Origin of the sequence: Bradyrhizobium betae (genome assembly GCF_004123905.1) — a bacterium.
GTDB lineage: Bacteria > Pseudomonadota > Alphaproteobacteria > Rhizobiales > Xanthobacteraceae > Bradyrhizobium > Bradyrhizobium betae_A.
This window is the reverse complement of the sequence record NZ_MZXW01000041.1, coordinates 171,864-228,418: the sequence shown is the minus strand read 5'-3', so window position 1 is coordinate 228,418 and position 56,555 is coordinate 171,864. Positions and strand designations below refer to the sequence as shown.

Below are 56,555 nucleotides of genomic sequence, written 5' to 3'. Positions count from 1 at the left end.
GATCGAGGAGGTGTTGTCGACGCTCGACACGCTCGTGCGTGCCGGCAAGCTGCGTTACGTCGGCGTCTCCAGTTTCGCAGGCTGGCAGTTGATGAAGTCGCTCGCCGTCGCGGATCGTCACGGCTGGCCGCGCTACGTCGCGCATCAGGTCTATTATTCGCTGCTCGGCCGTGACTATGAGTGGGAGCTGATGCCGCTGGCGTACGACCAGGGCGTCGGCGCGCTGGTCTGGAGCCCGCTTGGCTGGGGCCGGCTGACCGGAAAGATCCGGCGCGATCAGCCGTTGCCGCAAGGGAGCCGGCTGCATGCGACCGCACAGTTCGGCCCGCCCGTGGATGAGACGCGCCTTTACGCCGTCGTCGACGTGCTCGATGCGATCGCTGCGGAGACCGGCCGCACCGTGCCGCAGGTCGCAATCGCCTGGCTGATATCGCGCCCCACCGTCTCCTCCGTGATCATCGGTGCGCGCGACGAGGCACAGCTCCGCGATAATCTCGGTGCGGTTGGCTGGTCGCTGAGCGCGGACCAGATCAAGCGCCTCGACGCGGTCAGCGCCGTGATGCCGCCCTATCCCTATTACCCCTATCGCATCCAGGAGGGCTTTGCGCGGCTGAACCCGCCGCTGGTCTAGGCAGGTGGCTGGTAGAAAGCGGCGATTGCGGTCGCGATTCCCGGCGGCAAATTTGCCTCGCTCTTCAGCGTGTCCAGGAAGGCGGGGTCGCCCGCCACAGTCAGGCCGTCCAGCTTGATCGGATGCAGCGGCTCGGCGGCCGCTGCGACCGCCGCCAGATCCGGGCCGGTCCTGACGCCGTTATATTCAAGCCGCGGGCGCAATTGGACATTGTTGCCGAACTGCTCGTCCAGCGCGAGACGCCAGCCGGTGCGTGACACCGTTCCGCGGGCGATCGCGTCGCTCATGGCGAGGCTATGCGGCTGCAACGCGCCGAGATTGCCGAGAGCCGCGCTCAAACGGCTCGTCGCCTCCGCCAGCGTGATCTTCTCGATTCCCACATCCTGATCAGGCGAAGAGAAGTCGATCAGCCGTGCGTTGCTGCCGACCTTGAGCGCCTCGCCGCTTCCGCCGGCTTTTTGCATGGCGCTCTTCGTTCCATAGCGCGGTCGTCCGGCGATCGTGACCAGCACGATATCCTGCTCACGCGATTTGATCAGATGGCCGTAGGGATCGCCGGTCACGCCTTTTACGACCAGAAGATCGGCGAACTTGCCTTTGGCGATCGTCCCGAGCTTCGCGTCCCACTTCAGGATCGCAGCGGGATTGCGCGTCGCCATCGAGACGATGTCGTAGTCGCTGAAGCCGAGATTGAAATGCGCCGAGACGACCTTCGCCGCCTTGAGCTCGCCCAAGAGGTTCTTGCTGCCGGACGGTGACCAGTCCGAGCCAAGCGCGATGGTGAGGCCCGCGGTACGCGCGGCGATGACGTCGGTGGTCTTGCCATAGAGCAGTAGATTGCTCAGCGGCGACCAGACGACCTTGGCCTGATTTTGGGCCATGGTGCCGAAGTCGGTCGCGTCGAGCGCCGTGCAATGAATGCCGGCCAGCGACGGCTCGATCGCCCAATCGCCCTCGGAATTCCGCAGCGCCAGGAAATGGCTATGCGCCTTGGCATCGATGCCTTCGCTGAGATGCAGCAGAAAACACGCCGACGATTTCAGCTCGTGGTCGAACTTGGCCCAATCCTGGGCATCGATATCAGGAATCTTCGAGTGCGCCCGCGGCAGATCGGGTGGGCTGCCGATCTCGGCCGCGCGCAACGCGCCCTTGTAATATTTGTGGATCGTGCCGCTCCAGTTCGACAGCGTGATCCCCTGGCTCGTCGTGGTGCCCGCGACCATGCACTTGGCTTCGACATAGCGGACCAGGGCGGGCAGCAGCGAGCCGTCGTCGGCCAGCGCAATCGCACTCATCGGGCCGGTCACGGATGTCTTGTACGATTTCGCATTCTGCCACTGGTCGCGATTGCCGTAGAGCTGCGGCACCTGCCAGAGCGGCAGGATGTTGTAGCTGAGGTGATTATGCAGCTCGATCAGACCGGGATAGATGGTGCCGCCTGTTACCACCGGAACGACGGCCTCGAAGCCCGCCGGGGCCGGTTGGCCCTTGGGGACGATTGCGGCGATGCGATTGTTCTCGATGAAGATCGTTCCGCTCTTTATGATGTCGCCCTCGGCAGCCATCGTCACGATCCGCCCGGTCAGCGCCCATCGCGTCGGGCTTGCGGCCGGGCTCATGGGATCACTCCGTCGGGAATGGTGATCGTGATCGTGCGCCGCTTGGTGGCCGCATCCGTGCCCTGGCGCACGGCCCACGGCGTGTCGCCGCGCATCCAGGCCGGCAAGCCCGCGGGAAAGTCTTTTGCGATGATGTCGGAGAGCTCTGTCGGCTTGAAGGCGTCGCCATACGGCACGAGTGTCGTCGGCACGTCTGGATGCTGGATTTGTGGCGCGAGAGCCGCGAGCGCGGCATTCCACTTGGTCAGCATGATCTTGGTATTCGCGGCGCGCGTCGCGTTGTCGGGCGCGGAGCTCTCCGGCCAGGTCGGATGCGTGATGTGCTGATAGGCGAGGGTCTTGTAGGCCGCGCCGTCGACGGTCTTCAGCCAGGCCTTCCAGGCCTCGTCCGCGAGGCCGCCAAGCGAGACGACCGCCTCGATGTTGCCGGATCCGAGCAGGGCCTTGAGCCATTTGTTCCTGTAATCGACGATGCCGGGCTCGTTCTTGTGCTTGTTGCCGCCGCTCTGCCCGTAGACACTGTACAGGAAGGTGTTCACCATCACGTAGCTCTGCATGATGCCGAGCTTGGCGAGGAAACCCTGCGTCCGCCGGCCTGCGGTGCCGACCAGGATCCGGCGCACGATCGTCTCGTGCTGGGCGGGATCCTGACCGACGATGAGGACGCGCGCCGATCCGTCGAGCCGGCCGCGATGAAAGATCGGTCCCCATTCAATCCGGAAATCATGGGGATCGTAGGCTTCGGCGCCCGGATAGTTGGCGCACAAATCGCGAAAAGGTTGTTGGGCGTATCCGGCGTCGAATTCCGTGAGCATGGAATGCTCCAATCTGCCGATGTCAAAATAGCTGCGTCAAAAACCTGATCGCCATGGTGCAATCTTCATGGCGCAATCTTGGCGGTGGTTTGTTCCACTATTCAACCAGTATATGGGTCGAGACGGGGAGGCCAAAAGTTCACGACCAATGAACGTGACAGAGCGTCGCGGCGGCAGGCCATGCAGAAACGTACCTGTACACGCTTGCGTGACCTCCATAACCTCCGCGGCGCAATTGCAGGAGATGGGACGTGGCGAAGAAGACGGCGAGCAAGAAGAAAAGTGTTTCGAAGAAAGTAGCGAAGGCCAAGACGAGCACCGCCCGCAAGGGCGCCGTTGCGAAAACTGGGGAGAAGACGGTCAAGAAGGCTGCGCCGCGTAAGTCAGCCACGGCCCGCCGCCCGAAGGGCCCGGTCTGGCAATGGTCTGCGGTCGATACCGCGGCCGCGATCCGTAATGGCACAATCTCCGCGGTCGAGGCCGTCGAGGCGCATCTGGACCGGATGCGCGCCGTCAATCCCAGACTGAATGCAGTCGTTGTCGATCTCAGCGAGGAAGCGCTGAAGGCCGCGCATGCGGCCGACAAGCAACGCGCCAGGGGCGGTGCGCTCGGCCTCCTGCACGGCGTGCCCATCACCATCAAGGAGAACGTCGACTACGAGGGGCGGCCCAATTTCAACGGCGTCCCCGCCAACAAGGATTTTGTCGCGCCGTCGGATTCACCGGTGGTGCGGAATCTCAAGAAGGCCGGCGCGATCGTCATCGGCCTCACCAACACGCCGGAGTTCTCCTTCCGCGGCTTCACCGACAATCCCCTGCACGGGCTGACGCTCAATCCCTGGGATCCCAATATCACCTGCGGCGGCTCCTCGGGCGGCGCGGGATCGGCGGTTGCCGCCGGCATCGGCACTATCGCTCATGGCAACGACATCGGCGGCTCGCTGCGCTGGCCGGCGCATTGCAACGGCGTCGCCACCATCAAGCCGACGCAGGGCCGCATTCCCGCCTTCAACGGAAGCGCCGTGGCCGAGCGGCCGATGCTGGCGCATCTGATGTCGGCGCAGGGCCCGCTCGCGCGTCACGTCGCCGACATCAGGCTTGCGCTGGAGGTGATGAGCCAGCGCGATCCGCGCGATCCCTGGTGGGTGCCGGCACCGCTGGCCGGACCGAAGCCTAAGGGGCCAATCAAGGTCGCGCTCGCAAAGATCCCTGACGATATGGACGTCGATCCGTCCGTAGCGGCGGCGCTGCGTCAGGCCGCCGATCACCTCGAGCGTTCCGGCTATCGCGTGACCGAGGTCGAGGTCCCCGACATCAACGGCGTCTGGCAGACCTGGTGCGACATCATCACCAACGAGACCATGGTGATGCAGGAAGCGAGCATGCTGAAGGTGACGTCCGAGGATTTTCACAAGGCCTGGGGCGGCATGAAGACCAAGGCGAATGTGCTCGATCTCAAGGCCTGGATGCAGGCGACCGCCGCACGCAACGGCCATATCCGCGCCTGGCAGCTGTTCTTCGAGGAATATCCGGTCGTGCTGGCGCCGACCACGGTGAAGCCGACGCCGGGACCGCGCGAGGATACCGTCAGTGCCGAGCGCGTGAAGGAGATCTTCTGGGGCGAGATCCGCTTCATCTCCGCGATCAACGTGCTGGGTCTGCCGGGCGCGGTGGTGCCGGTCGCCGTGCATGACGGCAAGCCGATCGGCGTGCAGCTCATTGCCGGTCGCTATCGCGAGGACCTCGCGCTCGACGCGGCAGCAGCGATCGAGAAGCGCGCAGGCGTGTTCGCCCATCGCTTGTGGGAGACGATGGCCTGATCCAGTATTGAGGGGCTTCGCGTGCCTGCGCGAGGCCCCTCCAGGCGCGGTTAATTCGTCAAATGCGCGGCGGCGATCGCCTTCTGAAACAAAGAGTTCAGCGCGTCACTGATGTTGGCATCGCTTGAGACCTCGTAATAATAGCCCGACGTCGCGCAGGATTGCATCTTGGTCCCGATCGAGCTGCGCCACGGCGCAATATAGGTGGTGTACCAGCTGTTGTTGGTGATCGCGAGATAGCTGGTGTAGAGCACCGCGATCTTGACGCCGCGTGCTTTGATGGTGTCGCAGATCGCCGTCGTCAACGGCTCCTGGCATCGGCCACCGGAAACGGTGGTCTTGCTACAGGTCGAGGGATAGTAATAGTCGGCGACGCCGTCCGAGACGAAGAACAGCCATTTCTGCGGCGAGGACGAAGAGCCGTCGCCGGGCGTTGGAATCGTGGTGTTCATCGACGACAGGATGCCGTCGAAATCCGTGCACATGTCGTTGTTGTAGTTGTTATAGGGGATCGTCATCAGGTCGACGGCAGAAATCGCCGTCTTCACCGACGAGAGGCTCGAGGTCAGCGGTGAGATCGTGGTCAGGCCGACCGAGGCGCAATCGCTCCCCATGGTGTAGACCGCCATCCGGTATTGGTTGCTGACAAGCTGGCTCGCGGTCGCGGTGTCGGTCAGCGACTGCGTCGCATCGCGTACGAGATCGATCCGCATCTTGATGCCGAGCTTCTTTGCGAGCGCGTAATAGCTGTTCGTCTGCAACGTCTTTTTCGTGCTTGATGTGTAGGTGTCGTGGCAGGCGAAGGCGCAGCTGTCTGACGTGGCATTCTGCAGCGCAGTCATGTCGGCGGTTGTTGCGCCGATCCCCTGCGATGGTGAATTGTCGAGCAGCACGTAGAAGTCGATGTAGGACGGCAGCGAGGCCGCAGCGCTCGAGTTGGCCGAAAAGCCGAGGGTCTTGTAGCCCACAATTCCCATGAAGTAGGTCGTCACTGTCGCCGACGCCGTTCCAGTAGCGGTGCGGGTGGTGACGCTATCCGTTACGTTGATAGTCACTGAACTCGCCGTCATGCCGAGCGCCGACATCTGCCCCGTGAAGATGTTGACCGCGTCGCTCTGCGCAGCCGACGCGGTCTTGGTGATTTCGCTCTTCGCGGTGGCGACCAGCATCGCGGTGTCGAGCGCAGCGATCAGCTTCGCTCTCGCCCGTGCGGCGAGGGAGTAGTCGACGGCAGCGCCGACGAAGGACAGCAGCGGGACCAGCGCGAGCGCAAAGATGACTGCGATGTTGCCATTTCGGTCGGAGACAAAGCGCGAGAGCAGGCGATGAGCATTCCCGGTGGCAAAGGTCAAGCAAACGCATCCCTAAATGAAAACAATGCGCGGACGCTAACACTGTGGAACTTACGCAAGAGTTGACCGCGATGTGAAAACGCGTGTCCGTATTATTGCGGAGCATGTCATTGAAGCGCGAAAATTCCCGAGAAAAATAGGCGATTTTGCGCACGCAAGTTCGGCGAAACTCCGTAGTAATCCGGGGGCGCGCCTGACTCGCTCGGACGCGTGGCCTCAACATGCACGGATGCCGCGTCGTGCGAGAGCGCGTCAACTTAAAGTCAGGAGAGGACGATATCGCGAGCGATCGTTCGATCACTCTGCATCTCTTCGATGAGCCGCCGTTCTCGAAGAAGATCCGACTCATCTCCGGCCTGAAGCGAGTCGCCTGGCATCGCCATTCGCAGTCGCGACGACATCGCTCAGAGAGTCGTCGCTCTTTTTCACGCGCAGAATTCGTGGTGACGCCGGCGGTGTAAGAGCACAGCGTTGGGATCGTGTCGTCATTGTCGCCGCGAAGACGCTGCAGCTTCTTCCGTAGGGGGAGGGGGATGGTGCCACGGCCGTCGCGGCAAACCCCAACAATTCACTAATCCAATTTGACTCGAATTTTAGCCAATTCACCAATAAGCGTTAGGGTTACTTCCTCGATCTCTAGACGAATTATTGCCCGCTTTACCACCCGCCTCTAACACGAGGACGGCGGACAACGCACATGCCTCATACAGGCCAATAAGTGCGGCCCGCGTCCCACGCGGAGGTGGCACGATGCGCAACGAGACGATCGCTATTCACGCCGGCTATGAGCCCGAAGCTACCACGCACGCGGTCGCAGTGCCGATCTACCAGACCGCGGCCTACGCCTTCGACAGCGCCGATCACGGCGCGGCGCTCTTCAATCTCGAAGCCGAAGGTTACCGTTACAGCCGCATCGCCAATCCGACCAGTGCCGTGCTGGAGAAACGCATCGCCGAGCTCGAAGGCGGCGTCGGCGCGCTCGCGGTCGCGACCGGTCAGGCGGCGCTGCATTTCGCCTTCGTCAACGTCGCCGATCACGGCGGCAACATCGTGTCCGTGCCGCAGCTCTATGGCACCACTCACACGCTGCTCTCGCACATCCTGCCGCGTCAGGGCATCACCGGCCGCTTCGCCGAGAGCGACCAGCCTGATGCGATCGCAAAGCTGATCGACGAGAACACCCGGGCCGTGTTTGCCGAGACCATCGGCAATCCCGCCGGCAATGTCTGCGATATCGAGGCGCTGGCGAAAATCGCGCATGCGCATGGCGTGCCGCTGATCGTCGACAACACCGTTGCGACGCCCATCCTGCTCAAGCCGTTCGACTACGGCGCCGACATCGCCGTGCATTCGCTCACGAAATTTCTGGGTGGCCACGGCACCACGCTCGGCGGCGCCATCGTCGATTCCGGAAACTTTCCCTGGGGCAAATACGCCGACCGATTCCCCGGCTACAACAAGCCGGACGCCTCCTATCACGGCCTCGTCTATGCCGAGCGCTTCGGCAAGACCGCCTATATCGAGCGCGCTCGCAGCATCTATCAGCGCACCATGGGCTCGGTGCTGTCGCCGTTCAATGCCTTCCTGCTGATCCAGGGTATAGAGACCGTGGCGCTGCGCATGGAGCGCCACTGCGAAAACGCACGCAAAGTCGCCGAATTCCTGCGCAAGGATTCGCGCGTCGCCTGGGTGAATTACACAGGCTTCCCCGACAGCCCCTACTACCCGCTGGTCCAAAAATATCTCGACGGCAACGCCTCTTCGCTATTCACCTTCGGCATCAAGGGCGGCATGGAAGCCGGCAAGAATTTCTACGACGCGCTGAAGCTGATCACGCGCCTCGTCAATATCGGCGATGCCAAGTCGCTGGCCTGCCATCCAGCGTCGACCACGCATCGCCAGATGTCGGCGGAGCAGCAGCGCGCTGCCGGCGTGCTGCCGGAGACGATCCGCCTGTCGATCGGCATCGAGCATTCCGCAGACATCATCGAGGACATCGACCAGGCGCTGGAGAAGGCCTGTCCGTCGTCGCGCCTCCAGGCGGCGGAGTAGGCGGCCGCCCCGATGACGGTCTTGATCGACAGGGATCAAGGTATAACGAGCCCGGCACTCGTGCCGGCCGAGGGCGATCTGGCGCGCGATCAGGCTGGCGCCGATCTGAACATCGGGCTGATCAACAACATGCCTGATACGGCGCTGAAGGCGACCGAGCGGCAGTTCATGAAGCTGCTCCAGGTCGCCGCAGGCCCGCGCCGCATCCGCTTCCACTGCTTCTCGCTACCTTCGGTGAGGCGTTCGCCGGAAGCGAAATGGCATGTCGAGAGTGAATATTCAGATCTCGCAGATCTCAAGCGCCGGAGATTCGACGGGCTGATCGTAACCGGCGCGGAGCCGGTCGCACCCGAGCTCGACCAGGAACCGTACTGGCGCGACCTCACCGATCTGATCGACTGGGCCAAGGTCAACACGCGTTCGACGATCTGGTCCTGCCTTGCTGCGCATGCGGCGGTACTGCACCTCGACGGCATCGAACGGCGGCGGTTGCCGGCCAAATGTCACGGCATCTTTGACTGCGAGGCCGTGACGAACGATTCCCTGACTCACGCCGGGCCCACACCGCTCAAGGTCTCGCATTCGCGCCTGAACGAGGTCGTCGAGGGCGACCTCGCGCAGGCCGGTTATCAGGTTCTGACACGCTCGGCCCTCGCCGGCGTCGACGTCTTCGTCCGCCAATATACCAGCCGCTTCGTGTTCTTCCAGGGCCACCCGGAATATGACGCGCTGTCGCTCCAGCGCGAATATCTACGCGACGTCGGCCGCTATCTCGCGCGTGAGCGCGATCATTATCCGCACCTGCCGGTGAGCTATTTTGACGCAGCAACGGAAGAGAGACTGGCGCGCTTCGAGAAGCGGGCGAGGCACGAGCGCCATCCGGCGCTCAGCAACGACCTGCCCGCGCTGACTTTGCGCGCCGATATCGCCGCCGGCAGCGCCGCGGCGGCGCTTTTCCGCAACTGGCTGCAATTTCTCGGCGCGGAGGCCGATGCCTCGGTTCTTGCCCGCTAGCCGAAGGGCGTTGGTTCTGCGTTAGGATTACCCAAGCGTTAAGCTTGCCTCAACCGGCGCACGAATGTTTCAGTAGAGAAATACGCAATCACAGGAAATGCGGTCGTGTGGTCGGCACTCCAGGGACGCGTGAGCAATCGGTTGGCCCGGCATTTCCGTGCCGCGCCGCACCGCTTGCCTGCGCATGCGCCGATGGTGAGCTTCACCTTCGACGATGCCCCCGATAGCGCCGCCGGCGAGGGCGCTTCGCTGCTCGAAGCACATGGCGGCCGTGGCACGTACTATATTGCCGGTAGCCTGATCGGCCAGCCGTCGGATCATTGGCGTGGGCTGTCGAATGACGAGATCGTGCGGCTGCACCGGGCCGGCCACGAGATTGCCTGCCACACCTTCTCGCACCAGAGCGCGGTCAATTTCGACGAGGCGGCCATGGCCCGCGAGATTGAACGGAACCGCAGCCATTTTCGCGGCATCGATTCCTCGATCACTCTGGAGAATTTTGCTTATCCGTATGGTCTCGCCTCGGTCTGGCGCAAGCCGCAGCTCGCGAAGGCCTTCCGCTCCGCGCGCGGCATCTTGCCGGGCGTCAATCAGGACGTCATCGACCTCCAGTTCCTGCGCGCCTCGCCTTTGGTCAATTACGAGATCGACGCGGCAGGCGTCGATGGCTATTTCGACGAGGCGGTCGCAAGCGGCGGCTGGCTGATCTTCTACAGCCATGACGTCGTCGATGCGCCAAGCCCCTATGGTTGCACGCCGCACCTGATGCGCCATGCGCTGGAGGCGGCCGGGAAGCGCGACATGCCGATCGTGACGGTCGCGGAAGCGCTGCGAAGGATCGGGGCGTAGCTTCTTTCGCCTCTCCCTGCTTGCGGCTGGGCCGCGCTTGAACTTTCACAAGAGGTCGTCATGCCCGGGCTTGTCCCGGGCATCCACGTTCTTTGTGCTGAGTGGCAAGGCGTGGATGGCCGGGACAAGCCCGGCCATGACGCTTTGGAGACTGTCGGTACCCCTGGCACGCACCTCATATCGATTGCCCTGCCGCAAGCGGGGAGAGGGAGAAGATGGGCTTGCCACGCCCGCGCCGCCATGCGACTGGCCTTGTGTCGAATCTCACGGCCGTGGTTCCCGCTCGCTCATGTCCGCTCCCTCCACCGCCCCGCTGCCTGCGCCGGCCAACGGCCGCGATGCGCTGTCGGTGTTGCATTCGGTGTTCGGCCTGCCGGGGTTCCGCGGCGCGCAGGGCGAGATCATCCGGCATGTCACGGATGGCGGCAATTGCCTGGTGCTGATGCCGACCGGCGGCGGCAAGTCGATGTGCTACCAGCTGCCGTCGCTTTTGCGCGAAGGCTGCGGCATCGTGGTGTCGCCGCTGATCGCGCTGATGCGCGACCAGGTCGCTGGCTTGCTCGAGGCTGGTGTCAATGCCGCTGCGCTGAACTCGTCGCTGACGTTCCAGGAAGCCTCCGACATCGAGCGCCGCCTGATCGCGGGCGATCTCGACTTGCTCTATGTCGCGCCGGAACGGCTGGTGACGCCGCGCTGCCTGTCGATGCTGGCGCAGGCCAAGGTCGCGCTGTTCGCGATCGACGAGGCGCACTGCGTCTCGCAATGGGGCCACGACTTCCGACCGGAATATGTCGGTCTCTCCATTATCGCCGAACGCTTTCCGGACATCCCGCGCATCGCGCTGACCGCGACCGCCGACGAATTGACGCGCAAGGAGATCGTCGAGCGGCTCCAGCTGACCGGCTCCCCGCAATTCGTCTCCAGCTTCGACCGGCCCAACATCCGCTACGAGATCGTCGACAAGCGCAACGCGGTGTCGCAGCTCAAGGAATTCATCCGGGAGCGCCACGCGTCAGACGCGGGCGTGGTCTATTGCCTGTCTCGCAAACGGGTCGAGGAAGTCGCTGCCGCGCTCGACGATGCCGGCATTGCGGCGCTGCCTTATCACGCCGGCCTCGACAGCAGCGTACGCTCGCGCAATCAAGACCGCTTCCTCAACGAGGACGGCATCGTCATCGTCGCGACCATCGCCTTCGGCATGGGCATCGACAAGCCGGATGTGCGTTTCGTCGCGCATCTCGACCTGCCCAAGAGCATCGAGTCCTACTACCAGGAGACGGGACGCGCCGGTCGCGACGGCAAGCCGTCGGCGGCCTGGATGGCCTATGGCCTTTCCGACATCGTGCAGCAGCGCCGCATGATCGACGAATCCAACGGGTCCGATGACTTCAAGCGCGTCTCGATCGGCAAGCTCGATGCGCTGGTCGGGCTCGCCGAGACCGCGCAGTGCCGACGCAAGCGGCTGCTCGGCTATTTCGGCGAAAGCGTGCACGGCGAGAGCTGCGGCAATTGCGATAACTGCCTGACGCCGCCCAAGATGCGCGACGGCAAGGTGCTGGCGCAAAAACTGCTGTCCTGTGCCTATCGCACCGGGCAGCGTTTCGGCGCGATGCATCTGATCGACGTGCTGATCGGCCGCCTGACCGAGAAGGTGACGCAGTTCGGCCACGACAAGCTGTCGGTGTTCGGCATCGGGCGCGAGCTCAACGAGAAGCAGTGGCGTACGGTGCTGCGACAACTCGTGGCGATGGGGCATTTGCAGAGCGACAGCGAAGCTTATGGTGCGCTGAAACTGACGGAGACCGCACGCGGCGTGCTGCGCGGTGAGACCGAGGTGTGGCTGCGCGAGGAGGCGGAGGGTACGCGTGTTCGCGTCAGCCGGACCAAATCGCGCCGTGGCGACCTCGCGCCCGCGGCTCATGCGCCGCAAGGCGATGTCGATCCCGAGCTGCGTGCGCGACTGCGCTCATGGCGTTCAGATATCGCGCGCGAGCGCGGTGTGCCGGCCTATGTGGTGTTGCACGACGCCACCATCGACGGCATCGTCCGGGCCTGGCCGACGACGCTGGATGAGCTCCGCAACGTGCCCGGCATCGGCGACAAGAAGCTCGAGCATTACGGCGAGGAGCTATTGCAGATCGTCAGGACGCGGTAGGCGAGCGATCCTCCCTCCCCACGTCATCCCGGACAAGCGCAGCGAAGCGGAGCGCCGATCCGGGATCCATAACCACAGGCCGATGTGGTTATGGCGAGCTGGTCCGCGCGAGTCTTCGCCAAACGCGATGCTGTGGCTATGGGTCCCGGGCTCGCGACTTCGTCGCGCCCCGGGACGACAATCTTGATGGCCTAGCCGTTCCGGAACGCATACCCATAGCCGTTGAGCGCCGGCGCGCCGCCGAGATGGGCGTAGAGGATCTTTGCGCCCTTCTCGAAATAGCCCTTCTGGGTCAGGTCGATCAGGCCTTGCATCGATTTGCCTTCATAGACAGGGTCGGTGATCATCGCCTCTAACCGTGCGGTGAGGCGGATCGCCTCCTTGGTCTCCTCCGACGGTACGCCATAGGCGGGATAGGCGTAGTCCTCGATCAGCACGACGTCGTCTGCAACGATGTCCTTGCCGAGCTCGACGAGCTTGGCCGTGTTCTGCGCGATCGAGAGCACCTGGGCTTTGGTCTGCGCCGGCGTGAACGAGCCATCGATACCGATCACCTTGCGGGCGCGGCCGTCGGCAGCGAAGCCGACCAGCATGCCGGCATGGGTCGAGCCGGTGACGGTGCAGACCACAATGTAGTCGAACTTGAAGCCGAGCTCGGCTTCCTGCTCGCGCACTTCCTCGGCAAAGCCGACATAGCCGAGGCCGCCGAACTTGTGCACGGAGGCGCCGGCGGGAATCGCGTAGGGCTTGCCGCCTGCCGCCTTCACTTCCTCGATCGCCTGCTCCCAGCTCTTGCGGATGCCGATGTCGAAGCCGTCGTCGACGAGGCGGACGTCGGCGCCCATGATGCGCGAGAGCATGATGTTGCCGACGCGGTCATACACGGCGTCCTCGTGCGGCACCCAGGCTTCCTGCACCAGGCGGCACTTCATGCCGATCTTGGCGGCGACGGCGGCGATCATGCGGGTGTGGTTGGACTGCACGCCGCCGATCGAGACCAGCGTGTCGGCATTGGAGGCGATCGCATCGGGGATGATATATTCGAGCTTGCGCAGCTTGTTGCCGCCATAGGCGAGGCCTGAGTTGCAGTCCTCGCGCTTGGCATAGATCTCGACATTGCCACCGAGATGTTTTGACAGCCGCTCCAGCTTCTCGATGGGCGTCGGGCCGAAGGTCAGCGGATATCGTGCGAATTGGTCGAGCTTCATGGGTGATCCCTGATAGCGTTGATGTCTGGGGTCTCGCTAGCATCTGGCTGCAGAAATGTGCTCTCGAATATTGCGCCTATATTGCGCCTTATCTTGCAGAAATATGGCCAGAAGATATAATATCTTCCGCTTTATATTCCATATACGGAAGCTTCTTCCATGTCGGCCCGTCTCGATCGAATTGATCTCAAGATGTTGAGATTGCTGCAGAATAACGGTCGGCTCAGCAATGCGGAGCTGGCCGAAACCGTCGCCATCAGCCCCGCCACCTGCCATCGCCGCACCCAGCGCCTGTTCGAGGACGGGTTTATCGCCGCTGTGCGCGCCATGGTCGCGCCGAAGAAGGTGGCCAAGGGCACGCTGGTGATGGTCGGCGTCGTGCTCGACCGCTCGACGCCCGAGAGTTTTGCCATCTTCGAACAGGCCATCACCAAGCTGAAATTCGTGCTCGATTGCCACCTCGTCGCCGGCGATTTCGACTATTTCCTGAAAATCCGCGTCGGCGACATGGAGGACTTCAACCGCATTCATGGCGAGCAACTCATCGCGCTGCCCGGCGTGCGCCAGACCCGCACCTTCTTCGTGATGAAAGAGGTCGTCGACAACGCGCCGCTGGAGTTTTGAGCCGCGGCTATTGATGCGCGATCCGCATCATGAGAGATTCACTTCGATGCAGACATTCCCTTTCCGCCATCTCAATCCGGCCGGACCGGCCTATCGGCGCGGCTGGGTCGACGAGGCGGTGGCCGCGATCGAGGCCGACCAGTGCCGCACGGCCGACACCCATCTGATCCGGCTGATCGTGCCGGCGCTGTCAGGCATCGACATCTATCTCAAGGATGAGTCCACGCATCCGACCGGCAGCCTGAAGCACCGCCTAGCGCGCTCGCTGTTCCTCTATGCGCTCTGCAACGGCCATATCCGCCAAGGCACGCCCGTCGTCGAGGCCTCGTCAGGATCGACCGCGGTGTCGGAGGCCTATTTCGCGCAGATGATCGGCGTGCCCTTCTACGCCGTGATGCCGCGCACGACCTCGGCGGAGAAGATCGCCGCGATCACGCATTATGGCGGCAACTGCCATCTGATCGACGACGGCCGCGCGCTGTATGCGGAAGCTGCAGCGCTCGCCGCCCGGCTGAACGGCCATTACATGGACCAGTTTACCTTTGCCGAGCGCGCCACGGATTGGCGCGGCAACAACAACATCGCCGAGTCGATCTTCACCCAATTGCAAGGTGAGCCCCGCCCGCTGCCGGACTGGATCGTGATGGGCGCAGGCACCGGCGGCACGTCGGCCACCATCGGACGCTATCTGCGCTATCGCCAATATCCGACCCGCCTTTGCGTCGCCGACGTCGAGCATTCCGCTTTCTTCGACTGCTTCCGCACGCAGGACCGCTCCCATGTTTGCGACCGCCCGTCGCTGATCGAGGGCGTCGGCCGACCGCGCTGCGAGCCGTCTTTCGTGACGGGCGTGGTCGACCGCATGATGAAGATCCCGGATGCGGCGACGATCGCGGCGATGAACGTGCTGTCGCGCCGGCTGCGCCGTGCGGTCGGCGGCTCGACGGGCACCAACTTCCTGGCTCTATGCCGGCTCGCCACGGAGATGCGCAAGGCGGGTCAGACCGGATCTTTGGTGACGCTGATCTGCGATTCCGGCGAGCGTTACCGGCAGACCTATTACGAGCCCGAATGGCTGAAAGCGCGCGGTCTCGATCCGGCGCCGGTCGAGGCGGCGCTGTCGTCGTTCCTCGATACCGGGCAGCCATTGGCGCTCACGGTCGAAGACGTCGCCAATCCGCAGGGAAACGTTGAGACCCGATAGCTGACGTCGCCGTGCGATTTACAAAATGGCACGGTCGTCACGGCAACTTCACTTGCCATGTGCACGCATGCGGGCGACCGTCTTCGCTTCTCAACGAGGAGATCCCGCCGTGCGACTTCCCATTCTCGATCCGAAAGACCTGAGTGCCGAACAGAAGCCGCTCTATGACGACATGCAAGCCGGCATCAAGGACCACTTCAAGGGCTTCGTGAACATGCGCGACGACGGCGCGCTGCTCGGCCCGTGGAATCCCTGGATCCGCGAGCCGCGTTTCGGCGGGCCGGTGTGGGAGCTGGTCAAGGCGATCGCGTCGAACCCACTGCTGCCGGGGCCGGTGCGCGAGGTCGCGATCCTCGTCACGGGCTCGCATTTCCGTTCGGGCTATGAGCTCTACGCCCACGTGCTGGTCGCGGAGCAGCGCGGTCTGTCCGACGAAAAGCTCGCGACCATCGTCGCCGGCCAGCGGCCGGTGGATCTCACCAAGCAGGAAGCGGTCGCTTACGACATGGCCTCGGCGCTGGTGAGCGGCGGCGTGCTGCCTGAGCTGACCTATCGGGCGGCGGTCAAGGAGTTCGGCGAGCATGGCGCGGCCGAGCTGTCCTATCTCGTCGGCGTCTACTGCATGGTCTCAGTCACGCTCAACACCTTCGATGTGCCGGTGCCGGAGTAGGCGCTGCGTCGTCGCTCATTCCGCCGCCTTGCTTGCGGGCGGCGCGGGTACCCAGGCGGTGCAGCGATTGCGGCCTTCGGCCTTGGCCTGGTAGAGCGCATGATCGGCCGCGCCCATCAGCGCGTCGATGCCGGACATGCTGACGGTGGCCTCTGCGATGCCGATGCTCACGGTGAGGCCGAACTGCACCTTGTCGGCAAAGACCTGCGTGCTTATCACGCGCTTGCGGATGCGCTCGGCGACAGTCCTCGCCCGCGACAGGCTGGTCTCGGGCAGGAGAACGGCGAACTCCTCGCCGCCGAGACGGCCGACGATGTCCGACTTGCGCTTGCCATCGAGGCACGCGGCCGCAACGGCCTTGATCGCGGCGTCGCCCACCGCATGGCCGTAGCGATCGTTGACCGACTTGAAATGGTCGATGTCGAGCATCAGCACCGAGACGGAGCGATAGTAGCGCTGAAAGCGACTCCATTCCGCTTCAAGGCACTCGAGAAAGTGGCGGCGGTTGTAGAGGCCGGTGAGCGGATCGGTGGTGGCGAGCGTCTCCAGCATCGCGGCTTTTTGCGTGAGGTCGGTAATGTCGACATAGGTCAGCATGCGGCCGCCGTTCGACATGGTGGTGCAATGGGCCCTGATGCGCCGTCCATCCGGCGTCTGGAGGTCGCGTACATGATCGCCGGCCTTGACCTCGTCGACGCGTCTCGCCGGAAATCTCGTGAGCTCGCTCGTCGGAAGATTGGGCGCGCTGGCGCGATGCATGCGTCGCACCAGCGACGAATAGGCTGGCCGGCTTGCGGCCTCGTCTTCGCTGACCTCCCAAAAGCGCCGCATGCGCCGGTTCATGAAGCTGGCGCGCAGATCGGAGTCGAGCAGGAGGACGCCATCCTGAACATTCTCCAGCGCGTCGCGCAGCAGCTTCAGCTCGTCGGAGGCGCGCACGATGTCCGTGACGGGCGTATAGGTCAGCATGCGCCCACCGTCGGGCAACGGTGTGACCTGCACGCGTACGACATCGCCATTGGTCCGGCGCAGATCGATCGGGGTCGGATCACCCGCCTCGATCACGCGAACACGTTCTGCCACCAGCGCGTCGAGGGCCGGGTCCGGCACCTCATAGGCTCCCGTATCGCGTCCATGATGAAGTAGCGTGAGAATGGATGGATTGCTGTCGGCCACCTGGTCGGGCAGGCGCCACATCTGACGGAACGACCGGTTGATCAGGCGGGCCCTGAGATGGGAGTCGAGCAGCACGATGCCGGTCGGCACATGATCGAGCGCGGCGCGCAGCGCCAGCATCTGGGCGCGCATCAGCGCGTCGGACGAGCGGTCGCGCTCCTCGCTGACTGGACGCTCGACTCTGCCCGGTTGCGCGAAGGAGACCCCGACCTGACGGTCCGATCGCCAGGTCACGCGACAGGTCACAACCTCGCGTCCCGCGAGCCTGAGCTGGAATCGCTCGGGCACGCCGAGGCCGCTCTCCATCTCGAGCGTCGCAGCCTCCTCGGACAGCCGACGCACGACGCAATCGATCGACGACTGGCCGAAATTGAAGAAGATCTTCCCAGCAAGGAACGTCCGTTCCGGGATCGAGCGGGACATTCGCAGCCTCCAACGCGAAACACGATGCGAAAAGCCGGCCCAGTTTCGCGCAAGGTTCCTTGCGACGATGTAACGCGATCGAAGTTTTCGGGTGAGGATTAACAATCGGTTGACGCGCAATCGCCCCGAGGCGGGAACCGTTGTTGGATGGAACGTGATCGCGCGACGGGTCAAGCGCTATCCGCAAGCGATGGACGGCGCGGATGTGCGCGGTTACCCTGCCGTGATCGCACGGACACAGTCGCCGGCCAGAGTGCAGGCCGAACAATGGAAGGACGACCGCCATGAACACGTCACGCCGCATCCTGCTCACCGGTCTGGCGGGCCTCGCTATTGCTCCGGCCGCTGTGGCGGCTAGCGTGCCGTCGCCCGAACCTGGTGACGTGACGGTCGCCGAAGAGCGCTTCGCGCGCACGATTGCCGCGGCGCATGCGCCCGACATCATCTGCGTACGGCAGGCCGAGCGTTATGCGGACGCGCATTGGCCTGAATATGTGGTGGCCGCAAGGGCCGTGCTCGGCGCCCGTGTGTGATTTGCGCCTTTACCTCTCCACCGCCCGCCGCACCTGCTCGCCGATCTGGGACAGCACGAGCTGCGCCTGCGGCAGGATCGCCCCCATGGCGTGGAAATTGTGGACCATGCCGTCATGGCAGACATGCTCGACCGCGACGCCCGCGGCGAGCAGCTTGCGCGCGTAGGCATTGCCTTCGTCGCGCATCGGGTCGAACTCGGCGGTGTGGATGATGGCGGTCGGCAGGCCCGCGAGCCGCGTCGCGCGCAGTGGCGAGATGCGGGGGGCGGCGGCATCCAGCCCCTCGGGCAGATAGTCGGCGAGATCGGCTTCGATCGTGACGCGGTCGATCAGATGGCCTTCGGCGAATTCTTCGCGCGACGGCGAGGTCTCCTCGAAATCCAGCACCGGGCAGATCAGGCATTGCGCGACGATCGAGAGGCCGGCGGTCTGCGCCGCCTCCTGGCACACGATCGCAGCGAGCGTCGCGCCGGCGGAATCGCCGCCGACCACGAGACGTTCGGCATCGATACCGAGGGAGGAAGCTTCGCGCGCCACCCATTCGGTGGCGGCGATCGCGTCGTCCACGGCGGCGGGATATTTGTGCTCGGGCGCGAGCCGGTACTCGACCGAGACGAGCCGGCAGCCGGTCACATGCGCCAGCGCCGCCGCGATGCGGTCGTGCGTGGTAACGCTGCCGGCAACGAGTCCGCCGCCGTGAAAGAACACGAAGCCCGGCGCGCGTTCTCCGGCAGAAGCGGGCGCGTAGAGACGATAGGGCAACTCGCCGCCAGGGCCGGGCATTGTGCCGTCGGACGTCCTCACGTCGGGCGCATCAGTGCGCGCGAACTGCATCAGTTTCGCCAGCGACTGCCGCCGTGCCTCCACGCTCGGCCGGCTCCGCGCCTGCGGCCCGGCCGCAGCCATCATGGTCAACAAACGCTTTGCGAGCGGATCGAGCGGCATGGCGCTTCCCTGTCTCCTTGCGGGAGAGGATAACTCACCATCCCCCCGCAGGGAATCATTTAGAAATTGCGACCAATAGTGCCGCTATAATGCGGCGTCACGCCAACGGGAGGCCGGTCATGGCCGAGATCAGGAAGCCGATCGAATATTCGCCGAGCTGGACCTTCTTCGAAGGCAAATGGCACGACGGCAATGTGCCGATCATGGGCCCGCGCACGCATGCGGCTTGGCTCGGCTCGGTCGTGTTCGACGGCGCCCGCGCGTTCGAAGGCGTCGCACCCGATCTCGACCGTCATGTCGCCCGCGCCAATCAATCCGCAATCAATTTCGGCCTGAAGCCGGTGGTCGATGCCGGCACTTGGCTCACGCTTGCGAATGAAGGCATCGCGCGCTTTGCGGCGAATGCCGATCTCTATATCCGTCCGATGTACTGGGCTCAGAACGGTTCGGGCGGCGGCGTGCTGTTCGACCCCGAGACCACCAATTGGTGCCTGTGCATCTACGAGGCGCCGATGCCAAAGCCCGTCGGCAACGCGATCACGCTGTCGCCGTTCCGCAGGCCGACCGCCGAATGCGCGCCGGTCGAGGCCAAGGCCGCCTGCCTCTATCCAAACAATTCGCGCGCGCTGGCGGAGGCCGCCTCGCGCGGCTTCCAGAACGCTCTGATGCTCGACATGCTCGGCAATGTCGCGGAGTTCGGTAATTCCAACGTGTTCATGGCGAAAGACGGCGTGGTCTTCACGCCGGCGCCGAACGGCACGTTCCTGAACGGCATCACGCGGCAGCGCGTGATCAACCTGCTACGCGGCGACGGCGTCACCGTGGTCGAGAAGACGCTGCGCTATGCCGATTTTCTCGCTGCCGACGAGATTTTTTCTACGGGCAATTTCGCCAAGGTCGCGCCGGTGATCCGCATCGACGAGCGCGAGCTGAAGCCGGGCCCGCTCTACACCAAAGCGCGAAAGCTCTATTGGGACTTTGCGCATGCGGTGAAGCTGGCGGCGTAGGCGCCACTCTCTCCGCGAACTCCGTCATTGCGAGCGCAGCGAAGCAATCCAGGGTCGTCCCGCGGAAAATTCTGGATTGCTTCGCTGCTCGCAATGACGACGAGGAGGCAGTCGGGCAAAGCGGCCGAGGACGCGCCCGCGGCAGGCGGGCGCCGGTGCAGATGAAAAGTGCTACTCGTCCTTCTTCGACATCTTCTCGAGGCGCTCCTGCATCTCCTTCATCTGCTGGCGCAGGTCGTCGATGTTGCTGTCCGCCGGCGCAGTGGTGGTCGCATCGGGCTCAGGCTCCGGGCTGGTCGCCGGGCGGACTGCGCCAGGGGCAAACGGCTTGAACATCGAGAAGGTCTGCTGGAACAGCTCCATGTTGCGGCGGACCTGTTCCTCCAGCGGCGCAAAGGGCGTGCCCGAAAGCGAGTTGGCGATCTGCTTGCGGAACTTCTCCTGCTCCTGGGTCAGCGTCGCGATCGACTGCTCCAGATATTTCGGCACCACCATCTGCATGCTGTCGCCGTAGAAGCGGATCAGCTGGCGCAGGAAGGTGGTCGGCAACAGGTTCTGGCCGGCCTTGTTCTCTTGCTCGAAGATGATCTGGGCGAGCACGGAGCGGGTGATGTCGTCACCGGATTTGGCATCGTAGACCAGGAAATCTTCGCCGTCCTTGACCATGGCGGCGAGGTCTTCCAGCGTCACGTAGGTGCTCGTTCCGGTGTTATAGAGCCGGCGGTTCGCGTATTTCTTGATCGTGGTGGGTTGGTCTGATTTCGCCATGGGCTCTCACTTGCAAACGCTGAGAACGGGAACCTGCCGGGCAATGCCGCAGGGCGGGAAGAGTACGCAACGCAACAAAATAAGCATTTTCAAAGGGCTCACGCTACCGTTTTGTGCGGCACGGTTAATTGCACAGCAAAAACCTGCTTGCGAAATCGCCAAGAACGCTATTTTGAATGCGCTGCGGGATGGATTTGGTCACGGGCCGATTGACATGCCGCAATGACGTTAACAGGATGCCGGACGAGACTGACGGGCTGTTTCCCAGTGCCCGCCCGCCCCTTTTCAGAACCTCAAGCCCTCAGGAGATGCCCATGTCAGACGATGTCGTCATCGTCAGCGCCGCCCGCACCCCGGTCGGAAGCTTCAACGGAGCCTTCGCAACCCTTCCCGCCCACGACCTCGGCGCCATCGCCATCAAGGCTGCGCTGAAGCGCGGTGGCATCGAGCCCGGCCGGGTCTCCGAAGTCATCATGGGCCAGATCCTGACCGCGGCCCAAGGCCAGAACCCCGCCCGTCAGGCCTCGATCATGGCCGGTATTCCGGTGGAGAGCCCGGCCTGGGGCGTGAACCAGCTTTGCGGCTCGGGCCTGCGCACGGTGGCGCTCGGGTACCAGGCGCTGCTCAACGGCGATTCCGAGATCGTGGTCGCCGGCGGCCAGGAATCCATGAGCATGGCTCCGCATGCGCAATATCTGCGTGGCGGCGTCAAGATGGGAGCGGTTGAGTTCGTCGACACCATGATCAAGGACGGCCTGTGGGATGCCTTCAACGGCTACCACATGGGCAACACCGCCGAGAACGTTGCGCGGCAGTGGCAGATCACCCGCGCCCAGCAGGATGAGTTCGCGGTCGCCTCGCAGCAGAAGGCCGAGGCCGCGCAGAAGGCCGGCAAGTTCAACGACGAGATCGTCCCCGTCACCATCAAGACCCGCAAGGGCGACATCGTCGTCAGCGCCGACGAATATCCGCGTCATGGCGCGACCGTTGAGGCGATGGCCAAGCTCAAGCCCGCTTTCGAGAAAGAAGGCACGGTCACCGCTGGCTCGGCCTCGGGCATCAATGACGGCGCTGCCGCCGTGGTGCTGATGACCGCCAAGCAGGCGGCCAAGGAGGGCAAGAAGCCGCTCGCGCGCATCGTGTCCTGGGCGCAGGCGGGCGTCGATCCGAAGATCATGGGCTCGGGCCCGATCCCGGCCTCGCGTGCCGCGCTGAAGAAGGCCGGCTGGAGTGTCGGCGATCTCGACCTGATCGAGGCCAACGAGGCCTTCGCGGCGCAGGCTTGCGCCGTCAACAAGGATCTCGGCTGGGACACCGCCAAGGTCAACGTCAATGGCGGCGCGATCGCGATCGGCCATCCGGTCGGTGCCTCCGGCGCGCGCGTGCTGGTGACGCTGCTGCACGAGATGCAGAAGCGTGATTCAAAGAAGGGCCTTGCCACGCTGTGCATCGGCGGCGGCATGGGCATCGCGATGTGTCTGGCGCGCGACTGAAGACAGCTGACGTGTAGCTGACGGGTGCGCTGCACACGTCGGTGAGTGCGTTGCACGCGATTAAAAAGGCGGCGGTTGCAAATCATATATTCTTCGCAACCGCGCAAGCCTCGACTAAATACAAACGCCCGGCTCAACGCCGGGCGTTTTGTTCTTGATGTCCGTCAAACCAACCGCATAATCCCCCATTAAAAACGATCACTCAGAAACGTCCGACGAGTCCAAGGGAAGGAATACGATATGGCACGAGTTGCATTAGTGACGGGTGGTACGCGTGGCATCGGAGCTGCGATCAGCAAGGCGCTGAAGGCGGCCGGCTACAAGGTCGCGGCGAGCTATGCCGGCAACGATGCGGCGGCGGAGAAGTTCAAGGCCGAGACCGGCATCGCCGTCTATAAATGGGACGTCAGCAATTTCGATGCCTGCGCGGAAGGCGTGAAGAAGGTCGAGGCCGATCTCGGTCCCGTCGACGTGCTGGTCAACAATGCCGGCATCACCCGCGACACCGCCTTCCACAAGATGACGCTCGAGCAGTGGAACGCCGTCATCAACACCAATCTCGGGTCGCTGTTCAACATGACGCGCCAGGTGATCGAGGGCATGCGCGCGCGCAAGTTCGGCCGCGTCATCTCGATCTCGTCGATCAACGGCCAGAAGGGGCAGTTTGGCCAGGTCAACTATTCCGCGGCCAAGGCCGGCGACATCGGTTTCACCAAGGCGCTGGCGATCGAGAATGCCAAGGGCGGGATCACCGTCAATGCGATCGCGCCGGGCTACATCAACACCGAGATGGTGCAGGCCGTGCCGAAGGACGTTCTGGAGAAGAACGTGATCCCGCAGATCCCGGTCAACCGGCTCGGCGAGCCCGAGGAAATCGCGCGCGCGGTCGTGTTCCTGGCCGCCGACGAGGCCGGCTTCATCACGGGATCGACGCTGACCATCAATGGCGGCCAGTATCACGCCTGATGTGACGTCAAGCCTGTAGCTTCAGGCGGGACAAGGCGATAGTGAAGACGCAAATGCCCGGCCTCGTGCCGGGCATAAGCGTCCTCAGAGCCCTTGTGATTCATGACCCCGCGCACCGCCACATTGATCGGATTGACCGCGATCCTGATGTGGTCGCTGCTGTCAGTGATGACGGTGGCGACCGGGAAGATCCCGGCATTCCAGCTCGCCGCGATGACCTTTGCGATTGGCGGTCTCGTCGGCCTTCTCACCTGGATCGGCCGCGGTGAGGCGGCAAAGAGCCTGCGCCAGCCGCTGGTCGTCTGGGCGGTCGGCGTCGGCGGCCTGTTCGGCTATCATGCGCTGTATTTTCTGGCGCTGCGCTTCGCGCCGCCGGCCGAAGCCGGCCTGTTGAATTACCTCTGGCCGCTCCTGATCGTGCTGTTCTCGTCCTTCCTGCCGGGCGAGCGGCTCGCCATGCATCACATCATCGGCGCTGTGCTCGGCCTCGTTGGCACTGTGCTGCTGTTTGCCGGCAATACTTCCGGCTTCGCAGCTGGAGCGGTGCCGGGATTGATCGCGGCCTTCATCGCCGCCTTCGTCTGGGCGACCTATTCGGTGCTGTCGCGCCGATTGAAAGCGGTGCCGACCGACGCGGTCGCGGGCTTCTGCCTCGCCACCTCAATGCTCGCCGCGCTGATGCACGGCGTGCTTGAAACCACGGTATGGCCGGAGACGACGCTGCAATGGTTTTCGGTCATCGCGCTCGGAATTGGGCCTGTGGGGGCCGCCTTCTACGCCTGGGACGTCGGCATGAAGCGCGGCGACATCCGCGTGCTCGGCGCCGCCTCCTATGCGACGCCGCTGCTCTCGACCGGCTTCCTCATCGCCGCCGGTTTTGCCAAAGCCAGCGCCAACATCGCCATCGCCGCGATCCTGATCGCCGGCGGCGGTCTGATCGCGGCGAAAGACATGCTGTTGAGGAAGCGGTGAGGCGCTAAGGTTCCCAGCCCTTCGGCGCGAGCTCGAATTTTGCGAACTCGAAGGCGGGTGCGACCGTGCAGCCGACCAGGGTCCACTCGCCCGTGGTCTCCGCCATCTGCCAGGCATTTGCCGGCACGATTCCCTGCGGTCGTTCGCCACCCAGCAGGTCCGTGCCGAGCCGTACCTCGTGCTGCGAGCAGCCGTCATGGGCGATGCGAAGCGTCAGCGGGCTGCCGGCGTAATAGTGCCAGCTCTCGACTGCATCGATGCGGTGCCAGTGCGAGCGCTCGCCACGGGCGAGCAGGAAATAGATCAGCGTCGAACGCGATCGGCCATTGGCGTCCGTGGTCTGGTCGCGAAACGTCTCGCGATAGTGCCCGCCTTCGGGATGCGGGCGGAGTTCAAGGCGCGCGATGATCTCGGCTGCGGTCGGCATCGATCCCCGTCAGGATTTGTTCTTCAGGATTTGTTTTTGCGCTCGCGCAGCTCGCCGAACACTGCGGCGGCATCCGCGCCCTTCATGTGTAGCCTGGCTGCGACCGACGGTTCATCAGCGCGCAGGAACACGTTTGCTCGCTTCTCATCACCAAGCAGTGAAGGAATCGTCGGCCTGTTCTCGGCCCGCAGCTTGGCCACTTCCGCCGCGCGCGCCTGCAGCGCCGCATTGCCCGGATCGACGCTGAGTGCGAACTTGACGTTGGACGCGGTGTATTCGTGGCCGCAATAGAGCTTGAAATCGTCGGGCAGCGCCCGCAGCTTCAGGAGCGAGTCCCACATCATCGGGTAGTCGCCTTCGAACACGCGGCCGCAGCCGATCGAGAACAGCGTGTCGGCGGCGAACAGCGTCTTCTCGGTGTCGAACACGTAGGAGATATGGTCGAGCGTGTGGCCGGGCGTCTCCACCACGCGCGCCAGCAGATTGCCAACCTTGACCACGTCGGCATTGGCGACGCGCAGATCGACGTTGGCGATCTTCGTCGTCTTGTCATGCGGCGCGACGACGCGGCAATTGTATTTCTGCTTGAGTTCGGCGACGCCGCCGACATGATCGCCATGATGATGGGTGATCAGGATGTCGGTGAGCTGCCAGCCCTCGCGCTCCAGCGCTTTGAGGATGGGGCCCGCCTCCGGCGCGTCGATCGACGCGGTTGCCTTGGTTTCCACATCGTGGATCAGGTAACCGAAATTGTCGCTTAAACAGCTGAAAGTACGAATTTCGGCAGCCATGACATCTCCATCGCGCTCAGCCCAGTCAGACAAATATGGCGTTAACGTTGCGCAGGCAATGCAATATTCCGCGCGCGGCCGCAGCCTTGTGCATGTTACATTGCCGTCATGACCATCGATGTCGTCGACCTCCGCGAGTTCTATTCCCGACGCCTTGGGATTGTGGCGCGGCAAATGATCAATCGCGGCATCAGGGAGCGCTGGCCGACCGCCGAGGGCCAGCGCGTACTCGGCATCGGCTATCCCACGCCCTATCTCGGGCTGTTCCGCGAGGACGCGGAACGCTGCATCGCCTTCATGCCGGCCGCCCAGGGCGTCCTGAAATGGCCGACGGGGCGGCCGGCGCTGGCCTCGCTGGTGGACGAATTCTCGCTGCCGCTTCCCGACGCGGCGATCGACCGCATCCTGCTGGTCCATGCGCTGGAGATGTCGGACGACCCGGCTGCGCTGTTGCGCGAGGTGTGGCGGGTGCTGTCGCCGTCCGGCCGCGTCATGGCTGTGATCCCGAATCGGCGCGGGGTGTGGACCCGGACCGACAGCACGCCGTTCGGACACGGCCGGCCCTATTCGCGTTCGCAGATCACGGACCTGTTGCGCCAGACCTGGTTCACGCCGACCTCCTGGGGCGAGGCACTGTTCATGCCGCCCTATGCCGGCGGCTGGGTGCTGAAATCGGCGCAGATGTGGGAACGCGCCGGCGCGGCATTGTCGCTGCCCTTTGCCGGCGTGCACATCGTGGAAGCCACCAAGCAGGTCTATCGCGCGATCCCCGCCAAGCGCGAACGGGCGCGGCTGATTCCCTCACTGGCGAAGCCCGTGCTGGTACCGTCTTCGACGACGGTGAGGCGCAGCTGAAAACAAATCGTCCCGGCGCGAGGCCGGGACGATGCAGTTCACGAAATCGGAAGAAGCTTATTCGCCGGGGGCGACTTCGTCGCTGGAAGCCGCCGGAGCAGCCTCACGTTCGGGGCGCGGACCATTCGGCCGGCGGCGGCGGCGCGGGAAGCGTTCGCCGCCACCACCGCCTTCGAAGCCGGCTTGGCCGGCATTCGCGCCACCATTCACTTGCGGCTGCGGGCCGGTGATGAAGGAGGGCAGGCGATCGACGCTGCCGGTATCGGCGACAACGGGCTGCGGCTGGTTCTGCGGTTGCGGCTGCGGCTGATATTGCGGCTGCGGACGATGGTCACGTTCGCGATGCTCGCGCGGCTGCTGGTTGTCGCGCTGATAGGGCGGCTGGTTGTCACGCTGCTGATAGTCGCGTTGCTGGTGATCGCGCTGGCCGTCGCGCCCAAAATTCTGCTGCTGCGGCTGCGGCACGAAGCCCGGCTCCTGGCCGAAGTTCGAGAAATTCTCGCCGTCGTCCTCGCTGTCGTCACTGCTGCTGTTGTTGCTGCCCGTGGGCTCGTCACCGCGCGGCTGCTGGTTCTGGCGGAATTGCTCCTGGGCGGCCGCGATCAAGCGGAAATAATGCTCGGCATGCTGATAGTAATTCTCGGCGGCGACCGGATCGCCGGAGGAGGAGCGCGCATCGCGCGCGAGCTGAAGATATTTTTCGGCAATGTGGGACGCGGTGCCGCGGATCTTGATGTCGGGTCCGTTGGATTCGTAAACCCGGGTCATCGGGTTCTGGCCGCGCCGGTTGTTGTTATTGTTATTATTATTGTTGCTGTTGTTGCGGTTGCGCATCCGCTGCTTATTCTGACCGTTTCTCATGTCCTGCCTTTAATTCCAGCCCTAAAGGTTGCACGCATACTGATTGCTGAGAGTGACCTGATGACAGCAGTTCACATCTCTCTCGCGCACCGCGCGCAAGAGCGGCTTGAACCCTGCCGATGTTCGTCGACCGTCGCGTTCAACAAAGACGCGTTCCCCACCCGCCGGCATCGATTGCCAGCGAACCCATTCATATTGCCTGCCGAAACAAGCCCTGCTTTGTTGCGTAAGTCTTTAAGCGCAATATCAGGCTTTCGTTCACGTTGCGGTCGGTAAGCAGCGCAGCTCTAATCGCCATCGCGCTCAACAGGACCTGCGGCTTGGAACCTTCATCAGTAAAGCTCTCGCCCGAGAGCCCGGCTTTCACCCGTAGGTGTACGGGGCCGGTACCGATCTGTTGACCGGAAGGTAGTCGTTCCCAAGGGATATTCCAAGAGGTTTTTTACTGGCCAATCCGGCTTTTATGGGGGCATTTTTCGGGCCGAAACCGCCCGGAGAATGCCCCCCAGATCGGCCTTGGGTGGCCTGTCCACCGATAACGCAGCAGCGATCATCAGGGTTCCTATATCCCGGGCCTGGCCCTGGCCGGCCTCGACGATCAGGGCCCCGCCGGGCACGAGCCGTTCAGTCGCCTGCGGGATCAGGGCGCGGTAGGCGTCATAGCCGTCATTGCCGCCGTCAAGCGCCAGATGCGGATCGTGCTCGCGCACCTCGATGCTCAATTTCGGAATTTCCCCCGAGGGAATGTAGGGCGGATTCGAGACCATGAGGTCGAACGGGCCGCGGAGCGCCGCCGCATAGGAGCAGGCGACGAAGGCTGCGCGGTCGGCAAGGCCAAGAGCCGCGGCGTTGTCCCTGGCGGTCTCGAGCGCATTCAGGCTGAGATCGGTGCCGACGCCGAAGGCATCAGGAATTTCATGCAACAGCGCCAGCAGGATCGCACCGGATCCGGTGCCGATGTCGGCGATGCGCGGAGGGCGAGATAGTTGCTGCTCGCGAAACATTTCGAGCGCGCGCTCGACGATGGTCTCGGTATCCGGGCGCGGGACCAGCGTCGCTTCCGACAGACGAAACGATAGGCCCCAGAACTCCCTGACACCGAGAATGCGCGCGACAGGCTCGCCGGCGATGCGCCGCTGCGCATGCTGCACGAGGCGCGACGCTTCGGCTGTGGTGAGGGGGCGGGTGGCCTGCGCAATCAGGCCGGTGAGATCGAGGCCGAGGGCTGCACTGATCAGGATGCGGGCGTCGAGCTCGGCTTCGTCGATCTGGGCCGATCGCAGTTGGGCCGCCAGCGCGCGCCGCGCGCTCTCGATCGATTGTCCGGTGAAGGGATTTTTCACGCGCTTGTCACGCCGTGGCGCCTTGCGCGGCGAGCTGTGCAGCCTGGTGCTCGGTGGTCAGCGCGTCGGTCAATTCGCCCAGCGCTTCGCCGGCGATCACCTGCGGCAGCTTGTAGAGCGTCAGATTGATGCGGTGGTCGGTGACGCGCCCTTGCGGGAAATTATAGGTCCGGATGCGCTCAGAGCGGTCGCCGGAGCCGACCTTCTCCTTGCGCTCGGCCGAGCGCGCAGCGTCGACGCGCTGCTGTTCGGCGTCGTAGATGCGCGAGCGCAGGATGTTCATGGCGGAAGCGCGGTTCTTATGCTGCGAGCGGCTGTCCTGCATCATCACCACGATGCCGGTCGGGATGTGGGTGATGCGGATCGCCGATTCCGTCTTGTTGACGTGCTGGCCGCCGGCGCCTCCCGCGCGCATGGTCTCGATGCGCAGATCGTCGTTCTTGATCTCGACGTCGACCTCCTCGACCTCCGGCATCACGGCGACCGTCGCAGCGGAGGTGTGGATGCGCCCCTGCGTCTCGGTGTCGGGAACGCGCTGCACACGGTGCACGCCGGATTCGAATTTCAGCTTCGAGAACGCGCCGCGGCCCTGGACTTCCGCGATGATTTCCTTGTAGCCGCCGACGGTGCCTTCGCTCGCCGAGATCACCTCGACCTTCCAGCCCTGGAGGCTCGCGAAGCGCTCGTACATCCGGAACAGGTCGCCGGCGAACAGCGAGGCTTCGTCGCCGCCGGTGCCGGCGCGGATTTCCAACACCACGTTGCGGTCGTCCATGGCGTCCTTGGGCAGCAGCGCCACGCGGATCTTCTGGACCAGCTCTTCGATTTTCGGCGTCAGCTCGTCGCGCTCGGCTTCCGCCATGCTGCGCATCTCGGCATCCGTCGCGGGATCGGCGATCAGCGCCTCGGTGTCGGTGAGCTCTTTCACGGCAGAGCGATAAGCCTTCACCGCATCGATCAGCGGCGTGATCTCGGCGAGCTCACGCGTGATCTGCACATAGCGCTCGGAGGCGAGCTGTCCCAGCGATTCGGCTTCGAGCGAAGCGTGATGCGCGAGCAGGATGTCCAGTTTGGTTTCGGGGAGTGACGACATCGGTTTGGTCTCAAAAGGCGGAGGGAAGCGAGGCGGCGAAGGCGGGCGACAGGCCCGCTACAACGCCAGGCCTTCGGCCTCGGCAAATTCCGTGAGCTTCTGCCGGATCGAGACGCTGCCGCTGGGTGCATCCAGCAGCGGGCCGAGCATCGCTTCGGCCTTTTTTGCGTCGAGATCGATCACCATCGCCTTGACCGGACCGAGCGCGGTCGCCGAGAGCGACAGCGAGCGGTAGCCCATCGCGATCAAGGCGAGCGCGCCGATCGGCTTGGAAGCCATCTCGCCGCAGAGCGACAGCGACTTCTTTGCGTCATTCGACTTCCGTGCGATCTCGCGCAGCACGCGCAGGATCGGCGCCGACATGGTGTCGAAGCGCTCGGAGACTTTTGCGTTGCCGCGGTCGACCGCGAACAGGAACTGGAACAGATCGTTGGAGCCGACCGAGATGAAATCGACTTTCTTCAGCAGCTCGTCGAGCTGGTAGAGCAGCGCGGGCACTTCGACCATGGTGCCGATGTCGATTCTTTCAGGCAGCGTGTGGCCGTGCTGGCGCAAATATGTGAGCTCGCGCTCGACCAGCGCCTTCGCCGAATCGAACTCGGCGACCTCCGAGATCATCGGGAACATGATGCGCAGCGCGCGGCCGCCGCCGGCGCGCAAGAGCGCGCGGATCTGGCCGCGCAACAGGCCGGGGCGATCGAGCCCGAGCCGGATCGCGCGCCAGCCGAGCGCGGGATTTTCCTCGATCACCGCTTCCATATAGGGCAGTGCCTTGTCGCCGCCGATGTCGAGCGTGCGGAAGGTCACGGGCTTGGTGCCGGCGGCATCCAGCACCGTGCGATAGAGCGCGAGCTGGTCGCTGGTGCGCGGCAGGCTCTGCCCGACCATGAATTGCAGCTCGGTGCGGAACAGGCCGATGCCGGCGCTGCCGGTGTCCTCGATGTGCGGCAGGTCGATCGCAAGACCCGCATTGATCATCAGCTCGACCTTCTGGCCGTCCCGGGTGACGCAGGGCCGGTCGCGCAGCGCCAGATATTGCGCCTGGCGGCGGGCGCGGAAGCGCACGCGCTCGGCGAAGGCCGCTTCGATCTCCTGCGACGGCCGGACATAGATCGAGCCGGAGGTGCCGTCGACGATGATGGCGTCGCCGGGATCGGCAATACCGGGCGCGTTCGGGACTTCGCCGACCGCGGGGATGCCGAGCGCGCGGGCCACGATCGAGACGTGGGAATTGGCGGTGCCTTCCTCCAGTACGATGCCGCGCAGGCGCTTGCGGTCGTAGTCGAGCAGCGCCGCCGGCCCCATCGCGCGGGCGATGACGATGGCGTTGTCGGGCAATTGCTCGCGCGATGGCGCGTGGTCCTGGCCGACCAGCTGCCGCATCAGGCGATAGCCGAGGTCTTCCAGGTCGTGCAGGCGGTCGCGCAGATAAGGATCGGTCGAGCGCAGCATGCGCGCACGGGTGTCGGACTGCACGCGCTCGACCGCGGCTTCCGCGGTGAGGCCGGTCGCGACCGCCTCATGCAGCTTGTGCGACCAGCCCTGGTCGTTGGCGAACATGCGGTAGGCTTCCAGCACCTCGCGGTGCTCGCCGCCTTCGGCAACGTCGCCGCGCTCCAGCATGCGGTCAAGATCGGCGCGCAGCTTGGCAAGCGCGGTGTCGAGCCGCTTGATTTCCTTCGGCAGGTCCTCGGCGATGTAGTCCTTGATGACGACGCGCGGCTCGTGCAGCACAACGTGGCCGAGCGCGATGCCTTCCGACAGGATGGCGCCGACCTTCTGCGCCGAATGGCGCGCGGCGGGCTCCTGGCCCGGTTGGGCCAGCGCGGACAATTCGCCGGAGGCGATCAGCTCCGCCAGCACCATCGCGGTGGTCTGCAGCGCCTCGAGCTCCTCCTCGACATAGTTGCGCTTGGCACGGTTCTGCACCACCAGCACGCCGAGCGTGTTGCCGGCGCGCAGGATCGGCACGCCGAGGAAGGAGTGATAGATTTCTTCGCCGGTCTCCGGGCGGAACGAGAAGGCCGGATGGCTCTGCGCGTCGCTCAAATTGAGCGGGGTCGCCTCGCTGGCGACGAGGCCGACGAGGCCCTCATGGGCGCTGAGCACGGTATGGTGCACCGCTTCGCGGTTGAGGCCCTCGGTGGCGTAGAGCTCGAGCGTGTTGTCGATGCGCAGCACATAGACCGAGCACACCTCCGCCACCATGTTGGCGGCGATCAGCACCACGATCTTGTCCAGCCGCTCCTGGGCCGAGACCTGCTCCGCCATGGTTTCGCGGAGCCGTCTCAACAAGACGCGGGGACCTCCCGACGCGCTCCGCATGAACCGTCAATCTCCTCCGTCTGCCGGGCCCGGCGGTATTTGCCGGCGGCTGGCCTAAAATTCCAGAAAAACAACCAATTTGTTCGTCCGGCGCAGGCGCAAACCACAGCTTGCACCGAATCAGCGGCCTGAACTGGGACACAGTCTGCGGCAGCCCACCCTCTTCGCCGTATAGCGAATTGAGGCTTGTTTTGCCAAGCAAAACGCCTGCCAAACGCGAAGGTGTGTACACCTTCGCGTTTGCTGCGACCGCTAAGAGAAAATTAGTCTAAGCCTGATCGAGGCCGTAGAGCGTGTGCAGGGTGCGCACCGCAAGCTCGGTATAGGCCGTGTCGATCAAAACCGAGAATTTGATCTCGGAGGTTGTAATGGCCCGGATGTTGATATTCCGTCCGGCGAGGGCCGAGAACGCCTGGGCGGCGACGCCGGCGTGGCTGCGCATGCCGCTGCCGATCACCGAGATTTTGGCGACGTCGGTGGCGGTATCCAGCCGGGCATAGCCGATCGTGGCCTTGGCGGCGGTGATGGTGTCCTTGGCGCGGGTGTAGTCGGCGGCCGGCACCGTGAAGGTGAGATCGGTGGTCTTGCCGTCCTCGGAGACGTTCTGCACGATCATGTCGACATTGATATTGGCGTCCGCGAGCGGGCCGAAGATCGAGGCGGCAACGCCCGGCTTGTCCTCGATCTGGCGCACGGAGATCTGGGCCTCGTCCTTCGAAAAGGCGATACCGGTGACGACGTGGTTTTCCATGATCTCCTCCTCGCCGCAGATCAGCGTGCCGGGCGGCTGGTTGGCATGCGGGTCGATGTCCTCGGGCTTGTCGAAGCTCGAGCGGACGAAGATCGGCATGTTGTGGACCATGCCGAGTTCCACCGAGCGCACCTGGAGCACTTTTGCGCCCTGGGAGGCCAGTTCCAGCATGTCCTCGAACGCGATCTTGTCGAGCCTCTTGGCCTTCGGCACGATTCGCGGGTCGGTGGTGTAGACGCCATCGACGTCGGTGTAGATGTCGCAGCGGTCGGCCTTGACGGCGGCCGCGATCGCCACGGCCGAGGTGTCGGAGCCGCCGCGGCCGAGCGTGGTGATGCGGTTGGTTTCAGGGTTGATGCCCTGGAAGCCGGCGATGACCGCGACCTCTTTCCGCTCCTTGAAGCGGTTGATGATCTCGCTGCCGTCAATATCCACGATCCGGGCCGAGGCATGGGCGTCGCTGGTCTTGATCGGGATCTGCCAGCCCTGCCAGGAGCGGGCCTGGATGCCCATGCCCTGAAGCGCGATGGCGAGCAGGCCCGACGTCACCTGCTCGCCGGAGGCGACGACGGCGTCGTATTCGCGCGCGTCGTGCATCGGCGAGGCCTCGGTGCACCAGGCCACCAGCTCGTTGGTTTTCCCGGACATCGCCGAGACGACCACGGCCACCTCGTGGCCGGCGTCGACCTCACGCTTCACATGGCGTGCGACGTTGCGGATGCGTTCGATGTTGGCGACGGAGGTGCCGCCGAATTTCATCACGAGGCGGCTCATGACGACGCGTGCATTCCTTCATAAGGATCAGTATGGTGACCCGCGCCGGACGGATGCCTCGCGGGACGCTGATCGCGCGTATACAGAGGGGCGGGGCCGGGGGCAAGCGGGTTCCTCAAGCGGGTTCTTGGGGGCCATTCCGGGCAATGGGTTAATCGAGGTTATGGCGCGCTATATTGACGAAATCCTGCAGCCCGGAGAGCGGGTGCTGTATTCGACCAATGCGCACTGGATCTTCTATTTTCCGGCGATTGTGGCCTGGATCGTAGCCTTGGGCCTCTTGGTCCTGTCGGGGCAGATCGTCGGAGGGCTTGTGACACTTTGCCTGATTGGTGCCGGCCTCGTCGCTCTCGCGGCCCTGTATTGGACCATCAAGGGCTGGTTCCACCGTTTCACCACCGAGACCGACGTCACCAACCTCAGGGTTGTGCATAAGACCGGGTTCATCAAGCGCCGCACCTTTGAAATGGCGCTGGACAAGGTCGAGAGTGTCGATGTCGATCAGTCGATTCTTGGACGTATTCTCAACTACGGCGACGTGACCATTCGTGGCGTCGGCGAGGGGATCGAGAAGATCACGACCATCGCCTCGCCGCTGGCCTTCCGTAGTTCGATCACCACGCGGTAGGACCGCGCGTAACCATGAGCATGCAGCAAAATACTTCCGCAACCGCAGCCCCCCAGGCGGGCTCGACCGTCGATGCCGCCGAAATCGCAAAGTTCTCAAAACTCTCGGCCGAGTGGTGGGACCCCAACGGCAAGATGGCGCCGCTGCACCGGATCAATCCGCTGCGGCTCGGCTATATCCGCGACGCCGCCTGCCGCAAGTTCGAGCGCAATGTGCGCAGCCTCAACTGCCTCGGCGGATTGCGCGTGCTCGACATCGGCTGCGGCGCCGGCCTGTTGTGTGAGCCGCTGTCGCGCCTCGGCGCGCAGGTCATCGGCGTCGATCCCTCGGTCAGCAACATCGCGGCCGCCAAGCTGCACGCCGACAAGGCGCATCTGTCGATCGACTATCGCTGCACCACGGTCGAGGAGATCGACCCGCGCGAGCGCTTCGACATCGTGCTGGCGATGGAAGTGGTCGAGCACGTCGTCGATGTCGGCGTTTTCCTCAAGCGCTGCGCGTCGATGCTGAAGCCGAACGGCCTGATGGTGGTCTCGACGCTGAACCGGAACTGGAAGAGCTTTGCGCTCGCCATCGTCGGCGCCGAATACGTCCTGCGCTGGCTGCCGCGCGGCACCCACGAATGGAACAAGTTCGTCACCCCCGACGAGTTGACGAAGTACCTGCTGGACAACCGCCTCGTCATCACTGAGCAGACCGGCGTCGTCTACAGCCCCTTCGCCGACAAATGGGCGCTCTCGTCGGATATGGACGTGAACTACATGGTGGTGGCGGAAGGGATGGTGTGACGTCTGTGGATATGGCACGAGCTGCTTCTCCACAGACGGTGTCGTCCGTGCGAACGCAGGGACCCATACCGCGGAATCTATCGGTGGCGGATGGTGTGAGAGGCGCAGGGTTGGCAGCCTTCGCAAAATCGCTCCCTGGGGTTATGGGTCCCTGCGTTCGCAGGGACGACAGCGTGTTTGCTGCGAGAGCATCGCTCCCATGACATCGATGCGGTTGACCGGGCGGACTTCAACTTGCACGGTGACTCACCGCCCTCCATAGACCACCCCCACCTATGCTCACCATCACCAGCCTCTGGATTCCCTTCACAGTCGTCGCCGCGCTGGGCCAAGTCGCGCGCAATGCGATGCAGCGGTCGTTGACGAAGCCGCTGGGGACCTGGGGCGCAACCAATATCCGCTTCCTGTTCGGCTTCCCGTTCTCGCTGCTGTTCCTGGGCGTGGTGCTGGTTGCGACCGGCGATCATCTCGGCATGCCGCCGACCGTGTTCTGGCCGTGGCTGCTGCTCGGGGCGCTCAGCCAGATCGTGGCCACAGGGCTGATGCTGCTTGCGATGAACGACCGCTCGTTCGTGGTGACGACGGCGTACCTGAAGACCGAGGCGATCCAGACCGCGATCTTCGGCTTTGTGTTCCTCGGCGATCACCTCACCTGGCTCAAGGTGCTGGCGATCGTGATCGCGACTGTCGGCGTCGTCATCACCGCGCTGCGGCCCGGCGGCGAGAAGAGTTTTGCGGAGCTGAAGCCGACCATCACCGGCCTCGTGGCGGCTGCGGCCTTTGCGCTGTCGGCGGTCGGCTTTCGCGGCGCCATCATCAACGTGCCGGGCGTATCGTTCGTGACGGCAGCGTCGTTCACGCTGGTGCTCGGCCTGTTCGTGCAGACGCTGATCCTGACGATCTACCTGCTCTGGCGCGCGCCAAAGGTGCTTCAAGCGATCCTCGGTCTGTGGAAGCCATCGCTGCTCGCGGGCTTCATGGGCGCCTTCGCCTCGCAGTTCTGGTTCCTGGCGTTCGCGCTGACGGCCGCCGCCAACGTCCGCACGCTGGCTCTGATCGAGGTGCTGTTCGCGCAAGCCGTGGCGTATTACTCGTTCAAGCAGCCGATCGCGCCGCGCGAGATTTTTGGCATCGTGCTGATCGTGGCCGGCGTGGCGCTGCTGGTGGGGGCCTGACGCGCTTCGCGCGTCAGTTCCGGTCTTCCGGCAGCGTCGGCAGCGGCGATACCTCGATGCCCTCGTCGATCAGCGACTTGGCCTCGTCGGGCGAGGCCTCGCCATAGATCGGGCGGTGCTCCTTGTCGCCGTAATGCATCGCGCGGGCTTCATTCGCAAAGCGCTCGCCGACATTGTCGGCGTTCTTGACGATGTGGTCGCGCAATTCCTTCAGCTTGGTGCGCAGCTCGCGCTCCTGCGCCATCATCAGCGAGGTCGTTGCGGGCTGCGCAGCTTCGGACGCAGTAGTGGTGGCCGGCTCCGGCGGCGGCGTCGCGCGCCCGCGGCCCTTCTTGCCGACGATGCGCGGGGCCATGATCGCCTTGTCGACCTTGGCCGAGCCGCAGATCGGACAGGTCACGAGCTTGCGCTTCACCTGCGAATCGTAAGCCGACGAGCTCTGAAACCAGCTCTCGAACGCGTGGTTGCGGTCGCAATGGAGCGCGTAGCGGATCATGCCGATCCCCGCACCAGATGCAGATGGTCCGGCCCGGCCTTGGGGTCGGCGACGCCGAAGCGGCGGCCGTGCTGGAGCGAGGGGATCGCGCGGCGCGCCGTCTCGACCTTGGCCGGGTCGATCTCGGCCATGATGATGCCGGGTTCGACATCGCCCTCGGCGAGGATCTCGCCCCAGGGGTCGATGATCAGCGAATGGCCGAACGTCTCGCGCTTGTTCTCGTGGGTGCCTGCCTGCGCGGCGGCAAAGATGAAGCAGCCGGTCTCGATCGCGCGTGCGCGCAGCAGGATGTGCCAATGGGCCTCGCCGGTCTTGCGGGTGAAGGCCGACGGCACCGTGATGAAATACGCGCCGCTTTCCGCCAGCGCCCGATAGAGCGCGGGGAAGCGCACGTCGTAGCAGATCGTCAAGCCGACGCGACCCCAGGGCAGGTCGGAGATCACGGCGGTCTCGCCCGGCTGGTAATTCGCGGACTCGCGATAGCTCTCGCCGTCCGGCAGCTCGATATCGAACATGTGGATCTTGTCGTAGCTCGCGAGCACATTGCCCTCGGGCCCGATCAGGAAGGAGCGGTTGACCGCCTTCTCTTCGGAGAAGCGCAGCGCCAGTGAGCCGACATGGATGTGGATCTTCAGCTCGGCCGCGAGCGCGCGATAGGCCTTCAGCGAGGGATCGTTCTCTTCGCTCTGGAGGTGCTCGAACAGCGCCTTGCGGTTGAGCTGCATCATGTTGCTGACTTCGGGCGTCTGCACGTAGTCGGCGCCGTTGGCCGCCGCCTGCCGGATCAGCCTCGTGGCCTGCGCCAGGCTCGGCTCCGGCAACAGGCCGGTGCGCATCTGAATCATGGCCGCGGTGAAGGTCCGGTCCTGAGCTTGATCCTGGCTCATGAGACCGCCTTGACGCTTTCGAGCAGGCCGTCGAGCTTGCCCTCGCGGTCGAGCGCGTAGAGATCGTCGCAGCCGCCGATGTGGGTGCCGCCGATCCAGATCTGCGGGAAGGTCGAGCCTTGGCCGGCGCGATCGTACATCTCTTCGCGCCAGGAGGCGTTCTGGGCGACGTCGAATTCCGCGAAATTGGCCTTCTTGCGGGTCAGCAGCGATTTGGCGGCGGAACAATAGCCGCAGCCCGGCCTCGTGTAGATCTCGACAGCAGCGGTCATGTTGTCTGGCGCTCTCATGTCATGAATTCATTGAATTATATGGGACTTCACCGGCTCTCGACAACCCGGGCGAAGACCAGCACGTCGACCTGGGCCGCCTTGGCGCGGAGCAGGGCCCGCGCGCAGGCATCCAGTGTCGCACCTGAGGTCAGGACGTCGTCGATCAGGACGACCCGCCGGCCCTGGATTTCGGCCTGACGGTCGGGGGATACCTGGAATGCGCCCTGCACATTGGTGGCGCGCTGGGCCCGCGACAGGCCGATCTGCTGCTCGGTCGCGCGCACCCGGCGCAGCACCTCGCCTCGCACTTTAATCCCGCTCTGCCGTTCGATGACACGCGCGAGCGCTCCAGACTGATTATAGCGGCGGCGCCAGGCCCGCCGCCAATGCAGGGGCACCGGCACCAGCATGTCGGCGCCAGCGAGCAACTCGCCGCCCGCGCGCGCCATCCAGCGACCCATGGCCGGCGCCAGATCGGTGCGATCCTGGTATTTCAGCGCATGCACCAGCGTGCGGGCGACATCGTCATAGCGCACCGCTGCGCGCGCCCGCATGTAGGCCGGTGGGCTCGCGATCGCCTCCATCGACAGCATGTCGGGGCCGGGGTCGTAGACAAAGGGGATGCCGAGCCGCGGGCAATAGGGCCGTTCGATGAACGACAGCTTTGCCCAGCATGCTGCGCAAACGCCCTCGCCGTCGACCGGCTCGCGGCAGGACACGCACATCGTCGGCAGCGCGATGTCGAGCGCGAGCCGTGCCGCGCGCGTCAGGACATGGCGGCCAGCCGTCCACGCGGCACGCAACGGTGCGGCAATGGAGCGGGTGGGGGCGGCGTCGGCTTCCATAGGGCGAGGCTAGCGCCGCAAACAGCGGATTGCCAGAACCGTGGCGATCGGCGTAACCAGACCGCATGGCCCAGACCCCGCAAACCCCGCCCGCTTTGTTCGATCGCGCTTTGCTGCACGCGCGGCGGCGGCGCGCGCAGGCGCAGGGCGAGGTGACATTCCTGCTCGATCGTGTCGCCGAGGACATGTCCGATCGGCTGGCCGCGGTGATGCGCGAGTTTCAGGCGCCGGCTGATCTCTGGACGCCAGGTGAAGGGCTTGCTGGGCTGCGTGCGCGGCTTCCTTCCATCGAGCGGATCGCGCTCGATGCAGCGGGTGCCGAGAAACTGCCGTTCGCACCGGAAAGTCTCGACCTCGTCGTGTCCGCGCTAGCGCTGCAATTCGTCAACGATCTGCCGGGCGTGCTGGCGCAAATCCGTCGTGCGCTGAAGCCCGACGGTCTGCTGCTCGCCGCGATGATCGGCGGCGATAGCCTGACCGAACTGCGGCAGGCCTTTGCCGCGGCGGAAGCCGAATGCGAGGGCGGCGTGTCGCCGCGCGTCGCGCCGTTCGCTGATCTGCGCGACGTCGGCGCGCTGTTGCAGCGCGCGGGCTTTGCGCTGCCGGTGACCGACGTCGATCGCGTCGTGGTGCGCTATTCCAATGCGTTCGCGCTGATGCAGGATCTCCGCCGCATGGGCGCGGCCAATGTACTGATTGAACGGCGCCGTACGCCGAGCCGGCGTGCGACGATGTTGCGCATGGCCGAGATCTATGCCGGGCGCTTTGCCGATGCCGACGGCCGCATCCGCGCGACGTTTGACATCATCTGGCTGTCCGGCTGGGCGCCACACGCGAGTCAGCAGCAGCCGTTGAAGCCGGGTTCGGCGAAAGCGAGCCTCGCGGAGGCGGTGAAGAAGGCGGGGAAGACGTAGACTCTCTCCGTCATGGCCGGGCATAGCCGTCCGAAGGACGGCGTCGCTTCCGCTCGCCTATGTCCCGGCCATCCACGTCTTTCAACTCGGCGCCAAGATCGTGGATGCCCGGGACAAGCCCGGGCATGACGGCTGAGTGCGTGGCGACCACCCAACTCACATCAGCAAATCAATCAAATGCGGGATCAGCGGAATATCTGCCGGCGGCATCGGGTAGTCGCGCAGCTTATTGGCGCGGACCCAGGCGAGGTTTTGGCCTTCGCGGCCCGCCACCTGCCCCTCCCAGCGCCGGCAGATGTAGAGCGGCATCAACAGGTGGAAGGTCTCGTAGCCGTAGCTGGCAAAGGTCAGCGGGGCCAGGCACGGCTCGGCGACCGTGATGCCAAGCTCCTCGTGAAGCTCGCGGATCAGGCTCTGCTCCGGCCGTTCGCCGGGCTCGAGTTTGCCGCCGGGAAATTCCCAGAGGCCGGCCAGCGTCTTGCCCTCGGGGCGCTGCGCGATCAGGACGCGCTTGTCGGCGTCGACCAGCGCGCAGGCCACCACCAGAGTCAGTTTGAGATCAGCCATAAATGATGTCGCTCGCTGAAGATCGTCCGCAATGGTTTGTTAACCTCGTTGCGGGCCGCGTTTCTACGGTCTCCATAAGTCATATTTAATCGACTGTTCCTAGAGTGGAACCGCATCACCACTCCGGGCCCAAACCCATGCGCGCTGCGTTTCGTATCTTTTCGCGTCGATTTGCCCGCGACCAGCGCGGCAATGTCGCGGTGATCTTCGCACTCTGCTGCGTCCCCCTGATCACGTTCGTCGGCTGCGCGGTCGATTACTCCCGCGCGACGCAGGTCCGATCCAAGCTGCAAGCCGCGGCCGACGCGGCCAGCGTCGGCGCGATCGCCAAGGCCTCGCCGGCCTTTGCGGCGGCGGGTACGATGACGTCGGATGGTTCGATTTCCGTTGGCGTCACCGACGCCAAGAACATCTTTGATGCCAATCGCGCCAATCTGACCGGCTATACGCTCGACAGTGTCACCCCGACCGTCGTCAAGAGCGGCTCGACGGTCAACTCGACCGTCTCGTTCACCGCCACCATCAACACCATGTTTCTCGGCCTGATCGGCAAGACAGCGCTGACCATGAGCGGCACGTCGACGTCAACGGCCAACATGCCGCTCTACGTCGATTTCTATCTCCTGCTGGACAATTCGCCGTCGATGGGGGTGGCAGCGACACCGACCGACATCACGAATATGCAGGCAAAGACGGGTGGATGCGCATTCGCGTGTCACGACACCTCCAAGAGCGCCGGCACGAGCAACTACGACATAGCCAAGGCAAATGGCATCACGACCCGAATCGACGTGGTGCGCCAGGCGAGCGCGAACTTGATGGACACAGCCCAGAACACGCAGACCTACACGAACCAGTTCAGAATGGCGATCTACGACTTCGGCGCTGCGTCAGCAACGATCGGATTGAGAAGTCTGTTCTCGCTCTCGTCGAGCCTGACGTCCGCCAAGACCGCGGCGGGAAGCATCGATCTGATGGCGGTCGCCGGTCAGAATGATTCGTATACGGCCGACAAAGACACGCCTTTCACGACTATTTTTCCTGCGATCAATAGCGCAATCGCCTCGCCGGGAACCGGCACATCCGCGTCACCGCTGAAATATCTGTTTTTTGTATCCGATGGCGTCGCCGACGAAACCAACTCGAGCACGACGATGTGCAGCGTATCGTCCGCTTCGTATCCTCTTTACACGCCAACGAACCGCTGTCAGTCGCCGATCAATCCGGCGCTCTGCACGACGATCAAGAATCGCGGCATCAAGATCGCGGTGCTGTACACGACATATCAACCCCCTACTGACAACTGGTACAACACATGGATATCGCCCTTCAACGCCGGGACGTGGGGGCCGTCTCCGAACAGCAAGATCGCGCAGAACATGCAGAGCTGCGCTTCGCCGGGATTTTATTTCGAGGTCAGTCCGACGCAAGGCATCTCGGACGCGATGAACGCGCTGTTCAAGAAGGCCGTCGCGGACGCGCGGATCTCGGGCTGATTTGCTCACCTCTCCCCGCTTGCGGGGAGAGGTCGGATCGCCCTTGCGATCCGGGTGAGGGGGTACAGGTCCCACGACAATCTCGCCCGTGGAGAGAAGCCCCTCAGCTCAACCCTCTCAGGGCGAGCGTAGCTTGTCCCGGCCCCGTATAAGAACGGGGCGAGGGAGATGAGCCTACGACCTGTAATCCCCGTTGATCGCCACATACTCCTTCGTCAGGTCGCAGGTCAGCACGCGGTCGCGGCCCTTGCCTAGGCCGAGCGAGACCTTGATCGCGATCTCCGGCGCCTTCATCGCTTCCGACACCTGCGCCTCGTCATAGGACGGATCGCGCGCGCCGCTCTTGGCGACGCGGATGCCGTTGAAGGAGATCGAGAGCTTGTCGCGGTCGGCCGGCTCGCCGGCCTTGCCGACCGCCATCACCACGCGGCCCCAATTGGCGTCTTCGCCGGCGATCGCGGTCTTCACCAACGGCGAATTGGCAATCGACATCGCGATCTTGCGCGCCGAGGCCTTGGTCTTGGCGCCCTCGACGGTGATCTCGACCAGCTTGCGTGCGCCTTCGCCGTCGCGTGCCACTTGCTCCGAGAGATTGGCGAGCACCTGGTTGAAGGCTTTGACGAAGGCCTTCAACCTGGGATCGCTGGCGCGGCTGATCTTTGGCGCGCCGTGTTCCGCGGCAGCGCCGGTCGCGAAGGCGAGCAGCGTGTCCGACGTCGACGTGTCGCCGTCGATCGTCACCGCATTAAAGGTGTCCTCGACGCCGGCCTTGAGCAGCGCCTGCAGCGCGGCAGGCGCGATCGGCGCGTCGGTGAAGATGAAGGACAGCATCGTCGCCATGTCGGGCGCGATCATGCCGGCGCCCTTGGCCATGCCGTTGATGGTGACCTTGGCCTTGCCGAGCTTGACGGTCGCGGTCGCGACCTTCGGGAAGGTGTCGGTGGTCATGATCGCCTTGGCCGCGGCGAGATAGTCGCCGGGCTCAGTGCTCTCGGCGAGGCGGCCGAGCACGCCGTCGAACTTGGTCGCATCCAGCGGCTCGCCGATCACGCCGGTCGAGGCCAGGAAGATTTCACCCTCGCTGCAGCCGACGGCCTTGGCCGCGATCTTGGCGGTCAGCGCGGTGGAGCTGCGGCCGGTCTTGCCGGTGAAGGCGTTGGCATTGCCGGAATTGACGACCAGCGCGCGCGCCTTGCCACCTTTCAGCTTGGCGCGGCACCATTCCACCGGCGCGGAGGGGCACTTCGACTTGGTGAAGACGCCGGCGACCGCGGTGCCCTTGTCCATCACCGCCAACAGCACGTCGGTGCGGTTCTTGTAGCGGATGCCGGCCTCGGCGGTCGCAAGACGAATGCCCGCGATCACGGGCATGTCGGGAACGTTTTTAGGGGCGAGGGGAGAGACGGAGGAGGACATCGGAGGGCGCGCCTTGGTGAGGTCTGGATATGCAGATGCCCGGCCCCTGTTAGCGAAGACACGCTTCGCACTTAGGGCCGGGCATCACGAAGGCTTAGATACTCTTCACGTCACCGAAGTGACAGTGAATTCTTACTTCTTTGCGGGCGGCGCCATCTTGCTGTCGGAGGGCTTCGCCGCATCGGCGGGCTTCGCGTCCGCCGCCGGCTGGTCCAACCGCTCGACCTTGGCTTCGGCGCGCAGCTTGGCAACGTAGTCGGCCTGGGCCTTGCGGGTGACGTACTGCTCGATCTGGGCCTTGACCTGCTCGAAATCCGGCGCCTTGCGACTGCGCTTTTCCTCGACCTTGATGATGTGCCAGCCGAACTGCGACTTCACGGGGTCGGAGATCTTGCCCGGCTCCAGCGCAAACGCCACGGCCGAGAATTCCGGCACCATCTGCTCCTTGGTGAAGAAGCCGAGATCGCCGCCATCGGCGGAGCCCGGGTCCTTGGACTTCTTCTTGGCGAGCTCGGCGAAATCGGCTCCCTTGTCGAGTTCGGCCTTCACCGCCTTGGCCTCGTCCTCGGTCTCGACCAGGATGTGGCGGGCGCGCACCTCCTGCTCGCCGGTGATCTGCTTGGAGGCCTCCTCATAGACCTTCTTCATCGCGTCCGGAGTGGTTGCGGCCTTGCCTTCCTGGGCCAGCAAATTGTCCATCAGCAGGCGGTTGCGGGCGAACGCCAGGCGCTTCTTGAACTCCTCGCTGTCGGCGACCTTCTTGTCCTCGGCGGCCTTGCCGACGATCTTCATGTCGATCAGGAACGACAGGACATTCTCGTCCTTGGTCGCCGGGTCCATCTGGGCGAGGCTCGGTCCGAGTTCCTCCTCGGCCATGGCGACGTCGCTCTTCTTGATTTCAACGCCATTGACCTTCGCCAGGACCGGATCGTCGGCAGCCCGGCCGGGACCCGCGATCAGCGCCAGCGCAAGGCAGCCCACGAGGGCGGTGGCGAGGCCGAAGCGCAGGCCGGTTTTGGTTACCGGGAACGAGGTGGTCATGGAAAATCCTTTTGTTGAAGCAGGGGGCTGCTCGAAGCGGGCGGACACTCGCCCAATTCAGGGGGGCTTGGCAACGCGAAAAGTCTGTCAATTTGATGAATTAGCCGCAATGCGGCCGCCGTTGACAAGGCCCTGACCGGGCCATATCTCTGCCCGGTCGCGTCCATGGCGATGGCGTTTATTTTGCTGCGTTTTTGGCCGTTGAACCCAGACTGGCTCAATTCCCACCCATATGGCGGATGACCCCCGCAGTCCGGGCTCTGACGCCATCAGGCGTCACGGTGAGTTGATAGGCAGGCGGGTGACAACCTCTTGGCTGCAATGCGGTTGAATCGCGAACACAGGAACTAGGCATGATCGGCGCGCTCGCCCGCAAGTTTTTCGGCTCCGCCAACGACCGGCGGGTGAAGGGATATCAGTCCCGCGTCAACGCGATCAACGCGCTGGAGCCCGAGATCGTCAAGCTCTCCGACGACGAGCTCAAGGCCCGCACCGCCGAGTTCAAGAAGCAGCTCGCCGAGGGCAAGACGCTCGACGACCTCCTGGTTCCCGCCTTCGCTACCGTGCGCGAGGCCGCCAAGCGCACTCTCGGCCAGCGCCATTTCGACGTCCAGCTGATCGGCGGCATCGTGCTGCATGAGGGCGACATCGCGGAGATGAAGACCGGCGAAGGCAAGACGCTGGTCGCAACGCTTGCGGTCTATCTCAACGCGCTCGCCGGCAAGGGCGTCCACGTCGTCACCGTCAACGACTACCTCGCCCGCCGCGACTCCGGCTGGATGGGCCAGATCTACGGCTTCCTCGGGCTGACCACCGGCGTGATCGTCCACGGCCTCGACGATGCCGAGCGCAAGGCCGCCTATGCCTGCGACATCACCTACGGCACCAACAACGAATACGGCTTCGACTATCTGCGCGACAACATGAAGTACCGGCTCGAGGACATGGTCCAGCGGCCGCACTTCTACGCCATCGTCGACGAGGTCGACTCCATCCTGATCGACGAAGCGCGCACGCCGCTAATCATTTCCGGCCCGCTCGACGACCGCTCCGACTTCTACAACACCATCGACGGCTTCCTGCCCAAGCTCGACAAGGCCGACTACGACGTCGACGAGAAGCAGCGCACGGTGACGTTGACTGAAGGCGGCATGGAGAAGATCGAGACGCTGCTGCGCGACGCCGGCCAGCTCAAGGGCGAGTCGCTCTACGACGTCGAGAACGTCTCCATCGTGCACCATATCAACCAGGCGCTGCGCGCCCACACGCTGTTCACCCGCGACAAGGACTACATCGTCCGCGACGATGAGGTCGTCATCATCGACGAGTTCACGGGACGCATGATGGCCGGCCGGCGCTATTCGGAAGGCCTGCACCAGGCGCTGGAAGCCAAGGAGCACGTCACTGTCCAGCCCGAGAACCAGACGCTGGCCTCGATCACCTTCCAGAACTACTTCCGCATGTACGAGAAGCTCGCCGGCATGACCGGTACGGCGCTGACCGAAGCCGACGAATTGTTCGACATCTACAAGCTCGAGGTCGTGGAAATCCCGACCAATCTGTCGGTCGCTCGTCTGGACGAGGACGACGAGGTCTATCGCACCCAGAACGAGAAATACGCCGCGATCCTGGCCGAGATCGAGCGCGCCAATGCGCGGCTGCAGCCAGTGCTGGTCGGCACCGCCTCGATCGAAAAATCGGAAGTGATTGCCGAATATCTGAAGAAGCACGGCTACCGGCAGATCGATTTCGGCAACGAGAATTCGATGCAGAAGCTTTATGCCGCCGCCCGCGCCGGCAAGCCGGCAAAGCTGTTCGCGGTGCTGAACGCGCGTTTCCACGAGCAGGAAGCCTATATCGTCGCCGAAGCCGGCGTGCCCGGCGCGATCACGATCGCCACCAACATGGCCGGCCGCGGTACCGACATCAAGCTCGGCGGCTCGCTCGAGATGCGCATCCAGCAGGAGACTGCTGACATCACCGACGAGGCCGAGAAGGCGAAGAAGATCGAGCAGATCAAGGCCGACATCGAGCACTTCCGCGAGATCGTGCTGAAGGCCGAGGAAGAGGTCGAGATCGAGCCGGCGAAGGGTAGCAAGCCCGCCAAGACCGTGAAGAAGCCCGGCGGCCTCTACATCATGGGCTCCGAGCGCCACGAATCCCGCCGCATCGACAACCAGCTGCGCGGTCGTTCCGGCCGTCAGGGCGACCCCGGCCGCTCAAAATTCTTCCTGTCGCTGGAAGACGATCTGATGCGCATCTTCGGCTCGGATCGCCTCGACAGCATGCTGCAGCGTCTCGGCCTGCAAGAGGGCGAGGCGATCATCCATCCCTGGATCAACAAGGCGCTCGAGAAGGCGCAGCAGAAGGTCGAGGCGCGCAACTTCGACATCCGCAAGAACCTGCTCAAGTTCGACAACGTCCAGAACGACCAGCGCAAGGTGATCTTCGACCAGCGCGTCGACCTGATGAAGGACGACAGCGTCGCCGAGACCGTCGCCGACATGCGCCACGCCTTCATCGACGACCTCGTCGCCAAGCACGTGCCCGAGCATGCCTATGCCGAGCAGTGGGACGTCGCCGGCCTGAAGGAAGAGCTCAAGCGCGTGCTCGATCTCGACCTGCCGGTCGACGACTGGGCCAAGGAAGAGGGCATCGCTGACGAGGAGCTGCTCACGCGCATCGAGACCAAGGCCGACGAGCACATGGCGGCCAAGGTCGCGCAATGGGGCCCCGACGTGATGCGTTACGTCGAGAAGACCATTTTGCTCCAGACGCTCGACCATCTCTGGCGCGAGCATCTGATCATGCTCGACCATCTGCGCCAGGTGATCGGCCTGCGCGGTTACGGCCAGCGCGATCCCTTGCAGGAGTATAAGACCGAAGCCTTCAATCTCTTCCAGGAGATGAGCGCGCATCTGCGCGAGGCGGTCACGGCGCAGCTGATGCGCGTCGAGATCGTCCCGCCGGAACAGGAAGCTCCCGTCCTGCCGCAGATGGAAGCGCACAAGTTCGACCCGAACACCGGCGAAGACGAAATGGCCATCGCCAACGTTTCACTGGCCCCGCAGGCGACCGACGCGGCGCTGCGCGATCCGAAGAACCCGGCAAGCTGGGGCAAAATCGGCCGCAACGAGGACTGCCCGTGCGGCTCGGGCAAGAAGTACAAGCACTGCCACGGGCGGTATGCGTAGGGCTTACGTGTTTGTGAGGCGCAACACCGGCGCCTCACTCTCCTCTGTCGTCGCCCGGCTTGACCGGGCGACCCAGTACGCCGCAGCCTCTCGGCTCCATCACATCAGTCTCTGGAATACTGGATCGCCCGATTAAAATCGGGCGATGACAGTTGTGCGTGTGGCGCGAAGCTCTCCACGTCTTCGTCGGGCTGGCTGCGTCGCAACTCCCGCGATACGCCGCCACTCAATTCGAGCTGTCGATCAAGCTCTCCAGCAGCCGCTTCAATTCGCTGGTCGACTTGTCGCCGTAGCTCTCCAGGATGTGCTCCTCCTGGTCCACCGCGAGCGAGTTGAGCTTCTTGCACAGCACCTTGCCGCGGTCGGAGATGAACATCAGCACCTTGCGGCGGTCGTTCGGGTCCTGCACGCGATAGACCAGCGTGTCGGAGACCATGCGGTCGATCATCTTGGTCAGCGTCGGATGATTGAGCAGCACCGCATCCGCGAGTTCGCCCATCGAATGGCCGTCGCCATCCGACAGCACCTTCAGGATGCGCCATTGCTCGACGGGAACGCCTTCCTTGCTCAAGCGCAGTTCCAGCTGCCGGTTGATCTCCCGGTTGGCTTGCGCGAGCAGATAAGCGAGATGTTCGGTGATCGGGGTGTTCGGTTTTGCCACGGCTAAGACTTCGTCTTGACCCAAATGAGTGAATGTCTTGCAATCGATGCTGCATCTATATGCACTTCAATTCTTGAATATTCAATATTTTCAAAATAGGATGATTGCACAACAAAAGGGCGGATGCCGCGGCCGCCTGCTCAATGTGCTTTCAGGTCTGGTGCCAGACAGGAGTTGGCGTGCGCGCGACGGTGAACTTCCCGGCTCACGGCGGCCCGGCGTTGCCGCCGTCCTTGCTGTTCAGGAATCTGTCGTCGTCGGCGGCTGACTTCGACCTGTCTCCGGTCGATTCCAATTTCATGAAGCGCCGCGGCGCGCGCAACAAGCTCCGCATCGGCAATTTCCTCACCTTCACCGGCTCGCCCGGGATATGGGGCCCGACCTCCACCAACAGTGCGATGCTGGCGGTGGCCGAGATCAACAAGCGTGGCGGCATTTTGGGTCGCGAGCTCGAATTGTCGATCTACGATTCCGGCGGCCCGATCGACGAAGTGGTGCGGCGCGCCGAGCAGGCGATCGGCTTCGACGAGGTCGATCTCATCATGGGCTCGCATATCAGCGCGGTCCGTGTTGCGCTGCGCAAGGTCACCGGCAACCGCATCCCCTACATCTACACGCCGGTCTATGAAGGCGGCGAGCGCACCCCCGGCGTGATGGCGATCGGCGAGACGCCGCGCGGGTCGAGCCGGCCGGCGATCCACTGGCTCGCGGACGTCAAGAAAGCGGCGCGCTGGTACCTGATCGGCAGCGATTACGTGTGGCCGTGGCAGTCGCATCGCTCAGTGAAGCGCTACATCAAGGAAGCGGGCGGCCAGGTGGTCGGCGAAGAGTTCGTTCCCGTCGGCGAGGACAATCACGAGCCGCATCTGGCGCGCATCCGTGCCGCCAAGCCGGATGTTGTGCTGATCTCGCTGATTGGTACCGATAGCATCACCTTCAACCGCGCCTTCGCGGAAGCCGGCCTCGCCACCTCGACGCTACGGCTTGCGGGTGCGATGGACGAGACCGTGCTGCTCGGCATCGGCGCCGACAACACCGAGAATCTGTTCTGCGCCTCCGGCTATTTCAACTGCATGGTCTCGCAGGCCAATGACGAGTTCCTCAGCGGCTACCAGGGGATGTTCGGCCCGCACGCACCGCCGGTCGGGTCGGTCGGCCAATCGAACTATGAGGGACTGCGGTTCCTGGAGTCCGTGGCCAATCGCGCCGGCTCGCTGGCCTTTCGGCCGCTGCTCAAGGCCGCGCGCAACACTGTCTACTCGGCGGGCCGCGGTCCGGTGACCCTTCGCGATGGCCGCGCCGAGATGCCGATGTATCTTGCCGAGGCGGATGGCCTCGACTTCAAGCTGATCAAGCAGCTCTGAGCCTCCGTCCGGATCCGTAGTAGCCATGTCATGAAATAATACTTGAAAAGGAAAATATTTCCGTCTGTAATATCGACGCGAAGCCGGTTGGCCCGCGCCGTGCAGGCGCGAACCACGCGGCTTTCGTCCAATGCCAAGGATCAGCCAAGCATCAAGAAGCCTTTGAGGAGAGCGCCGTGACAGTTGTCCTTCCCACGCCAGCCCAACTACGCAGCGTCGCCGACCAGTGCGGCCTCGCGCTGACCGATGAAGACGTCGCCTCGTTCCGCGGCCTGATGCAGGGCTCGATCGAGGCCTACAATCTCGTCGGCGCGATGCCGGACGAGGTGCCGGAGGTGAAATATCCGCGCACGCCGGGCTATCGGCCCTCTCCGGAAGAGAACCCGCGCAACGCCTGGTATCGTAAATCGACCGTGAAGGGCGCCGCCAGCGGCAAGCTCAAGGGCAAGACCGTCGCGCTGAAGGACAACATCATGCTCGCCGGCGTTCCCATGATGAACGGCTCGGCGACGCTGGAGGGTTACGTCCCCGATTTCGACGCCACCATCGTCACGCGCATGCTCGATGCCGGCGCCGAGATCGCCGGAAAAGTGCATTGCGAATCCTTCTGCATGTCCGGCGGCAGCCACACCGGCGCGGTCGGCGCCGTGCACAATCCCCACAAGATGGGCTATTCGGCCGGCGGCTCGTCGTCGGGCAGCGGTGTCGTCGTAGCCCTCGGTGAGGTCGACATGGCGATCGGCGGCGACCAGGGCGGCTCGATCCGCATGCCGTCCTCGTTCTGCGGCACCTATGGCATGAAGCCAACCTGGGGCCTCGTGCCCTACACCGGCATCATGCCGATCGAGGTGTTCGTCGATCACACCGGCCCGATGACGGCGACGGTCGCGGACAACGCGCTGCTGCTCGAAGTGCTCGCTGGTGACGACGGCTACGATCCGCGCATCAAGGCACCGAAGGTTGAGGAATACACCAAGGCGCTCGGCCAGGGCGTCAAGGGCATGAAGATCGGCATCTTGAAGGAAGGCTTTGAGCAGGCGAACGCGGAGGCGGCCGTCAACGAAAGCGTGCGCGAGGCCGCAAAACGTTTCAAGGATCTGGGCGCAACGGTCGAGATCGTCTCGATCCCGATGCACCTCATGGGACCCGCGATCTGGACCCCGATCGGCACCGAGGGCATGACCCAGACCATGATGTACGGTGACGGCTATGGCCTGAGCCGGTCCGACCTCTATTCGACCACGCTGATGGATTTCCATCGCGGCTGGCGCCGGCAAGCGGACTCGCTGTCCGAGACCACAAAACTGTTCCTGCTGCTCGGCACCTACGTCAACAACAATTTCGGTCCCCGTTATTACGGCAAGGCGCTCAACATCTCGCGACGCCTGACTGCGGCCTACGACAAGGCTTTCAATGACTACGATCTGCTGCTGCTGCCGACGACGCCGATGAAAGCGACCAAGCTGCCGGAGCCGACCGCGAGCCGTGAAGACTACGTCGCCCGCGCGCTGGAGATGATCTCCAACACCGCGCCGTTCGACATCACCCATCATCCGGCGATGTCGCTGCCGTGCGGCATGGTCGACGGCCTGCCGGTCGGCCTGATGCTGGTCGGCCGCATGTTCGAGGAATCCACCATCTACCGCGCCGCCCATGCCTTCGAGCAGATCGGCGACTGGAAGAAGATGTGAGAGGGACGTTGGTGCAGGCGGGGTGGATCGCAACGTATGGCTAACGCATTCGTCGCGGCGTTCGAGATTCTGAGCTTCGGTGCGATCATCGTCCTGATCGTGCTGGGGCTCGGGATCATCGCCAGCATGATGGGCATCTTCAACTTCGCGCAGGGCGAGTTCGTCCTGCTCGGGGCCTACATCACCTATCTCGCCTACGCCAAGGGCATGCCGATCTGGACCGGCATGGTCGCGGCGCCCTTCGTGGTCGGCGCGCTCGGCTTCGTGCTGGAGGCGCTGATCATCCGGCGCTTCTACGCCGCGCCCATCGTTGCCATGCTCGGCACCTATGCACTCGGCCTCATCATCCGCGAATCCGTGCGCGGCCTGATCGGCGGCTTCTATCTCACCGTGCCCGAACCGGTCGGCGGCTCGATCGACATCGGCGCGATGCACATCTCCGCTTGGCGCTTCACCATCATCGTCATCACGCTTTTGGTGATGGCCGGCTGTTATCTCTTGCTGTCGCGCACGAGTTTTGGCCTGCGCATGCGCGCCACGCTGGAGAACCCGTCGCTGGCGCGCGCCTCCGGCATTTCCACGCCCTTGATGTACGGCGCCACGTTCGCGTTCGGCTCCGCGCTCGCCGGCCTTGCCGGTGCGCTGATCGTGCCGGTGTTCAGCCTCTACGCCGATCTCGGTCTGCGCTTCCTGATCCAGGGCTTTGTCGCGGTGATGGTCGGAGGCGTCGGCTCCTTCATCGGGCCGGTCGCGGGCGCCGGCGTCATCGGAACGCTCAGCGCCGCGCTGCCATGGGTGATGGCGCCTGTTGTCGCCGACGTCCTCGTCTTCGTTCTCGCCATTGTCTTCATCAAATTCCGCCCGCAGGGCCTCATCGCTGGAAAAGGGGTTTAGTCACATGTTCGATCGTCAGCTCTCGCGCCGCCGCTTTCTGTCCAATTTCGCCTTTGCGTCCGGTGCGGTCGCGACCGGCGTCGGCAGCTGGGTGATCCCGGCGCCCTGGGCCAATGCGGCCGAGGCTCCGATCAAGGTCGGCATCGCGACCGACCTCACCGGTCCGATCGCCTATGCCGGTACGGCGGACGCCAATGTCGCCAAGATGCTGGTCAAGCAGATGAACGATGCCGGTGGCCTGCTCGGCCGTCCGCTCGAGCTCTATATCGAGGACACCGCTTCGAACGAATCCGTCGCCGTCGGCAACGTCCGAAAACTGATCCAGCGCGACAAGGTCGACATGGTGCTCGGCGGCATCACCTCGTCGATGCGCAACGCAATCAAGGATCCGATCGTGGCGCGCGGCAAGACGCTCTACATCTATCCGCAGCTCTACGAAGGCAAGGAGTGCACGCCGTATCTGTTCTGCACCGGGCCGACCCCGGCGCAGCAGTGTGACGAATTCATTCCCTGGCTGATTAAGAACGGCGGCAAGAAGTTCGCACTGCCCAGCGCCAACTATGTCTGGCCGCACACGCTCAACGTCTACGCCCGCAAGGTGATCGAGGCGAACGGCGGCGAGGTCGTGTTCGAGGAATACTATCCACTCGACCAGGTCGATTTCTCGGCGACCGTCAACCGCATCATCTCCAACAAGGTCGATGTCGTCTTCAACACCGTCATCCCGCCCGGCGTCGGCCCGTTCTTCAAGCAGCTCTATGAAGCTGGCTTCCTCAAGAACGGCGGCCGTCTGGCTTGCGTCTACTATGACGAGAACACGCTCAACATCAATCAGGCCGCCGAGATCGAGGGGCTCGCGAGCTGTCTCGACTATTTCAAGGTGCTGACCAAGGAGGATGCGTTCAACGCAAAAATCCAGGCGGCCTATGAGAAAGACTTCCCCGGCAACTTCCTGTTCGCCGCCGGCAGTGCCGCGACCGGCACTTATCGCGGCCTGAAGTTGTGGGAAGCGGCGGTCAAGGAAGCCGGCAAGGTCGATCGCGACTCGGTCGCCGCCGCGCTCGACCACGCCAAGATCGCGGAAGGCCCGGGCGGACCGGCCGAGATGGTGCCGGGCAAGCGACACTGCAAGATGAAGATGTACACCGCGGTCGCCAAGGGTGGGAACTACGAGATCGTCGGACGCAGCAACGGCCTCGTCGACCCCAAGGAATGCTGAGGCGGATGCCGAAGTCCATGAGTGTGGTAAGAGAGGCCATCGTCGCTGACGCGAGCGGCGAAGCGGACGAGGCGATGGCTGAAGGCACAGCGGCGGGACAAGGCCGAGCAGGACGAAAAGTCCTGCCGATCGTGGAGGGCGTCGTGCTCGTCGCGGCGCTGCTCGCGCCGCTGGTGCTGCAGGACTACCTCACGGTGTTCGCGACGCGCGTGATCATCCTCGCGCTGTTCGCGCTGTCGTTCGATCTGGTCTGGGGCTATGCCGGCATCATGAGCTTTGGCCAGGCCCTGTTCTTCGGCTCGGCCGGCTATGGCGTGGCGCTGCTCGCGCGCGACCTCGACATCACGAACATCTTCCTGGTGCTGCCGGCGGGCACGCTGATCGGCCTCACCTTCGCGCTGCTGCTCGGCGGCTTCCTGCTGCTGGGACGGCATCCCTCCAGCGTGATCTTCGTCTCGCTGGGCACGCTCACCGGCTCCTACGCCGCCGATCGCCTCGCGCGCGGCTGGTACTATCTCGGCGGTCAGAACGGCATCCCCTCGATCGCGCCGATGACGGTGGGGGGTTACGAATTCACGGAAGGGCCGGCGTTCTATTATCTCGTGCTCGGTATTCTCACGGTCGTCTATCTGCTCTGCCGCTTCCTGGTGCGCTCGCAATTCGGCCTCGCGCTCGCCGGCCTGCGCGAGAACGAGCAGCGCATCGCCTTCTTCGGCTACAAGGTGCAGCACCTCAAGGCGATCATCTTCGCGATCGGCGGCGCCGTCGCGGGGCTCGCCGGCAGCCTCTATGCCTTCCACGAAGGTTTTGTCTGGCCCAACATGGTCGGCGTCGTGGTCTCGACCCAGGTCGTGCTCTATGTGCTGTTCGGCGGCTCCGGCACGCTGGTCGGTGCCGTGATCGGCGCGGTCATCGTCGAGGGCGTCAGCTTCTGGCTCTCGGACAATTATCGCGACATCTGGCCGATCATTCTGGGCTTGCTGCTGCTGCTCGTGATCCTGTTCCGCCCGCTCGGCCTGATCAGTTTTGTGCTTGGCGAGCGCGAGCGAGTTGGCAGCTTCGGCGCCAAGGCCAAGAAGAACATCAAGGAGAAGCGCAATGCTCCTTGAAGCCGCCGGCATCAAAAAAATCTTCGGCAAACTCACGGCGCTCGACGGCGCCGCACTCACCGTCGGCGAGAACGAGTTTCACGGCCTGATCGGCCCCAACGGTTCCGGCAAGAGCACGCTGATGAAGTGCATCGCGGGGGCCGAAGTGCCGACGCAAGGAAAAGTCTCGTTCATCAACACCGACATCACCGCGTTCACGCCGACCGAGCGTGCGCGGGCCGGCATGAGCCTGAAATTCCAGATCACATCCGTGCTGCCGTCGCTGACGCTCTACGACAACATCCTGCTCGCGCTGCAGGCGCAATCCTCGCTGTTCGATCTCGTGTTCTCGCGCACCCGCGGCGCATTGCACGATCAGGTCATGACCATGCTGACGCAGTTTCGCCTCGCCGACCGCGCCTTCGATGCGGCGGCCGCGCTGTCGCATGGCCAGCAGCAATGGCTGGAGATCGCGATGGCGCTCGCCGGCAAGCCAAGACTGTTGCTGCTGGACGAGCCGACCGGCGGCATGAGCCTGGAGGAGCGCCGTGTCACCGGCGAGCTGCTCCAGCCGATCAAGCAGCATTGCTCGCTCGTCATCGTCGAGCACGACCTCGATTTCATTCGCGACATCTGCGATCGCCTGACCGTGCTCGACCAGGGCAAGGTGCTGGCATCAGGCACGGTGTCCGAGATCCAGGCCAACAAATCCGTCCAGGAGATCTATCTGCGCCGTGCCTGAATTTTTGGACATCAAGCATCTCGACGCCGGCTATGGCCGCAGCCAGGTCCTGTTCGACGTCACGCTCGGCATCCCCTGGCGCGGCGGCGTCGCCGTGCTCGGGCGCAACGGGGCCGGCAAGACCACGCTGATGAAGACCATCGTCGGCGAGCTGCCGGCATGGAAGGGCGAACTCGCCTTCGACGGCCGCGACATCAGCCGCCGCGCCACCCAGGAGCGCGTCCGCGCCGGCATCGGCTACGTCCCGCAGGAGCATTCAGTGTTTGCGCGCCTCTCCGTGCGCGACAATCTCGCCGTCGGCTCGCTCACCAACAAGGATGCCAATGCGGTCGACCGCGTGCTGGCCATCTTCCCAAAACTCGGCCAGCGCCTCGACCAGCCCGCCGGCACGCTCTCGGGCGGCGAACGCAAGATGCTAGCGATCGGCCGCGCCATGCTGGGCGATCCGAAGCTGCTGTTGCTGGACGAGCCGACCGAAGGCGTCTGGATCGGCGTCATCGAGGAGATCACCGAACGCCTGATCGAGCTTGCGAAGGAGATTGCCGTCATCATCGTCGAGCAGCACCTCGACCTCGCGCTCCGCGTCGCCGACTACGCCTATGTGCTGGACCGCGGAAGGGTCGCGCTGCAGGGGCAGGCGGGGGACGTGCGGGGCAATCCGGAGCTGCTGCGGTATCTGGCGCCGTAGGGTCTGCCAGCCGAGCTGCTGCCTCCAAATCTCTCGCAGCGCGCCTCCTGTCAATCCCGCTATCCTGAGGCGCGAGCCATGCGACGCAGCGCGGCGCATGGAGAGCCTCGAAGGATGCACGGCCACGATGGAGCGGGGCCGTCGCCCTTTGAGGCCGCTGAAGAAGCGGCCGCCTCAGAGTGACGGGGAGAGATTTTTGATAGAGCCAGACAGGAACGAGGTTCCTACTTCACCGCCCCAAACCGGCTCTCGAACGAGTTCGACGACACCACCGGCGCAGCTCCCATGATCTGCGTCGCTTCACCGGCACCATCCGACACCGACGGCTTCAGCGCCGGACGCGTTGCGGCAAGCCGCGTGTCGGGCTTCGCCGGCTCGACGGGTTTTGCGGCAGCTACAGCCGGCTTCGGCGCGTCCTTGGACGCGTCGTGCCCCGGCACGAAACGGGTCACTGCGGCCTTCAGCCTGGAGGCTGCGGTGGGTGGCGTCGTGGACGTGGCGGCCGGAGCCACGGATGCTGTTGCCTGCGGCGGAGGAGGCGTGGTCGCCGTCGTGTCCGCCGTGCCCAGGCCCATCTTACGGCCGAGGTTGGAGAAGAAGCCGCCTTGGGATTTCTCGGCAGGCTGAGCTGCGGCGACGCGGGTGTTGGCGGCGGGCGCGCTGACCGCGACAACCGGCTCCTCCTGCGGCGCGGACGCGATCGCGTCGAGATTGGGCTTGGGCGGATTGACGTGGCCGGGGATCGTGCCCGGCGCCTTCGCCATCGCCAGCATCTGAAGCGTGGTGCCTTCGGCGCCCTCTGACAGGCCGGTCGAGCCTTCCGGAATCTTCGCGGCAAAAATCTTGTTCATGCCGCCGTCGATGCCGGTGTTCATGCGCGCCATCGGCGTACCCTTGGCGACTAGCTTGGCATAGGCAGCCTCGTCCTGCTGCTGCTTCTCGCGCACGGCGTTGGCGATGTCCTCGGGGATCA

The 56,555-nt window shown here is 64.2% G+C and carries 51 protein-coding genes (2 of these 51 cut by a window edge); 28 read left to right on the top strand and 23 right to left on the bottom strand.

The window, feature by feature from the left end:
- Positions 1–631, top strand: the 3' portion of a protein-coding gene (locus B5V03_RS30295; RefSeq protein WP_129274052.1) for an aldo/keto reductase. Its footprint begins 404 nt before the window's first position; the window shows 631 of its 1,035 coding nt (coding positions 405–1,035); its start codon lies beyond the left edge, outside the window; it ends in the stop codon at positions 629–631.
- Here the strand turns inward: B5V03_RS30295 and B5V03_RS30290 are convergent.
- Positions 628–2,250 carry an amidohydrolase family protein gene (locus B5V03_RS30290; RefSeq protein WP_129274051.1) on the bottom strand — a complete coding sequence of 541 codons (1,623 nt, stop codon included), beginning with the start codon at positions 2,248–2,250 and terminating at the stop codon, positions 628–630. The two genes, B5V03_RS30295 and B5V03_RS30290, sit on opposite strands and share 4 nt — an antisense overlap.
- Positions 2,247–3,065, bottom strand: coding sequence for a uracil-DNA glycosylase (locus tag B5V03_RS30285; RefSeq protein WP_129274050.1), 819 nt, complete (start codon positions 3,063–3,065; stop codon positions 2,247–2,249). Before B5V03_RS30285 ends, B5V03_RS30290 begins: the two co-directional genes overlap by 4 nt.
- Before the next feature lie 251 nt (positions 3,066–3,316).
- Here B5V03_RS30285 and B5V03_RS30280 point away from each other — a divergent pair, with 251 nt between their 5' ends.
- Positions 3,317–4,885 carry an amidase family protein gene (locus tag B5V03_RS30280; RefSeq protein WP_129274049.1) on the top strand — a complete coding sequence of 523 codons (1,569 nt, stop codon included), beginning with the start codon at positions 3,317–3,319 and terminating at the stop codon, positions 4,883–4,885.
- 50 nt (positions 4,886–4,935) lie between these two features.
- Here B5V03_RS30280 and B5V03_RS30275 read toward each other — a convergent pair whose 3' ends face one another.
- On the bottom strand, positions 4,936–6,237 hold the full coding sequence (locus B5V03_RS30275) for a TadE/TadG family type IV pilus assembly protein (protein ID WP_129274048.1): 1,302 nt from the start codon (positions 6,235–6,237) through the stop codon (positions 4,936–4,938).
- Between the two features lie 750 nt (positions 6,238–6,987).
- Between B5V03_RS30275 and B5V03_RS30270 the strand changes: the two genes are divergently transcribed.
- The 4 genes from B5V03_RS30270 (at position 6,988) to recQ (ending at position 12,307) form a co-directional block, all read left to right on the top strand.
- Positions 6,988–8,289, top strand: a complete 1,302-nt coding sequence (locus tag B5V03_RS30270) for an O-acetylhomoserine aminocarboxypropyltransferase/cysteine synthase family protein (RefSeq protein ID WP_129274047.1) — start codon at positions 6,988–6,990, stop codon at positions 8,287–8,289.
- A 12-nt stretch (positions 8,290–8,301) separates the two neighbouring features.
- The gene (metA, locus tag B5V03_RS30265; RefSeq protein WP_129274046.1) at positions 8,302–9,303 is read left to right on the top strand and encodes a homoserine O-succinyltransferase MetA; all 1,002 of its coding nucleotides are present in this window, start codon (positions 8,302–8,304) and stop codon (positions 9,301–9,303) included.
- Positions 9,304–9,408: 105 nt separating this feature from the next.
- The gene (locus tag B5V03_RS30260) at positions 9,409–10,152 is read left to right on the top strand and encodes a polysaccharide deacetylase family protein (RefSeq protein ID WP_129274045.1); all 744 of its coding nucleotides are present in this window, start codon (positions 9,409–9,411) and stop codon (positions 10,150–10,152) included.
- A 289-nt stretch (positions 10,153–10,441) separates the two neighbouring features.
- Positions 10,442–12,307: a DNA helicase RecQ gene (gene recQ / locus B5V03_RS30255; protein WP_129274044.1), complete on the top strand. Its 1,866-nt coding sequence runs from the start codon at positions 10,442–10,444 to the stop codon at positions 12,305–12,307.
- Between the two features lie 191 nt (positions 12,308–12,498).
- On the opposite strand, the gene B5V03_RS30250 is transcribed toward recQ, so the two are convergent.
- Positions 12,499–13,515 (bottom strand): 1-aminocyclopropane-1-carboxylate deaminase, encoded by a 1,017-nt coding sequence (locus tag B5V03_RS30250; protein ID WP_129274043.1) that lies wholly within the window; start codon positions 13,513–13,515, stop codon positions 12,499–12,501.
- Between the two features lie 159 nt (positions 13,516–13,674).
- Between B5V03_RS30250 and B5V03_RS30245 the strand changes: the two genes are divergently transcribed.
- The 3 genes from B5V03_RS30245 (at position 13,675) to B5V03_RS30235 (ending at position 16,013) form a co-directional block, all read left to right on the top strand.
- Complete coding sequence (locus B5V03_RS30245) at positions 13,675–14,139, top strand: Lrp/AsnC family transcriptional regulator (RefSeq protein ID WP_129274042.1); 465 nt, start codon at positions 13,675–13,677, stop codon at positions 14,137–14,139.
- A gap of 46 nt (positions 14,140–14,185) precedes the next feature.
- Positions 14,186–15,343 (top strand): PLP-dependent cysteine synthase family protein, encoded by a 1,158-nt coding sequence (locus B5V03_RS30240; RefSeq protein WP_129274041.1) that lies wholly within the window; start codon positions 14,186–14,188, stop codon positions 15,341–15,343.
- Positions 15,344–15,452: 109 nt separating this feature from the next.
- Entirely contained in the window at positions 15,453–16,013 is a 561-nt protein-coding gene (locus B5V03_RS30235) for a carboxymuconolactone decarboxylase family protein (protein WP_164988386.1), read from the top strand.
- Between the two features lie 15 nt (positions 16,014–16,028).
- Here the strand turns inward: B5V03_RS30235 and B5V03_RS30230 are convergent, their stop codons facing one another.
- Positions 16,029–17,612, bottom strand: coding sequence for a sensor domain-containing diguanylate cyclase (locus B5V03_RS30230; RefSeq protein ID WP_129274039.1), 1,584 nt, complete (start codon positions 17,610–17,612; stop codon positions 16,029–16,031).
- 284 nt (positions 17,613–17,896) lie between these two features.
- Between B5V03_RS30230 and B5V03_RS30220 the strand changes: the two genes are divergently transcribed.
- Positions 17,897–18,145, top strand: coding sequence for a hypothetical protein (locus B5V03_RS30220; protein ID WP_129274038.1), 249 nt, complete (start codon positions 17,897–17,899; stop codon positions 18,143–18,145).
- 9 nt (positions 18,146–18,154) lie between these two features.
- Here the strand turns inward: B5V03_RS30220 and B5V03_RS30215 are convergent, their stop codons facing one another.
- Positions 18,155–19,090: an alpha/beta hydrolase gene (locus B5V03_RS30215; protein ID WP_129274037.1), complete on the bottom strand. Its 936-nt coding sequence runs from the start codon at positions 19,088–19,090 to the stop codon at positions 18,155–18,157.
- Positions 19,091–19,209: 119 nt separating this feature from the next.
- Between B5V03_RS30215 and B5V03_RS30210 the strand changes: the two genes are divergently transcribed.
- Positions 19,210–20,097, top strand: a complete 888-nt coding sequence (locus B5V03_RS30210) for a branched-chain amino acid aminotransferase (protein ID WP_164988385.1) — start codon at positions 19,210–19,212, stop codon at positions 20,095–20,097.
- Between the two features lie 171 nt (positions 20,098–20,268).
- Here the strand turns inward: B5V03_RS30210 and phaR are convergent, their stop codons facing one another.
- Positions 20,269–20,865 (bottom strand): polyhydroxyalkanoate synthesis repressor PhaR, encoded by a 597-nt coding sequence (phaR, locus tag B5V03_RS30205; RefSeq protein WP_129274035.1) that lies wholly within the window; start codon positions 20,863–20,865, stop codon positions 20,269–20,271.
- A gap of 314 nt (positions 20,866–21,179) precedes the next feature.
- On the opposite strand from phaR, the gene B5V03_RS30200 reads away from it, so the two are divergent.
- The 3 genes from B5V03_RS30200 (at position 21,180) to yddG (ending at position 24,296) form a co-directional block, all read left to right on the top strand.
- The gene (locus tag B5V03_RS30200; protein ID WP_129274034.1) at positions 21,180–22,358 is read left to right on the top strand and encodes an acetyl-CoA C-acetyltransferase; all 1,179 of its coding nucleotides are present in this window, start codon (positions 21,180–21,182) and stop codon (positions 22,356–22,358) included.
- 240 nt (positions 22,359–22,598) lie between these two features.
- Positions 22,599–23,324: an acetoacetyl-CoA reductase gene (gene phbB / locus B5V03_RS30195; RefSeq protein ID WP_129274033.1), complete on the top strand. Its 726-nt coding sequence runs from the start codon at positions 22,599–22,601 to the stop codon at positions 23,322–23,324.
- Between the two features lie 102 nt (positions 23,325–23,426).
- Positions 23,427–24,296, top strand: a complete 870-nt coding sequence (gene yddG / locus B5V03_RS30190) for an aromatic amino acid exporter YddG (RefSeq protein ID WP_129274032.1) — start codon at positions 23,427–23,429, stop codon at positions 24,294–24,296.
- 4 nt (positions 24,297–24,300) lie between these two features.
- On the opposite strand, the gene B5V03_RS30185 is transcribed toward yddG, so the two are convergent.
- Both B5V03_RS30185 and gloB read right to left on the bottom strand, forming a co-directional pair.
- The gene (locus B5V03_RS30185) at positions 24,301–24,723 is read right to left on the bottom strand and encodes a cupin domain-containing protein (RefSeq protein ID WP_129274031.1); all 423 of its coding nucleotides are present in this window, start codon (positions 24,721–24,723) and stop codon (positions 24,301–24,303) included.
- Between the two features lie 23 nt (positions 24,724–24,746).
- A complete protein-coding gene (gene gloB / locus B5V03_RS30180; protein ID WP_129274030.1) occupies positions 24,747–25,514 on the bottom strand; it encodes a hydroxyacylglutathione hydrolase in 768 nt (255 codons plus the stop codon).
- A 108-nt stretch (positions 25,515–25,622) separates the two neighbouring features.
- Here gloB and B5V03_RS30175 point away from each other — a divergent pair, with 108 nt between their 5' ends.
- Positions 25,623–26,369 (top strand): methyltransferase domain-containing protein, encoded by a 747-nt coding sequence (locus B5V03_RS30175; RefSeq protein WP_129274029.1) that lies wholly within the window; start codon positions 25,623–25,625, stop codon positions 26,367–26,369.
- Positions 26,370–26,426: 57 nt separating this feature from the next.
- On the opposite strand, the gene B5V03_RS30170 is transcribed toward B5V03_RS30175, so the two are convergent.
- The 5 genes from B5V03_RS30170 to B5V03_RS30150 all read right to left on the bottom strand — a co-directional run bounded on the left by B5V03_RS30170 (position 26,427) and on the right by B5V03_RS30150 (position 33,516).
- Positions 26,427–27,230, bottom strand: coding sequence for a DUF4167 domain-containing protein (locus tag B5V03_RS30170; RefSeq protein WP_129274028.1), 804 nt, complete (start codon positions 27,228–27,230; stop codon positions 26,427–26,429).
- A gap of 461 nt (positions 27,231–27,691) precedes the next feature.
- Positions 27,692–28,573: a peptide chain release factor N(5)-glutamine methyltransferase gene (prmC, locus tag B5V03_RS30165; protein ID WP_129274027.1), complete on the bottom strand. Its 882-nt coding sequence runs from the start codon at positions 28,571–28,573 to the stop codon at positions 27,692–27,694.
- Between the two features lie 7 nt (positions 28,574–28,580).
- The gene (gene prfA, locus B5V03_RS30160) at positions 28,581–29,666 is read right to left on the bottom strand and encodes a peptide chain release factor 1 (protein ID WP_129274026.1); all 1,086 of its coding nucleotides are present in this window, start codon (positions 29,664–29,666) and stop codon (positions 28,581–28,583) included.
- A 57-nt stretch (positions 29,667–29,723) separates the two neighbouring features.
- Entirely contained in the window at positions 29,724–31,991 is a 2,268-nt protein-coding gene (gene ptsP, locus B5V03_RS30155; protein WP_129274025.1) for a phosphoenolpyruvate--protein phosphotransferase, read from the bottom strand.
- Positions 31,992–32,259: 268 nt separating this feature from the next.
- The gene (locus B5V03_RS30150) at positions 32,260–33,516 is read right to left on the bottom strand and encodes an aspartate kinase (protein WP_129274024.1); all 1,257 of its coding nucleotides are present in this window, start codon (positions 33,514–33,516) and stop codon (positions 32,260–32,262) included.
- Positions 33,517–33,679: 163 nt separating this feature from the next.
- Between B5V03_RS30150 and B5V03_RS30145 the strand changes: the two genes are divergently transcribed.
- The 3 genes from B5V03_RS30145 (at position 33,680) to B5V03_RS30135 (ending at position 36,107) form a co-directional block, all read left to right on the top strand.
- Positions 33,680–34,144, top strand: coding sequence for a PH domain-containing protein (locus tag B5V03_RS30145; RefSeq protein ID WP_129274135.1), 465 nt, complete (start codon positions 33,680–33,682; stop codon positions 34,142–34,144).
- A gap of 14 nt (positions 34,145–34,158) precedes the next feature.
- Complete coding sequence (gene ubiG, locus B5V03_RS30140; protein WP_164988384.1) at positions 34,159–34,932, top strand: bifunctional 2-polyprenyl-6-hydroxyphenol methylase/3-demethylubiquinol 3-O-methyltransferase UbiG; 774 nt, start codon at positions 34,159–34,161, stop codon at positions 34,930–34,932.
- Between the two features lie 275 nt (positions 34,933–35,207).
- Entirely contained in the window at positions 35,208–36,107 is a 900-nt protein-coding gene (locus B5V03_RS30135; RefSeq protein WP_129274023.1) for an EamA family transporter, read from the top strand.
- Positions 36,108–36,120: 13 nt separating this feature from the next.
- Here the strand turns inward: B5V03_RS30135 and B5V03_RS30130 are convergent, their stop codons facing one another.
- Genes B5V03_RS30130 through B5V03_RS30115 form a run of 4 tightly spaced genes read right to left on the bottom strand, consistent with a single transcriptional unit; the run spans position 36,121 to position 38,607 of the window.
- A complete protein-coding gene (locus B5V03_RS30130; RefSeq protein WP_129274022.1) occupies positions 36,121–36,603 on the bottom strand; it encodes a DUF1178 family protein in 483 nt (160 codons plus the stop codon).
- Positions 36,600–37,490: a carbon-nitrogen hydrolase family protein gene (locus B5V03_RS30125; protein WP_129274021.1), complete on the bottom strand. Its 891-nt coding sequence runs from the start codon at positions 37,488–37,490 to the stop codon at positions 36,600–36,602. The genes B5V03_RS30130 and B5V03_RS30125 overlap by 4 nt, the downstream gene beginning before the upstream one ends.
- A complete protein-coding gene (gene grxC / locus B5V03_RS30120) occupies positions 37,487–37,762 on the bottom strand; it encodes a glutaredoxin 3 (RefSeq protein ID WP_129274020.1) in 276 nt (91 codons plus the stop codon). Before grxC ends, B5V03_RS30125 begins: the two co-directional genes overlap by 4 nt.
- 47 nt (positions 37,763–37,809) lie before the next feature.
- Positions 37,810–38,607, bottom strand: coding sequence for a ComF family protein (locus tag B5V03_RS30115; RefSeq protein WP_129274019.1), 798 nt, complete (start codon positions 38,605–38,607; stop codon positions 37,810–37,812).
- A 65-nt stretch (positions 38,608–38,672) separates the two neighbouring features.
- On the opposite strand from B5V03_RS30115, the gene B5V03_RS30110 reads away from it, so the two are divergent.
- Positions 38,673–39,521 carry a methyltransferase domain-containing protein gene (locus tag B5V03_RS30110; protein WP_129274018.1) on the top strand — a complete coding sequence of 283 codons (849 nt, stop codon included), beginning with the start codon at positions 38,673–38,675 and terminating at the stop codon, positions 39,519–39,521.
- Between the two features lie 156 nt (positions 39,522–39,677).
- Here B5V03_RS30110 and mutT read toward each other — a convergent pair whose 3' ends face one another.
- Positions 39,678–40,088: an 8-oxo-dGTP diphosphatase MutT gene (gene mutT, locus B5V03_RS30100; RefSeq protein ID WP_129274016.1), complete on the bottom strand. Its 411-nt coding sequence runs from the start codon at positions 40,086–40,088 to the stop codon at positions 39,678–39,680.
- A gap of 137 nt (positions 40,089–40,225) precedes the next feature.
- Between mutT and B5V03_RS30095 the strand changes: the two genes are divergently transcribed.
- Positions 40,226–41,584, top strand: a complete 1,359-nt coding sequence (locus tag B5V03_RS30095; protein ID WP_129274015.1) for a TadE/TadG family type IV pilus assembly protein — start codon at positions 40,226–40,228, stop codon at positions 41,582–41,584.
- A 174-nt stretch (positions 41,585–41,758) separates the two neighbouring features.
- On the opposite strand, the gene argJ is transcribed toward B5V03_RS30095, so the two are convergent.
- Together argJ and B5V03_RS30085 are read right to left on the bottom strand one after the other, a co-directional pair.
- Positions 41,759–43,000, bottom strand: a complete 1,242-nt coding sequence (gene argJ / locus B5V03_RS30090) for a bifunctional glutamate N-acetyltransferase/amino-acid acetyltransferase ArgJ (protein WP_129274014.1) — start codon at positions 42,998–43,000, stop codon at positions 41,759–41,761.
- A 132-nt stretch (positions 43,001–43,132) separates the two neighbouring features.
- Positions 43,133–44,041: a peptidylprolyl isomerase gene (locus tag B5V03_RS30085; RefSeq protein ID WP_164988383.1), complete on the bottom strand. Its 909-nt coding sequence runs from the start codon at positions 44,039–44,041 to the stop codon at positions 43,133–43,135.
- Positions 44,042–44,394: 353 nt separating this feature from the next.
- Between B5V03_RS30085 and secA the strand changes: the two genes are divergently transcribed.
- Complete coding sequence (secA, locus tag B5V03_RS30080; RefSeq protein WP_129274012.1) at positions 44,395–47,235, top strand: preprotein translocase subunit SecA; 2,841 nt, start codon at positions 44,395–44,397, stop codon at positions 47,233–47,235.
- Positions 47,236–47,461: 226 nt separating this feature from the next.
- On the opposite strand, the gene B5V03_RS30075 is transcribed toward secA, so the two are convergent.
- Positions 47,462–47,896: a MarR family winged helix-turn-helix transcriptional regulator gene (locus B5V03_RS30075; RefSeq protein WP_129274011.1), complete on the bottom strand. Its 435-nt coding sequence runs from the start codon at positions 47,894–47,896 to the stop codon at positions 47,462–47,464.
- A 179-nt stretch (positions 47,897–48,075) separates the two neighbouring features.
- Between B5V03_RS30075 and B5V03_RS30070 the strand changes: the two genes are divergently transcribed.
- The 7 genes from B5V03_RS30070 (at position 48,076) to B5V03_RS30040 (ending at position 55,582) form a co-directional block, all read left to right on the top strand.
- On the top strand, positions 48,076–49,260 hold the full coding sequence (locus B5V03_RS30070; RefSeq protein ID WP_164988382.1) for a substrate-binding domain-containing protein: 1,185 nt from the start codon (positions 48,076–48,078) through the stop codon (positions 49,258–49,260).
- 176 nt (positions 49,261–49,436) lie between these two features.
- Complete coding sequence (locus B5V03_RS30065) at positions 49,437–50,951, top strand: amidase (RefSeq protein WP_129274009.1); 1,515 nt, start codon at positions 49,437–49,439, stop codon at positions 50,949–50,951.
- A gap of 36 nt (positions 50,952–50,987) precedes the next feature.
- Positions 50,988–51,845, top strand: coding sequence for a branched-chain amino acid ABC transporter permease (locus B5V03_RS30060; protein ID WP_129274008.1), 858 nt, complete (start codon positions 50,988–50,990; stop codon positions 51,843–51,845).
- A gap of 4 nt (positions 51,846–51,849) precedes the next feature.
- The gene (locus B5V03_RS30055) at positions 51,850–53,064 is read left to right on the top strand and encodes a substrate-binding protein (RefSeq protein WP_129274007.1); all 1,215 of its coding nucleotides are present in this window, start codon (positions 51,850–51,852) and stop codon (positions 53,062–53,064) included.
- 5 nt (positions 53,065–53,069) lie between these two features.
- Positions 53,070–54,173, top strand: coding sequence for a branched-chain amino acid ABC transporter permease (locus B5V03_RS30050; RefSeq protein WP_129274006.1), 1,104 nt, complete (start codon positions 53,070–53,072; stop codon positions 54,171–54,173).
- Entirely contained in the window at positions 54,163–54,894 is a 732-nt protein-coding gene (locus B5V03_RS30045; RefSeq protein WP_129274005.1) for an ABC transporter ATP-binding protein, read from the top strand. The genes B5V03_RS30050 and B5V03_RS30045 overlap by 11 nt, the downstream gene beginning before the upstream one ends.
- The gene (locus B5V03_RS30040; protein ID WP_129274004.1) at positions 54,887–55,582 is read left to right on the top strand and encodes a branched-chain amino acid ABC transporter ATP-binding protein; all 696 of its coding nucleotides are present in this window, start codon (positions 54,887–54,889) and stop codon (positions 55,580–55,582) included. The genes B5V03_RS30045 and B5V03_RS30040 overlap by 8 nt, the downstream gene beginning before the upstream one ends.
- A 224-nt stretch (positions 55,583–55,806) precedes the next feature.
- On the opposite strand, the gene B5V03_RS30035 is transcribed toward B5V03_RS30040, so the two are convergent.
- Positions 55,807–56,555, bottom strand: the 3' portion of a protein-coding gene (locus B5V03_RS30035) for a L,D-transpeptidase family protein (protein WP_206736203.1). It continues 748 nt past the right edge of the window; the window shows 749 of its 1,497 coding nt (coding positions 749–1,497); the start codon falls outside the window, past its right edge; the stop codon is at positions 55,807–55,809.

Bases quoted from the DNA above. Each gene is read 5' to 3' on its own strand.
- B5V03_RS30290 (WP_129274051.1), bottom strand. From the start codon at position 2,250: ATGAGCCCGGCCGCAAGCCCGACGCGATGGGCGCTGACCGGGCGGATC.
- B5V03_RS30285 (WP_129274050.1), bottom strand. From the start codon at position 3,065: ATGCTCACGGAATTCGACGCCGGATACGCCCAACAACCTTTTCGCGAT.
- B5V03_RS30270 (WP_129274047.1), top strand. From the start codon at position 6,988: ATGCGCAACGAGACGATCGCTATTCACGCCGGCTATGAGCCCGAAGCT.
- metA (WP_129274046.1), top strand. From the start codon at position 8,302: ATGACGGTCTTGATCGACAGGGATCAAGGTATAACGAGCCCGGCACTC.
- recQ (WP_129274044.1), top strand. From the start codon at position 10,442: ATGTCCGCTCCCTCCACCGCCCCGCTGCCTGCGCCGGCCAACGGCCGC.
- B5V03_RS30250 (WP_129274043.1), bottom strand. From the start codon at position 13,515: ATGAAGCTCGACCAATTCGCACGATATCCGCTGACCTTCGGCCCGACG.
- B5V03_RS30245 (WP_129274042.1), top strand. From the start codon at position 13,675: ATGTCGGCCCGTCTCGATCGAATTGATCTCAAGATGTTGAGATTGCTG.
- B5V03_RS30240 (WP_129274041.1), top strand. From the start codon at position 14,186: ATGCAGACATTCCCTTTCCGCCATCTCAATCCGGCCGGACCGGCCTAT.
- B5V03_RS30230 (WP_129274039.1), bottom strand. From the start codon at position 17,612: ATGTCCCGCTCGATCCCGGAACGGACGTTCCTTGCTGGGAAGATCTTC.
- B5V03_RS30220 (WP_129274038.1), top strand. From the start codon at position 17,897: ATGAACACGTCACGCCGCATCCTGCTCACCGGTCTGGCGGGCCTCGCT.
- B5V03_RS30215 (WP_129274037.1), bottom strand. From the start codon at position 19,090: ATGCCGCTCGATCCGCTCGCAAAGCGTTTGTTGACCATGATGGCTGCG.
- B5V03_RS30210 (WP_164988385.1), top strand. From the start codon at position 19,210: ATGGCCGAGATCAGGAAGCCGATCGAATATTCGCCGAGCTGGACCTTC.
- phaR (WP_129274035.1), bottom strand. From the start codon at position 20,865: ATGGCGAAATCAGACCAACCCACCACGATCAAGAAATACGCGAACCGC.
- B5V03_RS30200 (WP_129274034.1), top strand. From the start codon at position 21,180: ATGTCAGACGATGTCGTCATCGTCAGCGCCGCCCGCACCCCGGTCGGA.
- phbB (WP_129274033.1), top strand. From the start codon at position 22,599: ATGGCACGAGTTGCATTAGTGACGGGTGGTACGCGTGGCATCGGAGCT.
- yddG (WP_129274032.1), top strand. From the start codon at position 23,427: ATGACCCCGCGCACCGCCACATTGATCGGATTGACCGCGATCCTGATG.
- B5V03_RS30185 (WP_129274031.1), bottom strand. From the start codon at position 24,723: ATGCCGACCGCAGCCGAGATCATCGCGCGCCTTGAACTCCGCCCGCAT.
- gloB (WP_129274030.1), bottom strand. From the start codon at position 25,514: ATGGCTGCCGAAATTCGTACTTTCAGCTGTTTAAGCGACAATTTCGGT.
- B5V03_RS30175 (WP_129274029.1), top strand. From the start codon at position 25,623: ATGACCATCGATGTCGTCGACCTCCGCGAGTTCTATTCCCGACGCCTT.
- B5V03_RS30170 (WP_129274028.1), bottom strand. From the start codon at position 27,230: ATGAGAAACGGTCAGAATAAGCAGCGGATGCGCAACCGCAACAACAGC.
- prfA (WP_129274026.1), bottom strand. From the start codon at position 29,666: ATGTCGTCACTCCCCGAAACCAAACTGGACATCCTGCTCGCGCATCAC.
- ptsP (WP_129274025.1), bottom strand. From the start codon at position 31,991: ATGCGGAGCGCGTCGGGAGGTCCCCGCGTCTTGTTGAGACGGCTCCGC.
- B5V03_RS30150 (WP_129274024.1), bottom strand. From the start codon at position 33,516: ATGAGCCGCCTCGTGATGAAATTCGGCGGCACCTCCGTCGCCAACATC.
- B5V03_RS30145 (WP_129274135.1), top strand. From the start codon at position 33,680: ATGGCGCGCTATATTGACGAAATCCTGCAGCCCGGAGAGCGGGTGCTG.
- ubiG (WP_164988384.1), top strand. From the start codon at position 34,159: ATGAGCATGCAGCAAAATACTTCCGCAACCGCAGCCCCCCAGGCGGGC.
- B5V03_RS30135 (WP_129274023.1), top strand. From the start codon at position 35,208: ATGCTCACCATCACCAGCCTCTGGATTCCCTTCACAGTCGTCGCCGCG.
- B5V03_RS30130 (WP_129274022.1), bottom strand. From the start codon at position 36,603: ATGATCCGCTACGCGCTCCATTGCGACCGCAACCACGCGTTCGAGAGC.
- B5V03_RS30125 (WP_129274021.1), bottom strand. From the start codon at position 37,490: ATGAGCCAGGATCAAGCTCAGGACCGGACCTTCACCGCGGCCATGATT.
- grxC (WP_129274020.1), bottom strand. From the start codon at position 37,762: ATGACCGCTGCTGTCGAGATCTACACGAGGCCGGGCTGCGGCTATTGT.
- B5V03_RS30115 (WP_129274019.1), bottom strand. From the start codon at position 38,607: ATGGAAGCCGACGCCGCCCCCACCCGCTCCATTGCCGCACCGTTGCGT.
- B5V03_RS30110 (WP_129274018.1), top strand. From the start codon at position 38,673: ATGGCCCAGACCCCGCAAACCCCGCCCGCTTTGTTCGATCGCGCTTTG.
- mutT (WP_129274016.1), bottom strand. From the start codon at position 40,088: ATGGCTGATCTCAAACTGACTCTGGTGGTGGCCTGCGCGCTGGTCGAC.
- B5V03_RS30095 (WP_129274015.1), top strand. From the start codon at position 40,226: ATGCGCGCTGCGTTTCGTATCTTTTCGCGTCGATTTGCCCGCGACCAG.
- argJ (WP_129274014.1), bottom strand. From the start codon at position 43,000: ATGTCCTCCTCCGTCTCTCCCCTCGCCCCTAAAAACGTTCCCGACATG.
- B5V03_RS30085 (WP_164988383.1), bottom strand. From the start codon at position 44,041: ATGACCACCTCGTTCCCGGTAACCAAAACCGGCCTGCGCTTCGGCCTC.
- secA (WP_129274012.1), top strand. From the start codon at position 44,395: ATGATCGGCGCGCTCGCCCGCAAGTTTTTCGGCTCCGCCAACGACCGG.
- B5V03_RS30060 (WP_129274008.1), top strand. From the start codon at position 50,988: ATGGCTAACGCATTCGTCGCGGCGTTCGAGATTCTGAGCTTCGGTGCG.
- B5V03_RS30055 (WP_129274007.1), top strand. From the start codon at position 51,850: ATGTTCGATCGTCAGCTCTCGCGCCGCCGCTTTCTGTCCAATTTCGCC.
- B5V03_RS30050 (WP_129274006.1), top strand. From the start codon at position 53,070: ATGCCGAAGTCCATGAGTGTGGTAAGAGAGGCCATCGTCGCTGACGCG.
- B5V03_RS30045 (WP_129274005.1), top strand. From the start codon at position 54,163: ATGCTCCTTGAAGCCGCCGGCATCAAAAAAATCTTCGGCAAACTCACG.